This is a genomic window from Brevundimonas sp. MYb52, assembly GCF_002979535.1.
Classification (GTDB): Bacteria; Pseudomonadota; Alphaproteobacteria; order Caulobacterales; family Caulobacteraceae; genus Brevundimonas.
Map to the genome: position 1 here is coordinate 52,626 of NZ_PCPB01000001.1, position 53,391 is coordinate 106,016.

The 53,391-nt window shown below is 66.6% G+C and carries 61 protein-coding genes and 1 tRNA gene (2 of these 62 running past the window's edge); 35 read left to right on the plus strand and 27 right to left on the minus strand.

The genetic code is table 11. The features are described from left to right. Positions 1-250 carry the 5' portion of a cytochrome c family protein gene (locus CQ039_RS00335; protein WP_105564753.1) on the minus strand. 260 nt of this gene lie to the left of the window's left edge, so only the first 250 of its 510 coding nucleotides appear in the window; the start codon lies at positions 248-250; its stop codon lies beyond the left edge, outside the window. 150 nt (positions 251-400) lie between these two features. Here CQ039_RS00335 and CQ039_RS00340 point away from each other — a divergent pair, with 150 nt between their 5' ends. Both CQ039_RS00340 and CQ039_RS00345 read left to right on the plus strand, forming a co-directional pair. Next, positions 401-673, plus strand: a complete 273-nt coding sequence (locus tag CQ039_RS00340) for a FeoA domain-containing protein (RefSeq protein ID WP_105564754.1) — start codon at positions 401-403, stop codon at positions 671-673. Then, entirely contained in the window at positions 673-2,568 is a 1,896-nt protein-coding gene (locus CQ039_RS00345; RefSeq protein ID WP_105564755.1) for a ferrous iron transporter B, read from the plus strand. Before CQ039_RS00340 ends, CQ039_RS00345 begins: the two co-directional genes overlap by 1 nt. A gap of 144 nt (positions 2,569-2,712) precedes the next feature. Here CQ039_RS00345 and CQ039_RS00350 read toward each other — a convergent pair whose 3' ends face one another. Both CQ039_RS00350 and CQ039_RS00355 read right to left on the minus strand, forming a co-directional pair. Further along, positions 2,713-3,339: a TetR/AcrR family transcriptional regulator gene (locus CQ039_RS00350; protein ID WP_105564756.1), complete on the minus strand. Its 627-nt coding sequence runs from the start codon at positions 3,337-3,339 to the stop codon at positions 2,713-2,715. A gap of 20 nt (positions 3,340-3,359) precedes the next feature. Beyond that, a tRNA-Thr gene (locus CQ039_RS00355) sits at positions 3,360-3,435 on the minus strand. A gap of 51 nt (positions 3,436-3,486) precedes the next feature. Here CQ039_RS00355 and CQ039_RS00360 point away from each other — a divergent pair. After that, positions 3,487-3,837 (plus strand): DMT family protein, encoded by a 351-nt coding sequence (locus CQ039_RS00360; protein WP_105564781.1) that lies wholly within the window; start codon positions 3,487-3,489, stop codon positions 3,835-3,837. Here CQ039_RS00360 and CQ039_RS00365 read toward each other — a convergent pair whose 3' ends face one another. Further along, positions 3,838-4,275, minus strand: coding sequence for an HIT family protein (locus CQ039_RS00365; RefSeq protein ID WP_105564757.1), 438 nt, complete (start codon positions 4,273-4,275; stop codon positions 3,838-3,840). A gap of 115 nt (positions 4,276-4,390) precedes the next feature. On the opposite strand from CQ039_RS00365, the gene CQ039_RS00370 reads away from it, so the two are divergent. Both CQ039_RS00370 and CQ039_RS00375 read left to right on the plus strand, forming a co-directional pair. Continuing rightward, the gene (locus CQ039_RS00370) at positions 4,391-4,747 is read left to right on the plus strand and encodes a phage holin family protein (protein ID WP_105564758.1); all 357 of its coding nucleotides are present in this window, start codon (positions 4,391-4,393) and stop codon (positions 4,745-4,747) included. A gap of 70 nt (positions 4,748-4,817) precedes the next feature. Next, a complete protein-coding gene (locus CQ039_RS00375; RefSeq protein WP_105564759.1) occupies positions 4,818-5,384 on the plus strand; it encodes a DUF2239 family protein in 567 nt (188 codons plus the stop codon). Between the two features lie 8 nt (positions 5,385-5,392). On the opposite strand, the gene CQ039_RS00380 is transcribed toward CQ039_RS00375, so the two are convergent. After that, positions 5,393-6,847, minus strand: coding sequence for a D-alanyl-D-alanine carboxypeptidase (locus CQ039_RS00380; protein WP_105564760.1), 1,455 nt, complete (start codon positions 6,845-6,847; stop codon positions 5,393-5,395). A gap of 266 nt (positions 6,848-7,113) precedes the next feature. Here CQ039_RS00380 and CQ039_RS00385 point away from each other — a divergent pair, with 266 nt between their 5' ends. Then, the gene (locus CQ039_RS00385; protein ID WP_105564761.1) at positions 7,114-7,584 is read left to right on the plus strand and encodes a phasin family protein; all 471 of its coding nucleotides are present in this window, start codon (positions 7,114-7,116) and stop codon (positions 7,582-7,584) included. Positions 7,585-7,649: 65 nt separating this feature from the next. On the opposite strand, the gene CQ039_RS00390 is transcribed toward CQ039_RS00385, so the two are convergent. Continuing rightward, a complete protein-coding gene (locus CQ039_RS00390) occupies positions 7,650-8,159 on the minus strand; it encodes a nuclear transport factor 2 family protein (protein ID WP_105564762.1) in 510 nt (169 codons plus the stop codon). A 173-nt stretch (positions 8,160-8,332) separates the two neighbouring features. On the opposite strand from CQ039_RS00390, the gene clpS reads away from it, so the two are divergent. The 3 genes from clpS (at position 8,333) to CQ039_RS00405 (ending at position 11,649) form a co-directional block, all read left to right on the plus strand. Then, on the plus strand, positions 8,333-8,662 hold the full coding sequence (gene clpS, locus CQ039_RS00395) for an ATP-dependent Clp protease adapter ClpS (RefSeq protein WP_105564763.1): 330 nt from the start codon (positions 8,333-8,335) through the stop codon (positions 8,660-8,662). Positions 8,663-8,673: 11 nt separating this feature from the next. After that, complete coding sequence (gene clpA, locus CQ039_RS00400; RefSeq protein ID WP_105564764.1) at positions 8,674-10,974, plus strand: ATP-dependent Clp protease ATP-binding subunit ClpA; 2,301 nt, start codon at positions 8,674-8,676, stop codon at positions 10,972-10,974. A 99-nt stretch (positions 10,975-11,073) separates the two neighbouring features. Beyond that, the gene (locus CQ039_RS00405) at positions 11,074-11,649 is read left to right on the plus strand and encodes a DUF4287 domain-containing protein (RefSeq protein ID WP_105564765.1); all 576 of its coding nucleotides are present in this window, start codon (positions 11,074-11,076) and stop codon (positions 11,647-11,649) included. A 149-nt stretch (positions 11,650-11,798) separates the two neighbouring features. Here CQ039_RS00405 and CQ039_RS00410 read toward each other — a convergent pair whose 3' ends face one another. The 4 genes from CQ039_RS00410 to CQ039_RS00425 form a co-directional block, all read right to left on the minus strand. Next, positions 11,799-12,104 (minus strand): CsbD family protein, encoded by a 306-nt coding sequence (locus CQ039_RS00410; protein ID WP_105564766.1) that lies wholly within the window; start codon positions 12,102-12,104, stop codon positions 11,799-11,801. Positions 12,105-12,193: 89 nt separating this feature from the next. Next, positions 12,194-13,339 carry a GNAT family N-acetyltransferase gene (locus CQ039_RS00415; RefSeq protein ID WP_105564767.1) on the minus strand — a complete coding sequence of 382 codons (1,146 nt, stop codon included), beginning with the start codon at positions 13,337-13,339 and terminating at the stop codon, positions 12,194-12,196. After that, entirely contained in the window at positions 13,336-13,794 is a 459-nt protein-coding gene (locus tag CQ039_RS00420; RefSeq protein WP_105564768.1) for a RidA family protein, read from the minus strand. Before CQ039_RS00420 ends, CQ039_RS00415 begins: the two co-directional genes overlap by 4 nt. A 55-nt stretch (positions 13,795-13,849) precedes the next feature. After that, entirely contained in the window at positions 13,850-15,106 is a 1,257-nt protein-coding gene (locus tag CQ039_RS00425) for a DNA polymerase IV (RefSeq protein WP_369831536.1), read from the minus strand. 163 nt (positions 15,107-15,269) lie between these two features. Between CQ039_RS00425 and CQ039_RS00430 the strand changes: the two genes are divergently transcribed. Then, complete coding sequence (locus CQ039_RS00430) at positions 15,270-15,635, plus strand: response regulator (RefSeq protein ID WP_105564770.1); 366 nt, start codon at positions 15,270-15,272, stop codon at positions 15,633-15,635. A gap of 6 nt (positions 15,636-15,641) precedes the next feature. Then, positions 15,642-17,006, plus strand: coding sequence for a PleD family two-component system response regulator (locus CQ039_RS00435; protein ID WP_105564771.1), 1,365 nt, complete (start codon positions 15,642-15,644; stop codon positions 17,004-17,006). Between the two features lie 103 nt (positions 17,007-17,109). On the opposite strand, the gene rpmG is transcribed toward CQ039_RS00435, so the two are convergent. Then, entirely contained in the window at positions 17,110-17,277 is a 168-nt protein-coding gene (gene rpmG / locus CQ039_RS00440; RefSeq protein WP_003164451.1) for a 50S ribosomal protein L33, read from the minus strand. 135 nt (positions 17,278-17,412) lie between these two features. Here rpmG and CQ039_RS00445 point away from each other — a divergent pair, with 135 nt between their 5' ends. Beyond that, the gene (locus CQ039_RS00445) at positions 17,413-17,970 is read left to right on the plus strand and encodes a hypothetical protein (RefSeq protein ID WP_199183516.1); all 558 of its coding nucleotides are present in this window, start codon (positions 17,413-17,415) and stop codon (positions 17,968-17,970) included. A 4-nt stretch (positions 17,971-17,974) separates the two neighbouring features. On the opposite strand, the gene CQ039_RS00450 is transcribed toward CQ039_RS00445, so the two are convergent. Genes CQ039_RS00450 through rnr form a run of 3 tightly spaced genes read right to left on the minus strand, consistent with a single transcriptional unit; the run spans position 17,975 to position 21,424 of the window. Beyond that, positions 17,975-18,388: a DUF5990 family protein gene (locus tag CQ039_RS00450; protein WP_105564773.1), complete on the minus strand. Its 414-nt coding sequence runs from the start codon at positions 18,386-18,388 to the stop codon at positions 17,975-17,977. 4 nt (positions 18,389-18,392) lie between these two features. After that, the gene (locus tag CQ039_RS00455) at positions 18,393-19,100 is read right to left on the minus strand and encodes an NUDIX domain-containing protein (RefSeq protein WP_105564774.1); all 708 of its coding nucleotides are present in this window, start codon (positions 19,098-19,100) and stop codon (positions 18,393-18,395) included. After that, positions 19,097-21,424 (minus strand): ribonuclease R, encoded by a 2,328-nt coding sequence (gene rnr / locus CQ039_RS00460; RefSeq protein WP_105564775.1) that lies wholly within the window; start codon positions 21,422-21,424, stop codon positions 19,097-19,099. The genes CQ039_RS00455 and rnr overlap by 4 nt, the downstream gene beginning before the upstream one ends. A 115-nt stretch (positions 21,425-21,539) precedes the next feature. Between rnr and CQ039_RS00465 the strand changes: the two genes are divergently transcribed. After that, positions 21,540-22,943: a cystathionine beta-synthase gene (locus CQ039_RS00465; protein WP_105564776.1), complete on the plus strand. Its 1,404-nt coding sequence runs from the start codon at positions 21,540-21,542 to the stop codon at positions 22,941-22,943. A 4-nt stretch (positions 22,944-22,947) separates the two neighbouring features. Continuing rightward, positions 22,948-24,126: a cystathionine gamma-synthase gene (locus tag CQ039_RS00470; RefSeq protein ID WP_105564777.1), complete on the plus strand. Its 1,179-nt coding sequence runs from the start codon at positions 22,948-22,950 to the stop codon at positions 24,124-24,126. An 84-nt stretch (positions 24,127-24,210) separates the two neighbouring features. Here CQ039_RS00470 and CQ039_RS00475 read toward each other — a convergent pair whose 3' ends face one another. The 4 genes from CQ039_RS00475 to CQ039_RS00490 all read right to left on the minus strand — a co-directional run bounded on the left by CQ039_RS00475 (position 24,211) and on the right by CQ039_RS00490 (position 26,535). Continuing rightward, complete coding sequence (locus tag CQ039_RS00475) at positions 24,211-24,423, minus strand: cold-shock protein (protein ID WP_003167329.1); 213 nt, start codon at positions 24,421-24,423, stop codon at positions 24,211-24,213. A 172-nt stretch (positions 24,424-24,595) separates the two neighbouring features. After that, positions 24,596-24,817, minus strand: a complete 222-nt coding sequence (locus CQ039_RS00480) for a hypothetical protein (RefSeq protein ID WP_105564778.1) — start codon at positions 24,815-24,817, stop codon at positions 24,596-24,598. Between the two features lie 53 nt (positions 24,818-24,870). Further along, positions 24,871-25,578: a TorF family putative porin gene (locus CQ039_RS00485; protein WP_105564779.1), complete on the minus strand. Its 708-nt coding sequence runs from the start codon at positions 25,576-25,578 to the stop codon at positions 24,871-24,873. 30 nt (positions 25,579-25,608) lie between these two features. Next, complete coding sequence (locus CQ039_RS00490) at positions 25,609-26,535, minus strand: nitronate monooxygenase family protein (RefSeq protein ID WP_105564780.1); 927 nt, start codon at positions 26,533-26,535, stop codon at positions 25,609-25,611. 407 nt (positions 26,536-26,942) lie between these two features. On the opposite strand from CQ039_RS00490, the gene queF reads away from it, so the two are divergent. After that, on the plus strand, positions 26,943-27,404 hold the full coding sequence (queF, locus tag CQ039_RS00495; protein ID WP_105564447.1) for a preQ(1) synthase: 462 nt from the start codon (positions 26,943-26,945) through the stop codon (positions 27,402-27,404). Positions 27,405-27,430: 26 nt separating this feature from the next. Here queF and CQ039_RS00500 read toward each other — a convergent pair whose 3' ends face one another. Next, entirely contained in the window at positions 27,431-28,195 is a 765-nt protein-coding gene (locus tag CQ039_RS00500) for a hypothetical protein (protein WP_105564442.1), read from the minus strand. A 42-nt stretch (positions 28,196-28,237) separates the two neighbouring features. On the opposite strand from CQ039_RS00500, the gene CQ039_RS00505 reads away from it, so the two are divergent. Beyond that, entirely contained in the window at positions 28,238-29,119 is an 882-nt protein-coding gene (locus tag CQ039_RS00505) for a DUF817 domain-containing protein (RefSeq protein ID WP_105564446.1), read from the plus strand. Here the strand turns inward: CQ039_RS00505 and CQ039_RS00510 are convergent. Then, positions 29,116-29,712 carry a nitroreductase gene (locus CQ039_RS00510; RefSeq protein ID WP_105564441.1) on the minus strand — a complete coding sequence of 199 codons (597 nt, stop codon included), beginning with the start codon at positions 29,710-29,712 and terminating at the stop codon, positions 29,116-29,118. The genes CQ039_RS00505 and CQ039_RS00510 overlap by 4 nt on opposite strands. A 45-nt stretch (positions 29,713-29,757) precedes the next feature. Between CQ039_RS00510 and CQ039_RS00515 the strand changes: the two genes are divergently transcribed. The 3 genes from CQ039_RS00515 (at position 29,758) to CQ039_RS00525 (ending at position 31,540) form a co-directional block, all read left to right on the plus strand. Next, on the plus strand, positions 29,758-30,387 hold the full coding sequence (locus CQ039_RS00515; protein ID WP_105564440.1) for an NUDIX hydrolase: 630 nt from the start codon (positions 29,758-29,760) through the stop codon (positions 30,385-30,387). Between the two features lie 28 nt (positions 30,388-30,415). After that, positions 30,416-31,237, plus strand: coding sequence for a serine O-acetyltransferase (gene cysE / locus CQ039_RS00520; protein WP_105564439.1), 822 nt, complete (start codon positions 30,416-30,418; stop codon positions 31,235-31,237). A 93-nt stretch (positions 31,238-31,330) separates the two neighbouring features. After that, on the plus strand, positions 31,331-31,540 hold the full coding sequence (locus CQ039_RS00525; RefSeq protein WP_105564438.1) for a DUF3126 family protein: 210 nt from the start codon (positions 31,331-31,333) through the stop codon (positions 31,538-31,540). Positions 31,541-31,626: 86 nt separating this feature from the next. On the opposite strand, the gene CQ039_RS00530 is transcribed toward CQ039_RS00525, so the two are convergent. After that, positions 31,627-32,163 carry a hypothetical protein gene (locus CQ039_RS00530; protein WP_199183517.1) on the minus strand — a complete coding sequence of 179 codons (537 nt, stop codon included), beginning with the start codon at positions 32,161-32,163 and terminating at the stop codon, positions 31,627-31,629. Positions 32,164-32,245: 82 nt separating this feature from the next. Between CQ039_RS00530 and CQ039_RS00535 the strand changes: the two genes are divergently transcribed. From CQ039_RS00535 to CQ039_RS00555, 5 genes are all read left to right on the plus strand, one after another. Then, positions 32,246-33,112, plus strand: coding sequence for a 50S ribosomal protein L11 methyltransferase (locus CQ039_RS00535; protein ID WP_105564437.1), 867 nt, complete (start codon positions 32,246-32,248; stop codon positions 33,110-33,112). Between the two features lie 168 nt (positions 33,113-33,280). Continuing rightward, positions 33,281-35,104 carry an aminopeptidase P family protein gene (locus CQ039_RS00540; protein WP_105564436.1) on the plus strand — a complete coding sequence of 608 codons (1,824 nt, stop codon included), beginning with the start codon at positions 33,281-33,283 and terminating at the stop codon, positions 35,102-35,104. A gap of 4 nt (positions 35,105-35,108) precedes the next feature. Then, entirely contained in the window at positions 35,109-35,477 is a 369-nt protein-coding gene (locus CQ039_RS00545) for a CidA/LrgA family protein (RefSeq protein ID WP_105564435.1), read from the plus strand. Beyond that, positions 35,474-36,166 carry an LrgB family protein gene (locus tag CQ039_RS00550; protein ID WP_105564434.1) on the plus strand — a complete coding sequence of 231 codons (693 nt, stop codon included), beginning with the start codon at positions 35,474-35,476 and terminating at the stop codon, positions 36,164-36,166. Before CQ039_RS00545 ends, CQ039_RS00550 begins: the two co-directional genes overlap by 4 nt. 91 nt (positions 36,167-36,257) lie before the next feature. Beyond that, positions 36,258-37,241 carry an aldo/keto reductase gene (locus CQ039_RS00555; RefSeq protein ID WP_105564433.1) on the plus strand — a complete coding sequence of 328 codons (984 nt, stop codon included), beginning with the start codon at positions 36,258-36,260 and terminating at the stop codon, positions 37,239-37,241. A gap of 62 nt (positions 37,242-37,303) precedes the next feature. Here CQ039_RS00555 and CQ039_RS00560 read toward each other — a convergent pair whose 3' ends face one another. From CQ039_RS00560 to ligA, 3 genes are all read right to left on the minus strand, one after another. Further along, positions 37,304-37,726, minus strand: a complete 423-nt coding sequence (locus CQ039_RS00560; RefSeq protein WP_105564432.1) for a DUF2147 domain-containing protein — start codon at positions 37,724-37,726, stop codon at positions 37,304-37,306. Positions 37,727-37,931: 205 nt separating this feature from the next. Further along, positions 37,932-38,546, minus strand: coding sequence for a 3'-5' exonuclease (locus CQ039_RS00565; RefSeq protein WP_105564431.1), 615 nt, complete (start codon positions 38,544-38,546; stop codon positions 37,932-37,934). Between the two features lie 14 nt (positions 38,547-38,560). Continuing rightward, positions 38,561-40,879, minus strand: coding sequence for an NAD-dependent DNA ligase LigA (gene ligA / locus CQ039_RS00570; protein ID WP_105564445.1), 2,319 nt, complete (start codon positions 40,877-40,879; stop codon positions 38,561-38,563). 142 nt (positions 40,880-41,021) lie between these two features. On the opposite strand from ligA, the gene CQ039_RS00575 reads away from it, so the two are divergent. From CQ039_RS00575 to CQ039_RS00585, 3 genes are all read left to right on the plus strand, one after another. After that, positions 41,022-41,981, plus strand: coding sequence for a M28 family peptidase (locus tag CQ039_RS00575; protein ID WP_105564430.1), 960 nt, complete (start codon positions 41,022-41,024; stop codon positions 41,979-41,981). A 92-nt stretch (positions 41,982-42,073) separates the two neighbouring features. Next, complete coding sequence (locus CQ039_RS00580) at positions 42,074-42,697, plus strand: isoprenylcysteine carboxylmethyltransferase family protein (RefSeq protein ID WP_105564429.1); 624 nt, start codon at positions 42,074-42,076, stop codon at positions 42,695-42,697. Between the two features lie 25 nt (positions 42,698-42,722). Then, positions 42,723-43,256: a hypothetical protein gene (locus tag CQ039_RS00585; protein WP_233190304.1), complete on the plus strand. Its 534-nt coding sequence runs from the start codon at positions 42,723-42,725 to the stop codon at positions 43,254-43,256. Between the two features lie 23 nt (positions 43,257-43,279). Here CQ039_RS00585 and CQ039_RS00590 read toward each other — a convergent pair whose 3' ends face one another. Continuing rightward, positions 43,280-43,744 carry a peptidylprolyl isomerase gene (locus CQ039_RS00590; RefSeq protein WP_105564427.1) on the minus strand — a complete coding sequence of 155 codons (465 nt, stop codon included), beginning with the start codon at positions 43,742-43,744 and terminating at the stop codon, positions 43,280-43,282. Positions 43,745-43,825: 81 nt separating this feature from the next. Between CQ039_RS00590 and CQ039_RS00595 the strand changes: the two genes are divergently transcribed. After that, positions 43,826-44,548 carry an RlmE family RNA methyltransferase gene (locus CQ039_RS00595; protein WP_105564426.1) on the plus strand — a complete coding sequence of 241 codons (723 nt, stop codon included), beginning with the start codon at positions 43,826-43,828 and terminating at the stop codon, positions 44,546-44,548. Here the strand turns inward: CQ039_RS00595 and CQ039_RS00600 are convergent. Beyond that, positions 44,545-45,090, minus strand: a complete 546-nt coding sequence (locus tag CQ039_RS00600) for a DUF2061 domain-containing protein (protein WP_233190303.1) — start codon at positions 45,088-45,090, stop codon at positions 44,545-44,547. The genes CQ039_RS00595 and CQ039_RS00600 overlap by 4 nt on opposite strands. A gap of 140 nt (positions 45,091-45,230) precedes the next feature. Between CQ039_RS00600 and guaB the strand changes: the two genes are divergently transcribed. The 6 genes from guaB (at position 45,231) to CQ039_RS00630 (ending at position 52,427) form a co-directional block, all read left to right on the plus strand. After that, positions 45,231-46,688, plus strand: a complete 1,458-nt coding sequence (gene guaB, locus CQ039_RS00605; RefSeq protein WP_105564424.1) for an IMP dehydrogenase — start codon at positions 45,231-45,233, stop codon at positions 46,686-46,688. A gap of 69 nt (positions 46,689-46,757) precedes the next feature. Then, on the plus strand, positions 46,758-47,150 hold the full coding sequence (locus tag CQ039_RS00610) for an MAPEG family protein (RefSeq protein WP_105564423.1): 393 nt from the start codon (positions 46,758-46,760) through the stop codon (positions 47,148-47,150). 12 nt (positions 47,151-47,162) lie between these two features. Beyond that, on the plus strand, positions 47,163-48,593 hold the full coding sequence (locus tag CQ039_RS00615; RefSeq protein ID WP_105564422.1) for an RsmB/NOP family class I SAM-dependent RNA methyltransferase: 1,431 nt from the start codon (positions 47,163-47,165) through the stop codon (positions 48,591-48,593). Then, positions 48,590-49,324: a 5'-methylthioadenosine/S-adenosylhomocysteine nucleosidase gene (locus CQ039_RS00620; protein ID WP_233190302.1), complete on the plus strand. Its 735-nt coding sequence runs from the start codon at positions 48,590-48,592 to the stop codon at positions 49,322-49,324. The genes CQ039_RS00615 and CQ039_RS00620 overlap by 4 nt, the downstream gene beginning before the upstream one ends. Beyond that, on the plus strand, positions 49,321-50,883 hold the full coding sequence (gene guaA / locus CQ039_RS00625; protein ID WP_105564421.1) for a glutamine-hydrolyzing GMP synthase: 1,563 nt from the start codon (positions 49,321-49,323) through the stop codon (positions 50,881-50,883). The genes CQ039_RS00620 and guaA overlap by 4 nt, the downstream gene beginning before the upstream one ends. 290 nt (positions 50,884-51,173) lie before the next feature. After that, positions 51,174-52,427, plus strand: coding sequence for a site-specific integrase (locus CQ039_RS00630; protein WP_105564420.1), 1,254 nt, complete (start codon positions 51,174-51,176; stop codon positions 52,425-52,427). Here the strand turns inward: CQ039_RS00630 and CQ039_RS00635 are convergent. Further along, positions 52,384-52,677, minus strand: coding sequence for an AlpA family transcriptional regulator (locus CQ039_RS00635; RefSeq protein WP_105564419.1), 294 nt, complete (start codon positions 52,675-52,677; stop codon positions 52,384-52,386). The genes CQ039_RS00630 and CQ039_RS00635 overlap by 44 nt on opposite strands. 151 nt (positions 52,678-52,828) lie before the next feature. Between CQ039_RS00635 and CQ039_RS00640 the strand changes: the two genes are divergently transcribed. Then, a protein-coding gene (locus CQ039_RS00640) for an endonuclease/exonuclease/phosphatase family protein (protein ID WP_105564418.1) crosses the window boundary here: on the plus strand, positions 52,829-53,391 show its 5' portion. The gene runs 337 nt beyond the window's last position; only the first 563 of its 900 coding nucleotides appear in the window; the start codon lies at positions 52,829-52,831; its stop codon lies beyond the right edge, outside the window.

Consider the following 53,391-nt stretch of genomic DNA (forward strand, 5'->3'; position numbering starts at 1 on the left):
CGCCGGGCGTGATGGTATGGCAGGAGCGGCAACGGGCGAAGGCGCGACGGCCGTTCTCCAGGTCGCCGGCGTTGTAGGGGGCGGGCAGGGCGGCCAGCATGGCGACCTTTTCAGCCTCGGTCGGCGCTGGCAGGGGCGGGGCCTTGGGCGTCGAATCGGCGGCGGGCGCGCTGTTGTCGCCGCAGGCGGCAAGGGCCAGCGCGGCGGTGAGGGCGACGAGGATCGGGGCGGTGCGCAAAGGGAACTCCATTTGAGCGAACTCCATAGGCCAGTCGCCCTTGATAGCCGATGGGCGTTTGGTCGCAACGGCGCCGGTTATCGTTACTGGACGCGGAAGGCCTGCGGCTGATAATCGCTGTCAACATATGTGAACGGCGCTGGGCGCCGTGTAATGAGCGCCATGACCGACACCATCAAACTCAGCCAGGCCCGACGCGGCGATCGCGGCGTCATTGTTCAGGTCGGCGCCCACTGCCACCATCAGGACCACGAGATCGAGCTGGAGCGCCGCTTGCTTGAGCTGGGCTTTGTCGAGGGCGCGCGCGTCGAACTGCTGCACGAGGGCCTGTTTGGGCGCGATCCTATCGCCATGAAGGTGGACGACATGCGCGTGGCCCTGCGCCGGCACGAGGCCGCAAGCCTGACCATCCGTCTGGATGGAGGAAACGCCTGATGGATATGGCCGTTCGCACTCGTCTTGATGTTGCTCGCGTCGCCCTGGTCGGCAACCCCAACAGCGGCAAGACCGCCCTGTTCAACGCCCTGACCGGCGCCCATCAGAAGGTCGCCAACTACGCCGGCGTCACGGTGGAACGCAAAGAGGGGCGCATCCACGCCGCCGACGGCCGCACCCTGTCGGTGCTGGACCTGCCGGGCACCTATTCGCTGCGCGCCCGCAGTCTGGATGAGGAAGTCACCCGCGACGCCGTGCTGGGCGCCCTGCCGGGCGAGACCCCGCCGGACGTGGTGGTCTGCGTCGCCGACGCCACCAACCTGCGTCTGGTTCTGCGACTGGCGCTGGAGCTGAAGCAGGTCGGCCGCCCGATGGTGCTGGCCCTCAACATGTTCGACATCGCTCAGCGTCAGGGCTTGCGTATCGACCTGGAGAAGCTGTCGGCCGAGATCGGCGCTCCGGTGGTCACTACGGTCGCGACGCGCAAACGAGGGATCAGTGAACTGGTCGCCGCCGTCCAGGCCCAGGCCGATCAGGCCGTGGGCGAGACCCGCAGCGAATGGCACGCGCCCTCGGCCGCCGAAATCCGCGACGCCCACCGCGAGGCCGAGCGCATCATGAAGGCCTGTGTCCGCCCGCCCGAGCGGCCCGACACCCTGACGGGCAAGATCGACAGCGTCCTGCTGCACCCGGTCGCCGGTCTGCTCATTCTGCTGGGCATCCTGTTCGTCATGTTCCAGGCCGTCTTCACCTGGGCCACTCCGGCGATGGACGGCATCGAGGCCTTCTTCGCCCTGGTCGGCGGATGGGTGGCGACTGTCTTGCCGGACCAAGGCTTTGCCGGTCTGTTGCAGAGCCTGATCGTCGATGGTCTGATCGGCGGGGTGGGCAGCGTCCTGGTCTTCCTGCCGCAGATCCTGATCATCTTTCTGTTCATCATCGTGTTGGAAGACTTCGGCTACATGGCCCGAGCGGCCTTCCTGATGGACAAGATCATGGGCGGGGCGGGGCTGCATGGCCGCGCCTTCATCCCCCTGCTGTCCAGTTTCGCCTGCGCCATTCCGGGCATCATGGCGACGCGCGTGATCGAGGCGAAGCGCGACCGTCTGACCACCATCCTGATCGCGCCGCTGATGACCTGCTCTGCGCGCATCCCCGTCTATACGCTGATCATCGCCGCCTTCATTCCCAATGAGACGGTCTGGGGCTGGGCCAGCCTGCAGGGTCTGGTGATGTTCGGCCTCTATGCGGCGGGCATCGTCAGCGCGCTTCTGGTCTCGCTGGTGATCCGCCGCGTCTTCTGGCGCGGCGCGGTCGAGCCCTTCATGATGGAGCTGCCAGCCTACAAGATTCCCGACATCAAGAGCGTGCTGTTCAATCTGTGGCTGCGGGCCAAGATCTTCCTGCGCCGCGCCGGCAAGATCATCCTGCCGCTGATGATCATCGTCTGGGCCCTGTCGACCTTCCCCTATCCGCCCGAAGGGGCGACGGGGCCGGCCATCGACTATTCCTTCGCCGGCATGATCGGCAAGACGCTGGAGCCGGTCTTCGCCCCCATCGGCTTCAGCTGGCAGATGGTGGTGGCCTTGGTGCCCGGCATGGCGGCGCGCGAAGTCGCCGTGGCGGTCCTGGGCACGGTCTATTCCATCGCCGGCGCCGAAGAGAACGTCGGCGCCCTGGCCTCGGTCCTGTCGGCCGACTGGTCGCTGGCCACCGGCCTGGCCTTCCTGGCCTGGTATGTCTTCGCGCCGCAGTGCCTGCCCACCCTGGGCGTGGTCCGTCGGGAAACCGGTTCGATGAAGTGGACCATGATCATGGTCGGCTATCTGTTTGGCCTGGCCTATCTGGCGGCCTTCATCGTCTATCACGTCGCCGTGGCGCTGGGCGGGGGCTAGTCTTTTTGGCGGCCTAACGCGCTTCGCGGTGCTTGAGGCCGTCAGGCTGCCTCGGGTCGAGACCCGAAGGACGGCGCGTAGCAGTCGAGGCGTAGCCTTCTGACCGAGGCCCGCCAAGAATGAAGCTGGCGCCCCTCGGGGGCGTCAGCGCCCCGTCGTCAGCTTGACGACGATATGCGCTGTCGTATCGACGATGGCCTCGGGCGTGTCGGCGCGGCGCATCAAGGCGAAACCGGCGGCGACGGATTCCACCAGATTGGCGGTCTCATACGAGGTCAGGCGCGGGCTCAGGCCCTCAGGGTGCATGCCGTTGGCCTTGGCCTGGGCGATGCGGCGCTCCAGCGCCAGGTGCAGCCGCCGCATCCGCTTGATGCGGCTCTCGGCGAAGCCCGGCTCGCCCTTGTCGGCCAGCATGTGCTCGACCCGCAGCACAGGCCCGTGGTCGTTCCATAGGGCCAGGACCTCCAGCACATAGGCGCGCACTGCCTCGAAGGCGCGGTCGGCGGTCCAGTCGGCGTGGATGTGTCGGGCCAGCTTCTGGAAGTCCTCGCCGGCCTCTTCGCAGAGGATCAGCAGGCCTTCCTCGACCGACTTGAAATAGGTGTAGAAGGTCGGCGCCGAGACGCCCGCCGCCAGAGCCACGTCAGCGGCGCGGATCTCACCGAGATGCTTGTGGTTTAGCAGGCTGCGCAGGGCGTCGAGAATGGCGCGGCGGGTCCGCGCCCCGCGCGTCCCGATCTTGTGGCCCAGCTTGTTGGTCGTCTCGGACATGGGGGAGGCGGCCAGAAAAATGGTGCCGGCTGCAGGAATCGAACCCGCGACATCCAGTTTACAAAACTGGCGCTCTACCAACTGAGCTAAGCCGGCCGTGCGCGCCTTATGCTGGTGGAATCGTCGGGACGCAAGCACAGTCCGGCCATGCCGATGACGCCCTATCTCACGCCGATCCTTTTGCTGGCCTTGTCCAACGTCTTCATGACCTTCGCCTGGTACGGCCACCTGAAATTCGGGGCCAAGCCGTTGTGGATCGTGGTGATCCTGAGCTGGGGCATCGCCTTCTTCGAATACTGCCTGGCGGTGCCGGCCAATCGCATCGGCCATCAGGTCTATTCGGCGGCCGAGCTGAAGACCATGCAGGAGGTGATCACCCTGCTGGTCTTCGCTGTTTTCTCGGTGCTCTACCTTGGCGAGAAGCTGACCTTGAACCATCTGGTCGGCTTTTCGCTGATCGCGGGCGGAGCCTTCTTCATCTTCAAGGGGCCGCTGTAGTTAGTCCATTTCGGCGGCGATCCGGGCGGCCAGGGCCTTGAGTTGCTCCGTGTCGGCCATCGGGGCGTGGCCGTGGCCCTTCATCTGACGGTCGCTCCAGCGCGGGATGATGTGGAAATGCAGGTGGAAGACGGTCTGGCCGCCGGCCTCGCCGTTGAACTGCATCAGGCTGAAACCCTCAGGCTTCAGCGCCTTTTCGACCGCGCGGGCGGTGCGCTGGACGGCGGCGGTCAGCTTGGTCAGGACCTCGGGCTCGATCTCCAGCAGGTTGCGCGCCGTGGAGGTCTTGGACACCACGAGGACATGACCCTCGGACTGGGGGAAGACGTCCATGAAGGCCAGGACGTCGTGGTCTTCCCACACCTTCACGCTGGGAATTTCGCCGCGCAGAATTTTGGCGAAGATGTTGTCGGGGTCGTAGGCGCCGTGAAGGCTCATGGGGAGGCTCCGTCAGAGGTGTCGGCGCGAGGCTAGCAGGGCAGGGCGGATTTCGCACGGGAGCGAAACGCGATCTGACGCACTATATGGTCAAGGTTCACGGAGATTGCGTTTCATGCTGCGTTTCATTGTTCAGGCGATCGTCACCGCCCTGGGTCTGTGGCTGTCAGCCAAGGTCGTGCCGGGGGTGGACTTCACCTCGACAGGGTCTCTGGTTGCGGCGGCGGTTGTGCTGGGCTTGGTCAATGCCATCGTGCGGCCGATCATGGTGATCCTGACTCTGCCGCTGACGGTGGTGACCCTGGGGCTGTTCCTGCTGGTGGTGAACGCGGCGATGATTGGTCTGACGGCCTGGTTCCTGGGCGGGTTCGCGGTCAATGGTCTGTGGGCCGGGATCGGTGCGGCCATCGTGACGGGCGTGGTCAGCTGGATCGCCGCCGGACTGTTCGGCGAGGGCGAGCGGGCGCGCTGATAGATCCGGGTAATATTGACCCCATTATTTTGCCCGGATAAAATGTCTCGACCTTCTCAGGGAGACGACCATGCCGACTGCCAACTGCACAGCCTTTGCCGGAAATCGCCTGATCGCTTCGGGTGCGCCGTCCGTGGTCGTGGCGGCGGTCAAGGCGGCGCATGACGCGGGCGCGGCGGTGCTGGTCTTCGACGACACCGACGCGCGGCCGATAGAGTTCGATCTGCGCGGCGACCTGGCGGCTGTGCTGGCGCGTCTGCCGGTAGAGCCGATCGAGAAGCGCGGGCCGGGGCGCCCCAAGTTGGGGGTGACGGCGCGCGAGGTCACCTTGTTGCCGCGTCACTGGGACTGGCTGGCGTCCCAGCCGGGCGGGGCCTCGGTGGCGCTGAGGAAGCTGGTCGAGAACGCCCTGCGTGAGGCCGAAGGCCCGGATCGCGTGCGCCGCAGCCGCGAGGCCGCCTATCGTTTCATGACCGCCGTGGCGGGCGATCAGCCGGGCTATGAGGAGGCGACGCGGATGCTGTTCGCCGGCGACTGGGTCGCCTTCGACGCCGCGATCGAGGCCTGGCCGTCAGACGTGCGCGACTATGCCCGGCGACTGGCCGAGGGAAGCTGGCGTAACGGCCAAGGCCGGTAGCGCGCAGCCTAGCTGGGGCGGATGACCATGCAGGTGACGCGGCGCTCGCCCAGGGCCTCGCAGGCGGCTTCAGCCGACGCCTGAGTCATGCCGGTGAAGCGCGACCGATACCAGCCGTCGGCATTCTGAACGTCGCGTTGCGCCTCGGTGAACTGAGAGCGGAAGCGGCGGCTGACTTCGGCGAGCCAGTTGCGAGCGACGGTTTCATCACGGAATGCGCCGACCTGCACCGTCCAGCGGCCCGCGGGGGTGCGAGCGGCGTCACGCGTCGCGTTGCGCGCGGGCGTCGTCGTCGTCGACGAGGCGCGACGCGTGGTCGCTGACACGCCGCCGTTGAGCGACGCGGTCAGGTTCTCGGGCGTGCGGGGGGCTTCGGCCCGCTGAATCGGAGCCGTCGCGCGGGGCGTGGCCGCTGCGGCGCGGGCCGAGGGCGGGGGCGTCACATCAGTCGGCAGGTTGGCGGGCGGCGGACCGGCGACATAGGCCACAGCGGTCGAGCCCATGCCTTCGCCGTCCTCATCCGAAACCGAGGCGTATTCGACCGGGGGATTGGGGTCGGCGCTGATGCCGTAGCCGCGCTGCTCGAAGAAGGTCTGGGCCACCTGGATGCGTTCGCCCTGGCCGCGTCGACGCTGGACCTCGAAGCCGGTGTCCATCAGTTCGGCGACATGCTCATTGCGGCTCTTGGTCGAGCGGCCGCCCATGACGATGGTGATGATCCGCTTGCCGTCGCGCACCGAGGAGGCGGCGAGGTTGTAGCCCGAGGCGTTGGTGAAGCCGGTCTTGATACCGTCATAGCCGCGACCCGTGGCCAGCAGGCCGTTGGTGTTGCGGTAGTCGCGACCGTTGTAGAACCAGTCGTGCAGCCCGAGGTAGCGATAGTATTGCGGGTAGTCGCGCATCACCGCGCGGCTCAGGATCGACAGGTCGCGGGCGGTAGTCGCCTGGCGCGTATCGGGCAGGCCGTTGGCGGTGGTGAAGCGGGTGTGATCCATCCCCAGCTCCCGAGCCTTGGCCGTCATGCGGGCGGTGAACTGGGCCTCGGAGCCGGCGATGTGTTCGGCCAGGACCACAGCCATGTCATTGGCGCTGCGGACCGCCGTGGCGCGCATGGCGTCATCCAGACTGATTGACTGACCAGCGGCGAGGCCCAGTTTCGACGGCGGCTGGGAGGCGGCGCGCGGGGAGACCGTCAGGTTGTCGGTCAGCTTTATCTTGCCCGACTCCAGCGCCTCGAACGTCAGATATAGGGTCATGACCTTGGTGATCGAGGCGGGATAGCGCCGGGCGTCAGCGAAGCGCGAGAACAGCACCTCGCCCGAGGCGGCGTCGACCACGATCGAGGCGTAGCGTGAATTGTCCGAGGATTGCGCGACCGGCGGCGGCGCGCCGAGGGCGGGCGTGAGGACCACGCCGCCCAGAACAAGGGCGGCCAGGAAGCGACGGCGGAATGCTGCGTTCATGGTCAATCTACTAGCCTCGTCACTGTGGCGCGAAGACGACCGTGATCACCGCGCGTTACAAATGCTAACATCGGCTGCGCGGGTTTCGAGAGGGTTAACAAGCTGTCAACAGAGTTGTGATCGCCGGGCCGACGGACAGGTGATCGGCGTTCATATGTTGCGTCGCACAATTTTCACTTGAAGTCATTTCGCACTTGCACCATATGACCCCTGTCGCGATGAACCCTGTTCGTCGTGAAACCCCTCATCGCTTCAGGAGAGTCCCCATGGCCGACGCCGCAGAGACTGTTAAGAAGACCGTCGAACAAACGACCGCCAAGGCTAAGGCCCAGGCAGAGAACATCCAGGCCGCCGGCGCCAAGGCCTTCCGTGAAGGCGTGGACAAGTCCGTCGCCTCGCTGACCGAGCTGAACGCTCACGGCAAGAAGAACCTTGAGGCTGTCGTCGAGTCGGCCGCCGCCGCCCAGAAGGGCGCCGAGGCTCTGTCGCAGGAAGCCATCGCCTTCTCGAAGAAGTCCTGGGAAGACGGTGTCGCCGCCGCCCAATCGATCAGCCAGGCCCGTTCGGTGCAGGAACTGGTCGAACTGCAGACCTCGTGGGCCAAGTCGGCCGCCGAGGCCTATCTGGCCCAGTTCGGCAAGACGACCGAGATCTTCACCGCCTCGGTGAAGGACAGCTTCAAGCCGATCAACGAGCGCGTCACTGCGACCGTCGAGAGCTTCCAGGCCGCTCGCTAAGCCTGACAGGCTTCAGTAAGCGTACAATCAGGCCCTGGCGGAAACGCCGGGGCTTTTTTGCGTCTTCAGGGCGCGGCGCTTGAGGCGGCGGCGTGGTCGATGCTGAAGGCGCGGGCCAGACGCCATTGGCCGTCCTCCAGCCGCCACAACATGGAGAAGCGGGCGCGGCCGACCAGGGTTTCCGGCCCATCGCCCTGGCGCTCATAGAAGAGGTGGCTGGCTTCCTCGACTGCGCCGACGCCCGGAATGGCGTAGACGCGCATCGTGCCGGGCACGAGTTCGCGGCGCGACCGCCAGGCGTCCGGGGCCTTCTTCGTCTCGCAGCCCTTGGCGTAGTCGGCGACGAAGGCGGTCCGTGTCGCCGTCAGACCGCCCCGGTCGTGATAGAATTCGAGGTCCTCGCTCACCAGATCGGCCAACGCCGCCGGATCGCACCGGTCGAACATGGTGGCGAACAGGACCGCGTCCCGCTCGGCGATGATCGGCGCCAGCGCCGCCTCGTCCGGGATGGCCGCAGCCGGGGCGGGGCTCTGGGCGACAGCCAGTGCGGCGATAAGTCCGGAGATCAGGGGCATGGCGCAGTCCAGCAGCAGTGAAACCCAGGCGCATTGGTGTGGCGGTGTTCCGCCGATGTCCCGTGAATCTTTGTTTAGCTGGGCCGCTCACGCAACGCGTGACTGGACGCCCCTACAAATCAGGCCATCATTGCCTATCTGAGCTATCGACTCCCCCCGAAGACGGACAACGAATGCCTACCAGACGGCCAGGTGAACAAGGCGGAGGCGCAGGCGCCGCCGTCGTCACCGAAACAAAGCCGAAGCTTCAGCGGCCCTCGCTCTATCGAGTGCTGATCCTGAATGACGACTACACCCCGATGGAGTTCGTCATCTATGTGCTGGAACGGTTCTTCCAGAAGAGCCGGGAAGACGCGACCCGCATCATGCTGCATGTGCACCAGCATGGCGTCGGGGTCTGCGGCGTCTTCACCTACGAAGTGGCCGAAACCAAGGTCGCCCAGGTGGTCGAGACGGCGCGCCGTCACCAGCACCCTCTGCAATGCACGATGGAAAAAGACTGAGAGGATCTCCCATGCCCTCCTTTTCTCGTCCTCTCGAAGAGACCCTGCACCGCGCGGTCAGCTATGCGAACGAGCGTCGGCACGAATACGCCACGCTTGAACACCTGCTGCTGGCCCTGATCGACGACACCGATGCGTCGGCGGTCATGACGGCCTGCAATGTGGAACTCGGCGCGCTGAAGACCGCGCTGACCCTCTATGTCGACAATGACCTGGCCGCCCTGGCCACGGCCGACGGCGACGACGCCAAGCCCACGGCGGGTTTCCAGCGCGTGATCCAGCGTGCGGTCATCCATGTCCAGTCGTCGGGCCGCGAAGAGGTGACGGGCGCCAATGTCCTGGTCGCCATCTTCTCGGAGCGCGAAAGCCACGCCGCCTACTTCCTGCAAGAGCAGGACATGACGCGCTATGATGCGGTCAATTTCATCGCCCACGGCATCGCCAAGAAGCCGGGCGCGACCGAGACCCGTCCCGCCAAGGGCTCGCCCGAGGAGGCCGAGGACGCCGCCGCCGTCAAATCCGGCGGAGAGGCGCTGGAAGCCTATTGCGTCGACCTGAACGAGAAGGCGCGTCACGGCAAGATCGATCCGCTGATCGGCCGTCAAGCCGAGGTCGAACGCTCGATCCAGATCCTGTGCCGTCGGACCAAGAACAACCCGCTGCTGGTCGGTGATCCGGGCGTCGGCAAGACCGCCATCGCCGAGGGCCTGGCCCGCAAGATCGTCAACGGCGAGGTGCCCGAGGTTCTGAAGGACGCCACCATCTACAGCCTCGACATGGGGGCGCTGCTGGCCGGCACCCGCTATCGCGGCGACTTCGAGGAGCGTCTGAAACAGGTCGTCAAGGAACTGGAGACGCACGAAAACGCGGTCCTGTTCATCGACGAAATCCACACGGTGATCGGCGCTGGCGCGACGTCGGGCGGGGCTATGGACGCCTCCAACCTGCTGAAGCCTGCCCTGGCCTCAGGCAGCCTGCGCTGCATGGGTTCGACCACCTACAAGGAGTACCGTCAGCACTTCGAGAAGGACCGCGCCCTGGTGCGTCGCTTCCAGAAGATCGACGTCAATGAGCCGACGGTCGAGGACACGGTGAAGATCCTCAAGGGTCTGAAGACGACCTACGAGACCCACCACAAGCTGCGCTACACCGACGCCGCCATTCGCACGGCGGTCGATCTGTCGGCGCGCTACATCACCGACCGCAAGCTGCCGGACAAGGCCATCGACGTGATCGACGAGGCGGGGGCGTCGCAGATGCTGCTGCCGGAATCCAAGCGCAAGAAGGTCATCGGTCAGAAGGAGGTCGAGGCCGTCATCGCCAAGATGGCCCGCATCCCGCCGAAGTCGGTCAGCAAGTCGGACACGGAATCCCTGCGCGAGCTGGAATCCGATCTGAAGCGCGTCGTCTATGGCCAGGAGCAGGCCATCGATCAGGTCTCGGCGGCGATGAAGCTGGCGCGGGCGGGTCTGCGTGATCCGAACAAGCCCATCGGCGCCTTCCTGTTCAGCGGCCCGACCGGCGTCGGCAAGACGGAGGTCGCCAAGCAACTCGCCGCCACGCTCGGCATCGAGATGCAGCGCTTCGACATGTCGGAATACATGGAGCGTCACACGGTCAGCCGCCTGATCGGCGCCCCTCCGGGCTATGTCGGCCATGACCAGGGCGGTCTGCTGACCGACGCCGTCGACCAGCACCCGCACTCGGTGGTGCTGCTGGACGAGATCGAGAAGGCCCACCCCGACGTCTACAACATCCTGTTGCAGGTGATGGACAACGGGACGCTGACCGACGCCATCGGCAAGAAGGTCGACTTCAGGAACGTCATCCTGATCATGACCACCAACGCCGGGGCCGCCGACAACGCCCGCGCCTCCATCGGCTTCGGCCGGGGCAAGGTCGAGGGCGAGGACGACAAGGCCATCCAACGCCTGTTCGCGCCGGAGTTCCGCAACCGCCTGGACGCCATCGTGGCCTTCAAGCCGCTGGGCGCCGAGACGATCCGCTCGGTGGTCGGCAAGTTCATGATGCAGCTGGACGCCCAGCTGGCGGACCGCAACATCACCATCGAACTGACCGACGAGGCCACCGACTGGCTGGCCAAGAACGGCTTCGACGAACTGTATGGCGCACGGCCCCTGGCCCGCGTCATTCAGGAACACATCAAGAAGCCTCTGGCCGACGACATCCTGTTCGGTCGCCTGACCCGCGGCGGCCACGTCAAGGTCGAGCTGAAGGACGGCAAGATCGCCTTCGACATCACCCCGGCCAAGGGCGCGGCGGTGAAGGAGGACGAGGAAGCAACGGCCTGATTTTGGCAGCGACTTCGTGAGTTGGAGGCCCGGGTGGAAACGCCCGGGCCTTTTTCTTTGTCGAGTGGCGCGGCATGGTTGGCGTGAGTGGAGGGACGCATGACCGCAGTGCTGACGGAGCGGCAGAAGAAGTGGTTCGCCACAGTCCAGGCCAATCTGGAGAAGAACACCGGCAAGCCTCTGGCCGATTGGGTCACGATCATGAAGACCTGTCCCGAGACCGGGCCGCGCGCTCAAGCCGCCTGGTTGAAGGCTGAATACGGCGTAGGGCAGAACCACGCGGCGCAGATATTGGACGCCTGCCGCCCCGCTGATGGCCCCGGCTGGGACGAGCCCGAGGCCCTACGCGTCGCCTTGTGGAAGGATGCGGCTTCGCTGGCGATCCTTGAGGCGGTCGAGCGCGTCGCCGATGGCGTCGAGGGTGTGATCGCGGGTCAGCGCAAGGGCTACACGTCCTTCTCGCGCAGCGTGCAGTTCGCGGCCCTGCGTCCGTTGAAGGGCGGACGGGCCTTGCTGGGGTTGAAGCTGTTGCCCGAGGTCTCGCCGCGCCTGTCGTCATCCGCACGGCGCGAATCCTGGTCCGAGCGCCTGACGGCCACGGTCGAACTGGACGCCGCCGATCAGGCGGACGCCGAAATCAGCCGCCTGTTCGCACAGGCGGCGGACAATGGGTGATGAACTTTCCTCCCTGTTCGCGGAGCGAATGGGGAGGTGGATCGGACGCGAAGCGGACGAGACGGAGGGGGCGACTCGACGGCTGACGTTACGCCGCCCCCTCCACCGCTACGCGGTCCCCCTCCCCACGAGTGGGGAGGAAAGGGAGGTCAGCGCTTGCGACCCAGGGCGCTGAGCAGCACCGCCGCGCCGGCCAGGATGCCGGTGGTCAGCAGGGGTTTGCGGCGGGCGAAGTCCAGACCCTTGCGGGCCGGGTCGCGCAGGTCGGCGGGGGCCTTGTCCACCATCCCGTCCAGGCCGTCGATGACGCGGCCATAGGCGTCCAGCGCCTTGCCCTTGACCTCGTTCAGCCTGCCTTCGACTTGCAGCTTGCTGTCGCCGGTCAGGCGGCCGATGCCGCCCTGGGCCTTGCCCTTCAGTTCCGTCGCGACGCCTTCGATACGTTGATCGGTCATGGTGATCCCTGAATGTGAGGAGGAGACTCACATTGGAAGCGTATTGCGGCGCCGCAAGTTCCTCAGAACCTCGGCCATGCGGCGACTTGTCAGCCTTTGCGATAGGGCGACAGGTCGGCCGTCATGGCGTCCATTTCCGCCTCGACCGCTGGGCGTTCGTTGTCCAGATAGCGGGCGACCGGATCGCGCAGAGCCGGATCGGCGATCCAGTGGGCGGAATAGACGGGGGAGGGCAGGTAGCCGCGCGCGATCTTGTGCTCGCCCTGGGCGCCGGCCTCGACGCGCGCCAGGCCGCGCGCGATGGCGAAGTCGATGGCCTGATAGTAGCAGAGCTCGAAATGGAGGAAGGGGACCTCCTCCAGCGCGCCCCACTGACGGCCATAGAGGGCCTCGCGGCCGATGAAGTTCAGCGCCCCGGCGATGGGCGTCTCGTCCCGGAAGGCCATGACCAGGGCGATGCGGTCCGCCATGCTGGCGCCGACGCGGGCGAAGAAGTCGCGCGTCAGATAGGGGCGGCCCCATTTGCGGTCGCCGGTGTCCATGTAGAAGGCGAAGAAGGCGTCCCAGTGAGCTTCGGTGATGTCGGCGCCGGTCAGGACGCGGATGTCGAGGCCAGCCTGCGCCTCGCGCCGCTCGCGGCGGATGGTCTTGCGTCGATTGGACGACAGGGCGGCGAGGAAGTCGTCGAAGGTCTGATAGCCCTCGTTGCGCCAGATAAATTGGATGTCGCGGCGCGGCAGCAGGCCCGCCTGGGTCATGGCGCGCCATTCCGGCTCGATCGGGAAGTTGACGTGCAGCGACGAGATGCCGAGGCGCTCGACCAGGGTCAACGCGCCTTGCAACAGGGCCTCGCGCACGGTCGCGGCCTCTGTGCCGGGCGAATGCAGGAAGCGCGGCCCCGTCGCGGGCGTGAAGGGCACGGCGCCCAGAAGCTTGGGATAGTAGCGGCCGCCGGCGCGCTGATAGGCGTCGGCCCAGTTGTGGTCGAAGACGTATTCGCCCTGGCTGTGACCCTTCAGATAGAGGGGCATGACGCCGATCACGGCGCCGTCGTCATCATGCAGGGACAGGTGGCGCGCCGCCCAGCCCTGGGACGGGACGGCGCTGCCCGACGCCTCGCAGGCGTGCAGGAAGTCGTAGGAGACGAAGGGATCGCCGGTCGGGGTCGCGCTGGCGTCCCACGCGTCCCGGCCTATGGCGGCGATCCCGTCGTTGACCTGAAGCGTGAAGCTCACTTCACCTCGATGATGGCGTCGATTTCCACGGCGAAGCCGAGCGGCAGCTTGTAGACGCCGACGGCCGAACGGGCGTGTTTGCCGGCGTCGCCGAAGACTTCGACCATCAGGTCCGAGCAGCCGTTGATGACGGCGGGGATGGCGATGAAGTCCGGGCCAGCCTGGACGAATCCGCCCAGCTTGACGATGCGCACGACGCGATCGAGGTCGCCGTCAACGGCGGCGTTGATCTGGGCCAGCAGGTTGATGCCGCACAGGCGGGCGGCCTCGGCGGCCTGCTCCGGGGTTACGTCCACGCCGACGGTGCCCTTGATGCCGCCGTTGGCGTCGTTCGACAACTGGCCCGAGATCAGGACCTGGTTGCCGGTGCGGACGTAGGAGACGTAGCTGGCGACCGGCTTGGCGGGCTCGGGCAGGGTGATGCCGAGTTCGGCGATGCGGGCGTGGATGCTCATGTCGGAGACTCCGTTGAAGGGGTTGAGCGGGGTGTAGCGCGCCAGACGGGCGGCGTCATCCGGGCTTCTTGAGCGCACGGCCCGCGACCACGGCGGCGGCGCCGAATTTGGCGCGCAGGGCGTCGATGGCGGTCTCGGTTTTCAGGGCGCGGGTCTCGGCGGTGGCGAACAGGCCAGCGGGGGCGGCGCTGGCTTCGGCGATCTCGGCCAGGCCGATGCCGATCAGGCGATAGGCCTCGCCTAGTTCGGGCCTCAGCAGATCGCGTCCGGCGGAAAACAGCACGCGCGCCGTCTGCACCGGCTCAGCCAGGGTGATGCGGCGGGTGACGATCCTGAAATCGGCCTTGCGGAGTTTCAGCACCACCACGCGGCTGGCCACGCCGTCGCGGCGGGCTTTCGAGGCCAGCTTCTCGCACAGGGGCCACAACTCCGCCTCCAGATCCTCGGCGGTGGTCAGGTCGTCGTTGAAGGTGGTCTCGGCGCTCATGCCGCGCCGGTCGTGGTCCGGCCTGACGGGACGTGCATCACGAGCGTGGCTGAGGTCATAGAGGCGTAGGCCCGTCTCGCCGTAACGCCGGATCAGGTCCTTGACGTCGGCGGCGGCCAGGTCGCCCACCGTGGCGAATCCGTCGGACCGCAGGGTGCGTCCGAACACCGGGCCGACACCGGGCAGGATGTTGACCGGACGCGAGGCCAGCAGGCCCTTGGCCTCGACCGCGCCGATGACGGAAAAGCCGCGCGGCTTGTCCAGTTCAGACGCGATCTTGGCCAGGAAGCGGTTGGGGGCCAGGCCGATAGAGACGGTCAGGCCCGTTTCGTCCTCGATCCACTTCTGCAGGCGGATCAGTTGAAAGGCCGGCGGGCCGCCGTTCAGGCGCTCGGTCCCGGCCAGGTCGATCCAGGCCTCGTCCAGCGACAGGGTCTGGACCAGGGGTGTCAGCTTGCCGACGGCGCCGAAGATGCGCTCGCTCTCGGCCACATACTTGCGGAAGTCGGGCTTGATGACGACGGCGTCCGGGCAGGCCTTCAGCGCCTTGTACATCGGCATGGCCGAGCCGACGCCGTGCAGGCGGGCGACGTAACAGGCGGTGGAGACCACGCCGCGCTTGCCGCCGCCGATGATGACCGGCTTGTCGCGGAGTTCAGGCCGGTCGCGCTTCTCGACGGAGGCGTAGAAGGCGTCGCAGTCCAGGTGGGCGATGGTCAGATCGCCCAGTTCGTCATGGCTGACGACCCGACGCGAGGCGCACGATGGGCACCGCTCGACCTTGCGGTCGCCGGTCCACAGGCAGTCGCGGCAGATGGCCTTCAGACCCAAGTGAGACTCCGTTCGCGCTCCAGCGGCGCGAAGTGCGATAGCGCAAAGAAAAAGCGGCTTCACCTCAACTTAAGACTGCATGGGCCAGTGTGCATCCGAAGAAGGCGAAAAGCCCTGCGCTACAGCGCGAATTATTGGCGAAAGAGCCGGGTGGCGGATGTCCAAGAAAGTCCTCATTGTCGAGGATAACGAGCTGAACATGAAGCTTTTTCATGATCTGCTCGATTCCCAGGGCTATCAGACCCTGCAGACCCGCGAAGGGCTGCAGGCGCTCGCCATTGCGCGCGAGCATCGCCCTGACCTGATCCTGATGGACATTCAGTTGCCGGAGATTTCCGGCCTGGAAGTGACCAAGTGGCTCAAGGACGACGAAGAGCTGAACCATATCCCTGTCATCGCCGTTACAGCCTTCGCCATGAAGGGTGACGAGGAACGGATCAGACAGGGCGGCTGCGAGGCCTATATCTCCAAGCCTATTTCGGTGGTGTCGTTCCTTGAGACGATCCGCAAGCATCTGGGGTAGGGCCTCATGAGCGCGCGCATCCTGGTGGTTGACGACGTCGAGACCAATGTCCGACTGCTCGAAGCCAAGCTGACGATCGAGTATTTCGACGCCCTGACCTGCGGCGACGGTCTGACGGCTATCGCACTGGCGACGTCGGAACAGCCTGACCTGATCCTTCTTGATGTCATGATGCCGGGCATGGATGGGTTCGAGACCTGTCGCCGGCTCAAGGAGGATCCGAAGACGCGGCATATCCCGGTGGTGCTGGTGACGGCGCTGGACGGGCGGCAGGATCGGATCAGGGGACTGGAAGCCGGCGCCGACGACTTCCTGACCAAGCCGCTGGACGATGTGATTCTGATGGCGCGGGTCAGGAGCCTGACCCGGCTGAAGATGGTCATGGACGAACTGCGTGAGCGCGAGGAGAGCGGACGGCGCGTCGGCGTCGACACCGCCGGCGTGGCGCGACTGAAGGGTTCGGGCGGGCGTGTCCTGGTGGTGGACGACAATGCCCTGCAAGCCGCCAAGGTGGCCCAGGAACTGGCGGTCGAGCATCGCCCACTGATTGAGGCAGACCCGGCGGCGGCGCTGGAGGCTGCGCGCGGTCCGGTCGATCTGATGATCGTCAATGTGACCTCGGACGGTTTTGATGGGCTGCGTCTGATCGCCCAGGCCCGTTCCAAGGAGCCGACACGGCGACTGCCGATCCTGGCCCTGGTGGATTCGCAGGACCGGCCTCGGCTGCTGAAGGCGCTGGAACTGGGCGCCAATGATCTTCTGACGCGACCGGTGGACCCCGAAGAACTGTCGGCGCGGGTGCGGACCCAGGTGCGGCGCAAGCGCTATGGCGATTTCCTGCGCGAGAAGCTGGACCACAGCCTGGAGATGGCCGTCACGGACGCCCTGACCGGGCTGCATAACCGTCGCTACATGACGAATCAGCTTCAGGCTCTGGTGGCGCGCACCAATCGCGGCGGCGAGCCAGTGGCGGTGCTGGTGCTGGACATCGACCACTTCAAGGCCGTCAACGACGGATTTGGCCACGACGCCGGGGACGAAGTCCTGCGCGAGTTTTCGGTGCGGCTGGCGACCAATGTGCGCGCGGTCGATCTGCCGTGTCGATTCGGCGGCGAGGAATTCGTGGTGGTCATGCCCGGCACGACGCTGGAAGACGCCCACCGCATCGCAGAGCGTATCCGTCGCGACGTGGGCTCGGCGCCCTTCCGCGTCATGGACGGCAAGGCGCACCTGAACGTCACTGTCTCTGTCGGAGTGGCCGCCACGACAGGGGCGGAGGATACGCCGGAATCCTTGCTGAAGCGGGCAGACGAGGGCGTCTATGAGGCCAAGGCTTCGGGACGCAACAAGGTCGTCGCCCGCGCGGCCTGAGCCGTCTTTCTCATTGATCGAACAACGAAAAACGCCCGGCTGAAAAGCCGGGCGTTTTGAATTCTGCAGTCAAGCGAGGCCCGAGGGCCGGGCGGTTAAGCCCTTACTTGATCTTGCCTTCCTTGAACTCGACGTGCTTGCGGACGACCGGGTCGTACTTCTTGACGACCATCTTTTCGGTCATCGTACGGGCGTTCTTCTTGGTCACGTAGAAGAAGCCGGTGTCAGCGGTGGAGTTCAGGCGGATCTTGATGGAAGCCGGTTTGGCCATCGGAATTACCTTTGCGACGGCGAAAGCCGCATGAAACGAGAGGCGCGGAACATACTCAGGCGGAGATCAAAGTCAACGCCCGCGATGTCGCGTTGAGGATTGGCTTCTAGCGACTAGGCTGTCGGAATGAAAGCCATGACCTCGATCGCCCTTGCGGCCGCCGCTCTGACCCTGTCGTCCCTGCCAACCTCGGCGCGGGCGGACACGCCGCAGGACGCCTTCTTCAAGAACCTGAGCACCCTGTGCGGGCAGAAGTTCGAGGGCAGGGTCGTCACCACCGACGCCGCCGATTCGGACTTCGCCAGTCAGAGACTCTTGATGCACGTGCGCGACTGCACAGCCGAAGAGATTCGCATTCCCTTCTGGGTCGGCGCCGACCGCTCGCGGACCTGGGTGGTGACGCGCACCGCGACCGGCCTGCGGCTGAAGCACGATCACCGCCACGACGACGGCACGACCGACACCCTCCACTGGTATGGCGGCGATACGGCGGGCGCCGGCACGGCCGAGCGGCAGGAGTTCCCGGTGGATCAGGAATCCATTGACCTGTTCAACGCCAACAACGCCTCGGTCTCGACCACCAACGTCTGGGCGATGGAAATCCATCCCCGGCACATGTTCGCCTATGAACTGCGTCGCCCCAGCCGTCATTTCCGCGTCGAGTTCGACCTGACCAAGCCGGTCGCCCAATAGAGGCTTAGAGGGCTTTCCACGGCTCCAGCGGGCGGACGGTGGCGCAGGCGGGGCCGCCGTCCTTGGCCCGACCCGGCAGGCGAACCTCCAGCGTGCGGCCTTGCCGCGCGGCGGCCAGCAGGTCGGCGGGAATGTCGTGGACGTCGATCTTGGCTCGGCGGCTCCAGGTCGGGCCGGCAAAGCCCGCATGGGTTCCGATGCCGATATAGACGAAGCGACGTTCCGACCCCTCGCGCCGCACAAAGGGGCCGGTCAGATGGTTGTCGTCGTTCAGGGGGATGGGGGCGTCCAGCGACAGCGGGGCCTCGGTCGCGGTCACGGCGTCGACCGGCTCGCCGTCCTTGCCTTGCAGGCTGTAGCAGACGCCCGGCACGGGATCGTGGATGGTCAGGCGCAAGGTGATCGTCTGCTTGCCCATCGCGTCAGTCCCTGTGTTCGACCACATGCTGGCCGCGCACCATGCGAACGAAGGGCAGGGGGCGGTCGGGATGGGTCAGGCGTTCGGCCATCTCGCCCAGGACAAAGCGGGTGATGGCGGGCAGGTCCAGGGCGCGGGCTTCGTCCAGCGGCAGCCAGGCGATCTCGTCCAGTTCGCCCGAGCCCTCGATGCGGTTGGGATCACGTAGAGCGTCCACCGGGGCCATGAAGAAGCGGGCGTCAAAGCGGCGCGTGCGGCCCGGCGGGGTAATGGCGCGGGCCACATAGGACAGGACCGACAGGTCGGGCAGGGCGCCCGCCTGACGATATTCACGCCAGGGTCCAGCGACCGAGGCGGGCGGGGCCGGGCGGCCGAGGATCAGGCCAGTTTCCTCAAACGTCTCGCGCACGGCGGTCAGGGCCAGGGCGCGGGCGCGACGGGCGGGCATCTCGGCCTCCAGCCGCCGGGCGACGTCAGATGACAGTTCGCCGGTCGAGGCGGCGGTGAAGTCGGATCGGTCGATGCGACCGCCGGGGAAGACCCACTTCGACGCCATGAAGACGTGGCCGGGCGCGCGCCGGCCCATCAGAACCTCAGGCCGGTCTCCGCCGCGCGTCAGGATCAGGGTGGCGGCGTCCTTGGGCTTCTGGCCGCCGCCCGTGCGCGGGGCGTCGGCCAGATCCTGAGCGGCGTCGAAGGGCTGAGGCTTCACCGCCGCTTGCCCTTGCGAACCCCCTTCAGCCCGCCGGAGGGCTTGGCGCCGTTGCGGGGCTTGGGACCGCCGGGGCGGCCCTTCCCGCGCTTGGGCGGGCCGTCGCCGCCCCCCCGGTCGTTTCGTCCTCGGATGCCGTAGCGCGGGGCGGGCGCGTTGGGATCGCGCGGGTCAGGCTCGGAGATCATTTCCAGCACCAGGCCGCCGGTGACGGGCGTGGCCTCCATCAGCTTGACCTCGACGCGACGGCCCAGAGTGAAGCGCTTGCCGGTGCGCTCGCCGACCAGGGCGTGGGCGCGGTCGTCGTGGGTGAAATACTCGCTGCCCAGGGTCGAGACTGGGACCAGACCATCGGCGCCCGTCTCGTCCAGCCGCACGAATAGGCCGAAGCGGGTGACGCCGGTGATGCGCCCGCTGAAGGTCGCGCCGACGTGGTCTTCCAGGAAGGCGGCAATGTAGCGGTCCATGGCGTCGCGCTCGGCGGCCATCGAGCGGCGCTCGGTGCTCGTCACCTGTTCGGCGATGGCGGCCAGTTCGGCGATCTCGCGGTCCGTGAGGCCGTCCGATCCCAGGTTCAGACCCCGGATCAGGCCCCGGTGCACGATCAGGTCGGAATAGCGTCGGATCGGCGAGGTGAAGTGGGCGTAGCGGTCCAGGTGCAGACCGAAGTGGCCGACGTTGTCCGGCGAATAGACGGCCTGCATCTGGGTGCGCAGGACCACCTCGTTGACCACCTCGGCGTGAGGCGTGTCGCGCATCTCGTCCAGCAGCTTGTTGAAGCGCTTGGTGGTCGGCGCCTCGCCCTTGTTCCAGGGCTTGGCGATGGTGTGCAGGAAGTCGGCCAGGTTGAAGATCTTCTCCTGGCTGGGCGCTTCGTGGACGCGATAGATCAGCGGCGTGCGCGTCTTCTCCAGCGTCTCGGCGGCGCAGACGTTGGCCTGGATCATCATTTCTTCGATCAGGCGGTGGGCCTCCAGCGACTTGCGCGGCTCGATGGCCGCGATGCCGCCATCGGGGGCCATGATGATGCGGCGCTCGGCGCTTTCGATGGCCAGGGGGCTGCGGCGCTCGCGGCCCTTCAGCATGGTCGAATAGGCGTTCCACAGCGGATAGAGGATGGCGTCCATGATCGGACCCGTCGTGTCGTCCTGCTGGCCGTCGATGGCGGACTGGGCCTGCTCGTAGGATAGCTTGGCCTGCGACCGCATCAGGCCGCGCATGAACTTGTGCCCGGTCTTCTTGCCGTCCTTGTCGAAGATCATCCGCACGGCCATGCAGGCGCGGTTCTCGCCCTGTTTCAGGCTGCACAGGCCGTTGGACAGGACTTCCGGCAGCATCGGCTCGACGCGGTCGGGGAAGTAGGTCGAGTTGCCCTTGTCGCGCGCCTCGCGGTCCAGGGCCGAGTTGGGGCGGACGTAGGCGGCCACGTCGGCGATGGCGACCCAGACGATCCAGCCGCCAGGATTCTTGGGATCGGTGTCGCGTTCTGCGTAGACGGCGTCGTCGTGGTCGCGCGCGTCGGCCGGGTCGATGGTGATGAAGGGGACTTCGCGCAGGTCCTCGCGGCCCTTTAGCGTCGGCAGGGCCTGATCCTCGGCCTCGCGCTCGACCAGTTCCGAGAAGCCGGTGGGCAGGCCGTGGGCGTGGATGGCGATGATGGAGGCGGCGCGCGGGTCATCCTCGCGGCCGATGGACTCCAGGATCTTGCCGCGCTTGGGCCCGTAGCGGTGGTCGCCCTTCTCGATCGAGGCCAGGACCAGGTCGCCGTCGCGCAGGTCGCCCGCCACGGCGTTCGGGATCAGCAGGACGTCCTTGGAGCGCTTGTCGACGGGCTCGACGCGGGTTTCGCGCGCTGACTTGCGGATCACGCCCAGGACGCGGTTGGTTCCGGCGTCCAGCCGCTTGACCAGGCGGGCCTCCCAGCCCTCGGCGCCGCGCGCGAACTTGACCAGCAGGCGGTCGCCCAGGCCCGGTGCGGGGGTCTTGCCCTCGCGGTCGGGCAGCAGCAGGGCGCGCGGCGCGTCGTCGCCCCCCTTGACCCGTTCGACGTAGAGCTCGCCGTCCGCGTCGCGATCCACCACGTCGACCACGCCGACGGGGGGCAGGGCGCCGGCCTCGGAAAAGCCCTTACGGCCGCGCTTGCCCAGGGCGCCTTCGGCCTCCAGCGTCTTCAGCATTTCGCGCAGTTGGCGGCGTTCAATGCCCTTCAATCCGAAGGCGCGGGCGATGTCGGCCTTCTCGGCCTCGCCCGCTTCACGCAGGAAGGCGATCAGGGTGTCTTTGTCGGGCAGGCCCGCGGCGGGGCGTTTCGGCGTCTTGGTCATTGCGTCCTATGTAATGCGCTTCGGGGCAAATGGGTGAAAACTTGCGTGAGTTGACCGCGAAGCCTGCGACGCCCAGCTTCCGCCCCTGAACACGCCTCTTTCGGAGCCTTTTCGCATGTCGATGTCCGACGCCCCCGTCCTGATCCGTCCTGTGGGATCGCTGCTGGACCTGATCGGCAAGACGCCGATGGTCGAGGTGACGCGGATCGACACCGGTCCGTGCCGTCTGTTCCTGAAGCTGGAGAGCCAGAACCCCGGCGGTTCCATCAAGGACCGCATCGCCCTGTCGATGATCGAGGCGGCGGAAAACGCGGGCTGGCTGAAACCGGGCGGCACCATTGTCGAGGCGACGGCGGGCAATACCGGCCTGGCCCTGACCCTGGTCGGCAAGCAGAAGGGCTACAAGGTCCTGCTGGTCATCCCCGACAAGATGTCCAAGGAAAAGATCCAGCACCTGCGCGCCATGGGCGCCGACGTGCGCCTGACCCGCTCGGATGTGCCGCACGGCCACCCCGAATACTACACCGACATGGCCGAACGTCTGGCCCAGCAGATCCCGGGCGGCTACTTCGTCAACCAGTTCGCCAACGACGCCAACACCGCCGCCCACTTCAAGACGACCGGGCCTGAAATCTACGAGCAGATGGACGGCCAGATCGACGCCTTCGTCGCCGGCATCGGCTCGGGCGGGACGATCACGGGCAATGCGCAATACTTCAAGTCGCAGGGCTCGAAGGCCAAGATCATCCTGGCCGACCCGGTCGGTTCGGCCCTGGCCGGGCTGATCAACGAGGGCGTGGCCGGGCCGGACGGCAGCTATTCGGTCGAGGGTATCGGTCAGAACTTCATGCCCGACACCGCCGACGCCGACCTGATCGACGTGGCCTATTCCATCCCGGACAGCGAGGCGATCGCCACGGTGCGCGATCTGCTGCTGAAGGAAGGCATCCTGGCGGGGTCGTCGTCGGGCACCCTGATCGCCACGGCCCTGCGCTGGTGCCGCGAGCAAACCGAGCCGAAGCGGGTCGTGACCTTCGTCTGCGACACCGGCGCCAAGTACCTGTCCAAGGTCTATAACGACGCCTGGCTGGCTGATCAGGGTCTGACCCAGCGCGAGCTGCACGGCGACCTGTCGGATCTGATCACCCGCAAATACGCCAACGGCGACGTCGTGGTGATCGGCCCCGACGACACCCTGGACACCGCCTTCAAGCGGATGAAGGGCGACGGCGTGTCGCAACTGCCGGTCATTCAGGACGGTCGTCTGGTCGGCATTCTGGACGAGAGCGACATCGTCCACATCATGAACACCGACGAGATCACCCGGAAAGAACGCTTCGCCAAGCCGGTGTCCTCGGCCATGACGCGCGACCTGGACACCCTGCAGGTCAGCGAGACGCTGGACGCCCTGATCCCGATCTTTGACCGCGACCGCGTGGCCATCGTGCTGGACGGCGAGACCTTCGTCGGCCTGATCGCCCGCACCGACCTGATCAACCACCTCAGCCTGAACCGGTAAGACCATGGCAGACCTGAAGAACAGCCAGGGTTTCTCGACCCGCGCCATCCACGCCGGCCAGAAGCCCGACCCGACCACGGGCGCGGTGATGACGCCGATCTACGCCACCTCGACCTATGCCCAGGAAAGCCCGGGCGTGAACAAGGGTTATGAGTATGCGCGCGGCAAGAACCCGACGCGCGAGGCCTTCGAGGCCTGCATCGCCGATCTGGAGGGCGGGGTTCAGGCCTTCGGCTTCGGCTCGGGCATGGCGGCGACCTCGACTGCGCTGGAACTGCTGGACGCCGGGTCGCACATCGTCACCGGCGACGACCTGTACGGCGGCTCGTGGCGGCTGTTCGAGCGGGTGCGGCGCCGGTCCATGGGGCTGGACTTCAGCTACATCGACCTGACCGACCTCAAGGCAGTCGAGGCGGCGATCACCGACAAGACGCGGATGCTGTGGGTCGAGACGCCGACCAATCCGCTGATGAAGCTGGCCGACATTGAGGTCCTGTCCAAGATCGCCAAGGCGCACAAGCTGATCCTGGTCGTGGACAACACCTTCGCCACGCCGTGGAGCCAGCAGCCGCTGGCGCTCGGCGCCGACGTGGTCATGCATTCGGCGACCAAGTACCTGAACGGTCACTCCGACATCGTCGGTGGGGTTCTGGTGGCCAAGGACGCCGAGATGGCGGCGCAGCTGAAGTTCCTGCAGAACTCCATCGGCGGCGTCATGGGGCCGTTCGACGCCTTCCTGGCCAACCGGGGGCTGAAGACCCTGGGCCTGCGCATGAAGGCGCACAACGAGAACGCCATGGCCGTCGCCCGCTGGCTGGAAGACCGGGCCGGTCAGAAGAACGGCGGGGTGGCCAAGGTCATCTATCCGGGTCTGATCAGCCACCCGCAGCACGAATTGGCGGCACGTCAGATGAACGGGCGCTTCGGCGGCATGGTCACGGTGCTGATCGACGGCGATCTGGAGCGCACACGGCGGGTGCTGGAGCGGGTGCAGGTCTTCACCCTGGCGGAGTCGCTGGGCGGGGTCGAAAGCCTGGTGAACCACCCGGCCATCATGACCCACGCCTCCGTGCCCAAGGAGGTCCGTGAGGCGGGCGGCGTCACCGATAACCTGATCCGCCTGTCGGTCGGGGTCGAGGACATCGACGACCTGATCGCCGATCTGGATCAGGCGCTTTCCTGATCTGATACGAAAAAGGGGCGCTCCGGCTGACCGGAGCGCCCCTTCGATTTCTTCGCCGGGGCTAGAGCCCTGACGAGGCCGAAATCAGCCTTCGGTCTTCAGTTGACCGGCCGATTCCTTGCCCGAGCGACGGTCGCGCTCGATTTCGTACGAGACCTTTTGGTTCTCGTCGAGGCCACGCAGGCCGGCAGCTTCGACAGCCGAGATGTGCACGAACACGTCTTTGCCGCCGTCATCCGGTTGGATGAAGCCGTAGCCCTTGGTGGAGTTGAACCATTTCACAGTGCCGGTAGCCATTTTCAGGACCTCCGCTAGTCGTTGGCCTCAGGGAACAGCCCCTTTGGCCTGTCGGGTCTGAATGGATCGGCCTAGTCCTCGGTGCGCAGAGCAAAGGGGCAGCAGCGTTACGCAGAGAGATCGACGGCGGTAAAATGGACGGCAAATGCGTCCAGCGCAAGACCCCTTGGATTCAGGCGTCTTCTTCTTCGTCGGCGGGAGCGGCGGCGTCGCCGACGTAGCTCGCCTGACAGCGCTTGCGCAGGGCGGCGGTGATGGTGCCGCCGTAGAGGCTGTCCTGAATGCGGTCATAGCCCTCGCTCTGCAGCGCCTGCTTGACCTCGCTGACGGTGCGGCAGGCGCCGCTTTCAGCTAATTGATACGCACGTTCCAGGGTAGTGGGGCGGAAAGTCATGACCTTAACCTAATGACTTTCCCCCGATTATCTACCGCTGATCGGTCACAAGATCAGAACGAGAAGTTGATCCCCGCGACCAGGGCGCCCTTGTATTGTTCGCCCGGAACGTCGGCGTCGGTGTCATGCCAGCGCAGTTCCAGCTCGGTCTTCGGCGTCAGGGCGTAGGAGCCGCCGACGTTCCAGCCGGTGTAGTCGACGCTGTTGTCCTGATCGCGGCGACCGATTTCGGCCGAGACGTTCAGCTTGTTGGTGAAGTCCCAGCCGCCGCGGAGCGCCACCCAGGTCCAGGCCTCGGTCGAGCCGGTGCCGTCGGGCGAGTGCTGCAGCCGCAGGCGGGCGCTGGCCGGGCCGATCGAGCGCTTCATGTCGGCGGTGAATTCCCAGGCGTCGTCGTCATAGCCGGGGTTGGCGTCGAAGCGATACTTGTGGGCCAGGTTCAGGTCGAAGTCGAAGCCGGCGAACTCGGGGCGCAGGCCCACGACCAGTTCATTCTCCAGTTTGGAGCCGCCCGCGTCGATGGTTTCCAGCCCGGCGGAGCCATAGACAAGACCGCTGGCGCTTTCCCATTCGGCCGCGCCATAGACGAAGGGATCGCCGTCCGTCTTGGACAGGTCCTTGGAGCGGTTGTCGGTCGCGGCGCCGGCCGAGAAGGACCACTTGCCCCCACTCAGACCAGTATCCTGCGCATGGGCCCCGGAGGCCATCAGGACCAGGGGCGCAGCGGCGATAAGGGCGGCGTTCGTCAGGGTGCGGAGCATGAAAAGCCTCGTGAAGCGACGAGGCCGCTCCTAGAGACGCTTCTTGTCGAATTTATCACAGGCCTGTGAAAACTCGTCCGCCAACCGCGCCACAAGCTGGGCCGTTGTGGGGCTGTCGTGGATCGAGCCTGAGCCTTGCCCGGCGGACCAGATGGTCTTCCACGCCTTGGCTTCCTCGCCCATGTCCAGCTTGTGTTCGGGCAGGGACTTCGGGTCGATCTTGTTCTCGACCAGGGACGGGGTCAGGAAGTTGGCCGGGATGCCCGAAACGGCGGGGGTATAGGTGATGTCGGCCGAGCCGGAGGCGACGATCAGGTCCTTATAGTGCGGCTGGGCCTCGCTCTCGGCCGTGGCGATGAAGCGGGTGCCCATATAGGCGAAGTCGGCGCCCATCATCAGGGCGGCGGCCACGTCCTGGCCCGTCGACAGACAGCCCGCGAGGATGATGGTCCCGTCATAGAAGCTGCGGACCTCGTTGATCAGGGCGAAGGGATTGACCACGCCCGCATGGCCGCCCGCGCCATTGGCGACCAGGATCAGGCCGTCGACCCCGGCCTCGGCCGCCTTCCTCGCATGACGGACATTGGCGATGTCGTGGAAGACCACGCCGCCGTAGCCGTGAACCGCGTCGACCACGTCGCGCACCGCGCCTAGCGAGGTGATGATCAGCGGCACTTTCTCTTCGACCGAGACCATCATGTCGGCCATCAGGCGCGGATTGGTCGGATGGACGATGTGGTTGACGCCGTAAGCGGCGGCGTCAGGTTTCAGCCGGGATTTGATCTCTTGCACCCAGTCCCGATAGCCCTCGGTCGTGCGCTGGTTCAGCGAGGGGAAGGTGCCGATCACGCCCGCATTGCAGGCCTCGACCACCAGATCCGGGCCGGACACCAGGAACATGGGCGAGGCGATGACCGGCAGCTTCAGGCCGGACTGCAGGGAAGCGGGAATGGCCACGGATCGTTTCCTGGAATGGTTTCTGCGGGTTGTTTTAAGGGACGCTAACCGGGTGTCGCGGGGGAAGGCAATGCACTCACTACCGCTCATCCCCGCGGAGGCGGGGACCCAGTAAGAGCCACGGACACCGCGCTCGGAATGGCGGCCTTTGATTTCCGGTCGGTGCTTGCAGCCAAGGCACTGGGTCCCCGCCTCCGCGGGGATGAGCGGATTTTGGGGGCGGAGGCGCGGAAAGCAGCCCGCCAAAAAACAGAGTCCAATTCGTCTAATCTGTCTGAAATCCCCCTCAGGCCCGTCCGTCCGCAACCCGCATCCTACCACGGCGAGGAAGGGCGCCAGGTCGATTGTGCAAACGCCGTCGCGGGGGCGGCATTTTCTTTGGCGGACCAAACGCCTAAATGGCGGGCATGACGCACTATACCGACAGCCTGTCCCAGCTCGGCGCCCAGACCGCCGCCCCGACCAGCCCCGAAACCGCCGTGCTGGAGCGCGTGCCCAATCCGCATGCCGACACGCTTTATGTGGCGCGCTTCACCGCGCCCGAGTTCACCAGCCTGTGCCCGGTGACGGGCCAGCCCGACTTCGCCCACATCGTCATCGACTATGTGCCCGGCGACTGGCTGGTCGAGTCGAAGTCGCTGAAGATGTACCTGACCAGCTTCCGCAACCACGGCGCCTTCCACGAGGACTGCACCGTCGCCATCGGCAAGCGCCTGGCTGACCTGCTGCAACCGAAATGGCTGCGCATCGGCGGCTACTGGTACCCGCGCGGCGGCATCCCCATCGACGTCTTCTGGCAAACCGGCGCGCCCATCGAAGGCGTCTGGCTGCCGGATCAAGGCGTCGCGACCTATCGCGGGCGGGGGTGAGGGGGAGGTTTGACCACCCTCCAAACCTAGGCCTTGGGAGACGTCATTTCGGAGCCACCGACTCGGATGACCTCTCCCAGCAGCACGTCCAACTCGGCAGCGAAGTTTACTTGAATAGCCGTTGGAAGATCCTCACGAGGCCTAATCGGCGAGTGGAGGTGTGCGTCCGCGATTTTTCTTAGCGAGCCCTGTAGACGCTGCATTATTTCTTTGAATGATTTCGATTGTTTCGGCCCGCCGTAGTTGTTCGCGACCTCGTCGAACGTCTTGAAACCGAGGACGGGGGGAACATGGTCTAAGATTGTGCGCAGAAGCATCGCTGTAGAGAAGTGGCAACGGTTTTCAGCAACCACGTTCATCTCGCGACAGAGCTCCACCAGCCTCGCAAAGTCCCATTTGCCGCCAGAAAGTCCCTGCAACGCCTTGATGCGCACTAGGGCCACGTAGGGACGGTCGGCTGAGGAAATCGGTGGCAACGTTGCCTTCGTGTGTTTCCGTTGGACTGCGCGAGTAGCCGCTTGCACAATCTGTGAAGCCTCCTCGACCGAAGCGTAGGAAGGCCCGCCTGCGAAGCTGCTTGACCCAGAATTCACTGCGCGCTGCAGGTTCGAGGAATATTCATTTAGTCGCCCCAGTTCGTCATCGAGGATCGCCTTCGCCTCGATTGCGAATGCCTTAAATTTGGCGGCGTGTTTAGACGGCAAGAACAGTCCTGACATACTGCCGCCCTTCACAAACAAGGGGAGCAGCGCATTCATCTCTTCCGCAATACGATTCAGCTCTTCGATCATAAGCTGGACCGTAGACGAGTGACCGCCAACGTGAAATCGCCCATGACCCCATCCCCCCGTCTTCCGCTCGAAGTCTGGGGCCGTCGTCTGATGGCTCGCGCGGAGGCGTGGGCGGATCGGTCGCGGGGGCGGCGGTATGCCTATGAGTTTCTGTGGTTCGGGCTGAAGCAGGGGTGGGCCTGTCTGTTCGGCGGGGCGATGCTGGGGCTGATCCTGGCGACCTATCTGGTCTGGCCGGTGCTTTGGCCGGAAGGGGCGGCGCCGGTGTCGCGCTATGACGTTCTGGTGGTCGGGGCGCTGGGGATACAGGCGCTGATGCTGGCCTTTAAGCTGGAGAGCTGGGAGGAGGCGCGGGTCATCTTCCTGTTCCATGTGGCCGGAACGATCATGGAGCTGTTCAAGACCTATCACGGGTCATGGATCTACCCGGAGGCGTCTGTGCTGCGGATCGGGGCCGTGCCGCTGTTCTCGGGCTTCATGTATGCGGCGGTGGGCAGTTACATCGCGCGGGTGCAGCGCATCTTCCATATCCGGGTGCGGAACTATCCGCCGCTGTGGACGACCTGGGTTCTGGCGGCGGCCATCTATGTCAACTTCTTCGCCCATCACTGGCTGCCGGACGTGCGGATCGCGCTGTTTGCGGCCACCGTGCTGCTGTTCGGGCGGGGCTGGTTCTACTTCACCGCCGACCGGACGCGGCGGTCGATGCCGCTGCTGCTGGGCTATGGGCTGGTGGCGCTGTTCATCTGGTTCGCGGAGAACCTGGGGACGTTCGCGCGGGCTTGGGTCTATCCGGGGCAGGAGGGCGGATGGGAGATGGTCAGCGTGAACAAGCTGGGGGCGTGGTTCCTGCTGATGATCATCTCGGTGGTGCTGGTGTCGCTGGTGCACCGGCCGGAGGAGGAGCCCCGCGCGTCGGCCTAGGGCCGCCGCTCGACCTTGTGGGCCATGTTGGGGCGGGGGCGCTCCAGCGGGGCTTCGGTGACGGTGCCCAGGTGGATGAAGCCGGCGATGGTCTCGCCGTCCTTGACGCCGAACAGGGCGACGGCGGCGGGGTCGTAGGAATACCAGTCGGTGATCCAGCTGGCCGAATAGCCCAGGGCGTCGGCGGCGTGTTCGATATTCATGCAGACGGCGCCGGCGGACAGCTGCTGCTCCCAGACCGGGACCTTGTGGCCCTGGATCGGCGTCGAGACGACCATGATGGTCAGGGGCGGATTGGCCAGCTTGGCGAGGACGGCCAGGTCCTTGTCGACGCGGTTCTGGGTCTCGGCCAGGGCGGCGAGGGCTTCGGACAGGTCGGCGCGGCTCTGCGGGCCGAGAACCACGAAGCGCCAGGGGAAGAGCTTGCCGTGGTCGGGGGTGCGGGCGCCCAGGTGCAGGATCTGCTCGATCTCGGCCTCGGACGGGCCGGGGGCGCTCAGAAGCTGGGCCGAGGCCGAGCGGCGGGTCGCCAGACGGGACAGGATCGCGTCCGAACGGACGGGCAGGGGCAGGGCGGCGTTCAGATCGGTCATGCCGTCTAGCTAGGATTTTGCAGCGCCCGGCGCCATAGCGGAGGGATGCACGATATCGCCGACATCAAGCCCCGCTGGGCCGAAGACCTGCCCGAGACGCCAAAATGGCAGAGCCACGGCGACAGCGTCCTGATCGACACGCCGTGGATGACGGTGACGCGGCACCCGGCGACGGCGCCGACGGGGGCGCCCGCCGACTATGTGGCCATGCGCCCCAAGAACGTCGGAACCGGGGTCCTGCCGCTGCATGACGACGGGACGGTGACCCTGGTGGGGCAGCATCGCTTCACCCTGATGCGCTATTCCTGGGAGATGCCGGAGGGCGGGGCGCCGATGGACGAGGACCCGTTCGACGCCGTGCGTCGCGAACTGGCCGAGGAGGCCGGGCTGGCGGCGGAACACTGGCGCGCGGCGCTGGATCTGGACCTGTCGAACTCGATCACCGACGAGCGGGCCATGACCTGGGTGGCCTGGGGACTGAGCGCGGTTCCGGTGGACCCTGACCCGACCGAGGTGATCGTATCAGTGCGGGCGCCTTTCCGCGAGCTGTTGCGCGAGATCGAGCGCGGGGCGGTTCGCGACGGCCTGACGGTGGCGACGGCCTACAAGGCCTACCATATGGCCCGCGAAGGCGTGCTGCCCGCCGCGCTGGCGCGGGCCATGCTGGGGGCGTAGGATCGCCTGCAAGGAAACGGGAGGCCCGATGGCCAAGCTGGAAATCGTGCCGCAACAGCCGGACCTGTGGATGCAACTGCGCGCCGCAGCCGAGGAGGCCGCGCGCGAGGAGCCGCGTCTGGCCTCGCAGTTGAACGCCGTGGTGCTGGCGCATGACGATTTCGCAGGCGCGCTGAGCTTCCAGATCGCGCGCAAGCTGGGCGACGCCGAACTGGGGGCCATGTCGCTGCGCGAGGTGGCGCTGTCGGCCTTTGCGGCCGATCCCGGTATCCTGGCGGCGGCGGAGGCCGACCTGAAGGCGGTGCAGGACCGCGATCCGGCGATCCGGTCGCTGTTGCAGCCCTTCATGTATTTCAAGGGGTTCCAGGCGCTGCAGGCGTGGCGGGTGGCCCATTGGCTGTGGGCGCAGGACCGCGACACCCTGGCCTTCCACTTCCAGAGCCGGATTTCGGAACTGTTCCAGTTGGACATCCACCCGGCGGCGAAGATCGGCTCGGGCGTCTTCGTCGACCACGGCACCGGCATCGTCATCGGCGAGACGGCGGTGGTGGGCGACGAGGTGTCGATGCTGCACGCCGTGACCCTGGGCGGGACCGGGGCCGAGCGCGGCGACCGTCACCCCAAGATCGGCCGCGGCGTCCTGCTGGGGGCGGGAGCCAAGGTGCTGGGCAATATCGTGGTCGGGGACTACGCCAAGGTGGCCTCGGGCTCGGTGGTGCTGAAGCCGGTGCCGGCGGGCTGCACGGTCGCCGGTGTGCCGGCAAGGGTCGTGGCCTGTCCGACCGACGCGGCGCCCGCCCGGACCATGGACCACACCCTGGCCGACATCGCCTATGATTTCGTGATCTGAGGCGGCTGCCTGTGGACGCCCGATACGCGGGCTTCCCTTGAGGGGGCGGGTTCTTTAGGTTCCGCCGTCAACGACACCAACGAGGCTACCCCCGTGAAAGAATCTGATCTGAAGCGCGTCGAGACGCACCTGAAGCGCACCTTCAACCACGGCGGCATCAAGGTGAAGGCCCGCAAGGTCGCCGACTCCGCCGAGGTCTATGTCGATGACGAGTTCATCGGCGTGGTGTTCGAGGACGAGGACGAGGCCGGCTCGTTCATGTTCGAGATGGCGATCCTGGCCGAAGACCTGCCGCAGGACTAAGGCTGCGCTTCCAGAGGTTGCTCTGGACAGCACGCACGAAAAAGGCCGGAGGGGCGAACCCTCCGGCCTTTTGTCGTTTCAGACGATCACCAGCCGAACAGGCGGGCGAAGAAGCCCTTCTTCTTTTCAGGCTGGGGCGCAGCGGCGGCGGGGGCCGGTTGCGGAGCGGGCGCAGGCTTGGGCGCTTCGACCGGCTTGGGAGCCGGGGCGGGCGCGGCGGCGACCGGGGCTGCCGCCGGAGCGGCGGCGGGCTTCGGTGCAGCAGTCTTGGGCGCAGTTGCGGCCTTGGGAGCGGCGGCCTTCTTCGGGGCGGCTGGCTTGGCGGCGGCGGCCTTCGGAGCGGCGGTCTTTGCCGCCGGCTTGGCGGCCTTGGGCGCAGCGGCCTTTACAGCCGGAGCCTTGGCAGCGGCCTTGGCGGCGGGTTTCGCGGCCGTCTTGGGCGCAGCGGCCTTCACGGCGGGCTTGGCGGCAGCGGCCTTGGGCGCGGCGGTTTTCGGCGCGGCCTTCGGTTTTGCAGCGGCCTTGGGCGCCGCAGCGCTCGACTTTGCCGCCGGTTTCGGCTTGGAAGCGGCAGGCGCCGCTTTCGGCGTAGAAGATTTCGACTCAGACGGTGCTTTAGCCATGGATACCCCGACCCTTAAATGGACACGGGCATTCCGTACGCCCGCACGCGTTGCGATTCGTCATAATAACGGTGTTTGAGAAATGTCCGAGTCCGCTCTTCAGGTAATCGCACGCGGCGAGCGCGAGCCCGCGGAGGCCGCCGCCGCCATGATCGACGCCGACCCCATGCTGGAAAACGCCACCTATTCGATCCTGGAAGAGGACGAGGACAAGGGCGTCTGGCGCATCGACGCCTTCCCGACCAGCGATGAAGAAGCCGAGGGGGTCGCTCAAATCCTGCGCGCGACGCCGGGCCTGGAAGTGATCGTCGAGAAGCTGGCCGACGCCGACTGGCTGGCCATGAGCCTGTCGGGCCTGCCGCCGGTCGAGGCCGGGCGCTTCTTCGTCTATGGCGCGCATGATCAGGGCAAGATCCCCGAGGGTCGGGTCAATCTGAAGATCGATGCCGGCGCGGCGTTCGGCACCGGCCACCACGGCACCACGGTCGGCTGTCTGGAAGCCTTCGACAACCTGCTGGCGACCGAGAGCTTTGAGAAGGTGCTGGACGTCGGCTGCGGCACGGGCGTTCTGGCTATTGCGGCGGCGAAAACGGGCTCGCCCATCGCTGTCGGCACCGACATCGACGAGCCCTCGGCCCGCATCGCCAACGAGAACGCCCAGATCAACGACGCCAAGTGCGAGTTCTATTTCGCCGACGGCCTGAGCGACGCGCGCATCGCCCTGCACGCCCCCTATGATCTGGTCTTCGCCAACATTCTGGCCGCGCCTCTGGTCTTCCTGGCGCCCGAGATCGGCCAGGCGCTGAAGTCGGGCGGGGTCGCCATCCTGTCGGGCCTGCTGCGCACTCAGGAAGAGCGCATTCTGGAAGCCTATCTGCCGCTGGGCTTCGTGGTGGAGCAGACCATTCACCATGATGCGTGGACTGCGCTGCAACTGCGGATGAAGTAGGGGCGAGGTTTCCCTTCTCCCCTTGTGGGAGAAGGTGGCCCGTCAGGGCCGGATGAGGGGTCTCGCGACCGTGGATGAAGGGGCTGGGCAAATGCCGAGAAACCCCTCATCCGTCTCGCTTCGCGAGCCACCTTCTCCCACAAGGGGAGAAGGGTGTAAGGACCCTTCATGCGCCAGACATTCGACGAAACCACCGAGCCGTCCTTCGGGGCCAAGCATCTGCCCCTGCTGCGGGCGAAGATGGCCGAGCAGGGCCTGGACGGCCTGCTGGTCCCGCACGAGGACGAGCATCAGAACGAATACCTGCCCGACGCCAGCGAGCGTCTGGCCTGGGTCAGCGGCTTCACCGGCTCGGCCGGGGCGGGCGTGGTGCTGATGGACCGGGCGGCGGTCTTCGTCGACGGCCGCTATACGGTGCAGGCCAAGGCCCAGACGGATGCGGCCCTGTTCGAGCGGGTCGAGCTGAACCGCCTGGCCGCTTGGCTGGAGGGCCTGAGCGCGGGTTCGGTCATCGGCTATGATCCGCGCCTGCACAGCCCGGACGCCTTGGCGACCCTGCGTGCGGCGGTCGAGAAGGCCGGAGCGACGCTGAAGGCCGTTGAACCCAACCCCATCGACCTGGCCTGGGGCGACGCCCGCCCGGCCCAGCCGCAGGCGCCGGTGGCGCCACACGACGATCGCTACACGGGCGAGAACGCCGCGCTGAAACGCGCCCGCATCGGTCAGGCTATCGCCGCCAAGGGCGCCGACGTGGCGGTGCTGACCTCGCCGTCGTCGCTGGCCTGGCTGTTCAATATTCGCGGCGGCGACGTGATCCGGACGCCCCTGCCGCTGGGTCAGGCGGTGGTGAAGGCGGACGGGACCGCCAAGGTCTTCCTCGACCCGGCCAAGGTGACGAACGAACTGCCCGGCTGGCTGGGCGACGCGGTGACGCTGGAGGCGCCCGAGGCTCTGCCCGCCGCCCTGGACGCTCTGTCGGGGCAGAAGGTGCTGATTGATCCAGCCGTGTCCTCGGCCTGGTATTTCGACCGGCTGGAAACGGCGGGCGCGAGCATCGTTCGCGGCATGGACCCCTGCGCCCTGCCGCGCGCCCAGAAGAACGACGTCGAGATCGAGGGCAGTCGTCAGGCGCACATCCGTGACGGCGCGGCCCTGACCCGTTTCCTGCACTGGGTCGATACGGTCGCTCAGGTTGAGCTGCCTGACGAGCGGGCGGTGGTCGAGGCGCTGGAGGGCTTCCGCGAGGCGACCGGGATGCTGAAGGATCTGTCGTTCGACACCATCGCCGGGGTCGGGCCGAACGGCGCCCTGCCGCACTACAAGCCCGTCGGGGCCAAGATCCGGCCGATGGAGGCGGGCTCGCTTCTGCTGGTGGACGGCGGCGGTCAGTATCTGGACGGGACCACGGATGTGACCCGCACCATGGCCATCGGCGAGGGCACGGCGGACCAGCGCCGGATGTTCACCCTGGTGCTTAAGGGCCACATCGCCATGGCGGTGATCCGTTTCCCCGCCGGGACGACGGGGCACCAACTGGATGCCGTGGCGCGCCAGCCGCTGTGGAACGCGGGCTTCGACTTCGATCACGGCACCGGTCACGGCGTCGGGTCCTATCTGGGCGTGCATGAGGGGCCGCAGCGCATCGCCCCCTACGTCAACACCCAGCCGCTGCTGACCGGCATGATCCTGTCGAACGAGCCGGGCTATTATCGCGAAGGCGAGTGGGGCATCCGCATCGAGACCCTGCAGGTCGTGACGGCTCCGGCCCAGGTGCCGGGCGGCGAGCGGGCCATGCACGGCTTTGAGCAGCTGACCCTGGCGCCGCTGGATCGCAGACTGATCGATGTCGCTTTGCTGACGGCGGACGAGCGGGCCTATGTGGACGCCTATCACGCCGAGGTTCTGGCCAAGGTCGGGCCTCTGTTGGCCGAGGGCGTGCAGAAGGACGAGGCGGCGCTAGAATGGCTGAAGGCGCAGACGGCGCCGCTGTAGGGTCATGATCGGCGCCATCGCCCTGCTGCTCGTCTGCCAACTGGCGGGCGAGGTCATCCACCGGCTGACGGGCTTGCCCCTGCCGGGATCGGTGATCGGCATGGTGCTGTTGCTGGCTTGGCTGGCGCTGGTTCCGCGCGAGCGGCTGACGCTGACCCAGGTGACGGGCTGGTTGACGGCGCATCTGTCGATCATGTTCGTGCCCGCCGCCGTCGGCCTGATGGAGGAGGGGGCGATCCTGTCGCGATACGGCCTCGGCATTGTCGTGGCGGTGGCGATCTCGACCCTGCTGACCCTGGCGGTGACGGCCCTGGTGTTCCGGGCAGTGGCGGGGCGCGAGGAGCCGGACGGGGAAGAGGAAGGCGCATCGTGAGCGATCTGATCGCGACGCCCCTGCTGTGGCTGGCGGTGACGCTGGTGGTGTTCGAGGCGGCTGACATCCTGTCGCGGCGCAGCGGGCGCCATCCGCTGTGCCATCCGGTGTTGCTGGCGACGCCGGTGCTGATCAGCGTCCTACTGGCGACCAAGACCCCTTATCCGACCTATGCCGAAGCGACGCAGGTGCTGGGCTTCCTGCTGGGACCGGCGGTGGTGGGGCTGGCCGTGCCGATCTGGGCGCAGCGGGCGACGATCCGGCGGCTGGCCAAGCCGCTGACCTGCGCCCTGTTGGCCGGGGCTGTGACGGCCATCGTCAGCGCCGTGGGCATTGTCTGGCTGTTCGGGGCGCCGGTCGAGATCATGGCCTCCATCGCACCGCGCGCCACGACCACGCCGGTCGGCATGGCGGTGGCCTCGCAGCTGGGCGGCATCCCGGCCCTGGCGGCGGTGATCGTGCTGATGTCCGGCGTGTTCGGGGCGATGACGGCGACGCCGCTGCTGAACCTGTTGAGGATCAAGGACTGGCGGGCGCGGGGCTTTGCGGTCGGGGTGTCGGCCCACGGCTTCGGCGCCGCGCGGGCGTTTCAGGTGGATCAGACAGCGGGCGCCTTCGCCAGCCTGGGCATGGCGCTGAACGCGGTAGCGACGGCGACCATCCTGTCCATCGTGGCCAGTCTGATCTGAGTGGGCCCCTTGAAATAAGGCCATACGGCGCCCATCTGAAGAGCGTCGGCGAATGCGCCGCCGACCCCATCACATCATAAGGAATGCGCGGATGAAGATGCGCAAGCTGGGCCGTAACGGCCCTGAGGTCTCGGCCGTCGGTCTGGGCTGCATGGGCATGAGCGCCTTTTACGGCGGCGCCGACGAGGCCCAATCCATTGCGGTGATCCAACGCGCGCTCGACCTGGGCGTCACCCTGTTCGACACGGCCGAGATGTACGGCCCCCACACCAATGAAGTCCTGGTGGGCAAGGCGCTGAAGGGGTGCCGGGACGAAGCCTTTATCGCCACCAAGTTCGGGATCAACCGCCAGCCGGACGGCTCGGCCGTCACCGACGGCTCGCCCGCCAATGTGCGCCGCGCGGTCGAGGGCAGCCTGAGCCGCCTCGGCGTCGATCACATCGACCTCTATTATCAACACCGCATCGACCCCAATACGCCGATCGAGGAGACGGTCGGGGCGATGGCCGAACTGGTGAAGGAGGGCAAGGTCCGCTTCCTGGGCCTGTCCGAGGCGGCGCCTGCCACCATCCGCACAGCCCACGCGGTTCACCCGATCACGGCCCTGCAGACCGAATATTCGCTGTGGAGTCGCGACCCGGAGGACGAGTTGCTGGCGACGGTGCGCGAACTGGGCATCGGCTTCGTGCCCTACAGCCCGCTGGGCCGGGGTTTCCTGTCAGGCGAGATCAAGTCGATCGACGACCTCGCGCCGGATGACTTCCGCCGGACCAACCCGCGCTTTTCGGGCGACAACTTCCAGAAGAACCTGGATCTGGTCGCAGCGGTCGGCGTCATTGCGGCGGACAAGGGCGTGACGGCGGCGCAACTGGCCTTGGCCTGGGTTCTGGCGCAGGGCGAGGATCTGGTTCCCATCCCCGGCACGCGCCGGATCGCCACGCTGGAACAGAACGTGGCGGCGGCGGACATCGTGCTGTCGCCTGACGATCTGGCGCGGATCGAGGCGGTGTTCCCGCGCGATGCGGCGGCGGGCGAGCGGTATGCGCCGGGCGGCATGAGCTCACTGAATCGCTGATATGAAAACGCCTCCCTCGCGCTAGCGGGGGAGGCGTCTTTCGTTTGGGCTATGGGCCTCGACTACTGGATGCGGGTCCAGGTCTGGGTCTTGCATAGGGGGGCGACGATGCAGCCGCGCAGGCGCAGGCTGTTGTCGTTGGTCATGGTGATGGTGCCGCGATAGGTGCCGCCATCCGCCGGATTATAGACCGAGCCGCCGCGCCATTCGGTCGGGCCGCCGGTGAAACCGCTGAGCATGGGCAGGCCGCGCAGGGTGCGGTTGCGCTGGGCCGCGTTCTTGTTGTGCGTGTCGCGGGCGTTGGGCTCGGCGCGGATGTGGTCCGAGGTGATCAGGGTTCCACACAGGGCCTCGCCGCAGCGGGCGATGCGCACTTGACCGCCATTGGTCGGCGTCTGCCACAGGCCGGTCGGATCGCCGGCGAGGGCGGGCGAGGCCAGGGCCGCAGCGACGATGGCGGCAGCCGCCAGGACGGAGAACTTCATCGGGCGTATTCCTTCACACGGATCGTTGCGCCGATCCTTTGAGCAAAGGGTGATCCCGCTTTCGGTCCGAAACAAGGCCCAAATTTGTGACGTTCGATCAATGATTACATGACCTTAGGTCAATATCTGAGCGCGATGGGCGACTAAGGTGATGGATTTCGACGGCTTTTCCTCCCCATGGAATGGGGAGGAAAGAGGACGTTGCTCAGGTCGCACGCGGACGGCGCAGGCGCGAGCCGGCCGAGGAGCAGGGGCTGTAGCCGGCGGCGTGGAGGCGGCCGAGGCTGATGCCGGTGGCGCTGGCCAGAGAGGCGGCGCAGGCGGCGTCATGCATCTGCAACGTCGCCAGAGCCACGGAGGCGCAGGCGAAGGCGTCTTCGGCGGCGTCGTGGTGTTTGAACTGGATGCCCAGCTCGGCGCAGACGTTGTTCAGCTTGTGCGAGGCGAACTCGGGCCAGGTGATCTGGGCCAGCTTGACGGTGCAGAGGTAGTCGAACTCGGGATAGGCGAGGCCGTAGTGGTCGCAGGTCCCGCGAATGACGCTGACGTCGAAGGCGGCGTTGTGGGCCAGCACGGTGCGGCCTTGCAGACGCGGGGCGATGGCGGCCAGGACGGCGGGGAACTCCTCGGCGTCCTCGACCTGTTCGGGGCCGATGCCGTGGAAGGCGATGTTGAAGCTAGCGAAGCGCATGCCCGGCGGGCGGATGTAGTGGTGCTCGACGGACTCGATGACGCCGTCGTTGATCCAGGCGAGGCCGATGGAGCAGGGGCTGGAGCGCTGCTCGTTGGCGGTTTCGAAGTCGATGGCGACGGCGTGCATCAGGCGATCATATTCTAGGCGATGAGGGCCAACCACTCGTCCTCGGTCAGGACGGTGACGCCGTGCTTTTCGGCGTCCTTCAGCTTGGACCCGGCGCCGGGGCCGGCGACGACGTAGTCGGTCTTTTTCGACACCGAACCCGAGACCTTGGCCCCCAGGCTCTCGGCGCGGGCCTTGGCCTCGTCGCGGGTGAAGCGTTCCAGAGAGCCGGTGAAGACCACGGTCTTGCCCGCCACGGGACTGTCGGTGGTCGGGGCGGCCACGTCCTCGACCGCATCCAGTTCGGCCAGCAGGGCCTCGACGACCTCGCGGTTGTGGGGCTCGTGGAAGAAGTGGGCCAAGGCCTCGGCGGCGACGGGGCCGACGCCGGAGACGCCCGCGATCTGGTTGAGGATGTCGGACGGGCCTTCGTTGCGGGCGACAGCGGCCCAGCGGGTCAGGTCGGTCCAGCCGCTGGAAATCTCGGCCAGTGAACGGCGGGCGGGGGCGGCCATGCCGGGGAAGGCGAGGGCGATCTTCTGATCCATCGGCGCCTCGGGCCAGGGATCGTCGGCGGGCGGATTCGCCTCGGCCATCAGGCCCAGGACACGGGTGGAGATGGCGTGGGTGGCCGCCAGGGCTTTCCAGTCGTCGCTGGCCAGACCATTCGAGGCGGCCATGCATGCGTCGCGGAAGGCGGTCCAACTGCCGAAGGCACGCGACAGGACCAGCGAGGTCTGTTCGCCGATGTCCGGCACGCCGAGGCCGAAAATCAGACGGTCGAGACTGATGGTCCGCCGGGCGTCGATGCCGGCGATCAGGTTGCGGACGCTGGTCTCGCCATAGCCGTCCTCGGCCCGCAGCAGGGCCAGTTTCTGCTCGTCGCGGGCCAGGCGGAAGATGTCCGCCGGCTCCTTGATCCAACCGCGCGCGTGGAAGGCGATTAGCTGCTTTTCTCCAAGCCCTTCAATGTCAAAGGCGCGGCGGCTGACAAAATGCTTCAAGCGCTCAACGATCTGGGCGTCGCAGATCAGGCCGCCGGTGCAGCGGCGTTTGACCTCGTCGCCCTCGCGCACGGCCTCTGAGCCGCAGACGGGGCAGACGTGGGGGAAGGCGAAGGGAATAGCGTCGGCCGGGCGCAGGTTTTCGACCACGCCGACGATCTGGGGGATGACGTCGCCGGCGCGTTGCAGGATGACGGTGTCGCCGATGCGCACGTCCTTGCGGGCGATTTCGTCCTCGTTGTGCAGGGTGGCGTTGCGGACCACGACGCCGCCGACGGTGACGGGGTGCAGGCGGGCGACGGGGGTCAGGGAGCCGGTGCGGCCGACCTGAATGTCGATGCCTTCCAGAACCGTCGTGGCCTGTTGCGCCGGGAACTTGTGGGCGATGGCCCAACGGGGACTGCGGGCGATGAAGCCGAGGCGCTGCTGCCAGTCCAGCCGGTCGACCTTATAGACCACGCCGTCGATGTCGTAACCGAGGCGGGCGCGGTCGGTTTCCAGTCCGCGATAGACCTCGATCAGGCCTTCTGCGCCCTCGACGCGGGTCGAGCGCGTGTTGACCTGAAAGCCCCAGCTGCGGAAGGCCTCCAGCGCGCCGTGCTGGGTTTCCGCGAACGGGGCGGAGGTCTCGCCCCAGGCGTAGGCGAAGAAGGTCAGGGGGCGCAGGGCCGTGATCTTGGGGTCCTTCTGGCGCAGCGACCCGGCGGCGAAGTTGCGCGGGTTGGCGTAGGTCCGGCGGCCCTCGGCCTCGGCGGCGGCGTTGAAGGCGTCGAAGGCGTCGTTGGGGGCATAGACCTCGCCCCGGATCTCGATGACGTCGGGCCAGCCAGAGCCGGTCAGGATCTGGGGGATGCTGTCCAGGGTCCGCAGGTTGGCGGTCACGTCCTCACCGGTCTTGCCGTCGCCGCGCGTGGCGCCCTGAACCAGAACGCCCTTCTCATAGCGCAGGCTGGCGGACAGGCCGTCGATCTTGGGCTCGGCGACGAAGGCGATGGGCTCGTCGCCGGGCAGCTTGAGGAAGCGGGCGATGCGGGCCACGAAGTCGCGCACCTCGCCCTCGTCAAAGGCGTTGTCCAGCGACAGCATGGGCACGCCGTGGCGGACTTCGGCGAACTGGCTGGAGGCCGGAGCGCCGACCCGTTGCGACGGCGAGACCGGGCTGGTCAGGGTCGGGAAAGCGGTCTCAATGGCCAGGGCGCGGCGCTTCAACTCGTCGTAGTCGGCGTCGGAAATCTCGGGCGCGGCGTCGGCGTAGTAGAGGGCGTCGTGGCGGGCCAGTTCGGCGGACATATGCGCCAGCTCCTCGCGGGCCTGGTCTTCGGTCAGGGTTTCGACGGGAGTTTGGGACATGGGAATCGCGCGGTCAGCCTTCATCGGTCGCGCTGTTTAGCACCGGCGGCGGCGGGATCGCAGCGTCCATGACAGAAACGTAATCTGACGCCGGCCGCGACGCCCGCTAGCGTCCCGCCGACTGATTTTCTCGGAGCCCTCCATGCGTCCTGTTCTCGCCAGCCTGTCCGTGATCGCCGTCGCCCTGACGCTGGCCGCCTGTGAGACCACGACGCCTGAGGCGACCGAGGCCCCCGTCGCGGCGGCGTCGGAGGACTACGCCCAGTTGATGGACGACCTGCGCATCCTGTCGGCGGACGACATGCAGGGACGCGATACGGGGTCAGAGGGCGGCGCCAAGGCGCGCGAATACATTGTCGGGCGGCTGGAGGCCCTGGGCGTTCAGGCCTCGCCGATGGGGCGGTTGCAGCCCTGGGAGATGCAGGGGCGCACGCGCGAGGGCGTGAAGACCTTTAACGGGACCAACATCATCGGCGTCATCCCCGGCACGCGCGTCTCGGACAAGTATATCGTGGTCACAGCCCACTATGACCACGTGGGGGTCAATAACGGCGAGATCTACAACGGCGCCGACGACAACGCCTCGGGCGTGGCGACCATGCTGGAACTGGCCAAGCGGCTGAAGGCCAATCCCCCGGAGCATTCTGTCCTGATCGTCGCCCTGGACGGCGAGGAGCGCAGCCTGCTGGGGGCCAAGCACTTTGTCGAAGCGCCGCCGGTGCCGCTGTCGTCGATCTCGATGAACCTGAACTTCGACATGACGGCGCGCGCCGACAGCGACGGCAAGCTGTGGGTCACCGGCACCTATCAGCATCCCTATTTCCGCCCGGTGCTGGAGCGGATCGCGCCGCGCGGGACGGTGTCCTTGGCCTTTGGCAAGGATACGCCTGAGGACAAGGGGGCCGACAACTGGGTCGAGGCCTCGGACCACGCCGCCTTCCACCGCGCGGGCCTGCCCTTCCTCTATTTCGGCGTGAACTATCATGCTGATTATCACCGCCCGACGGACGACTTCGACAAGGTGGTTCCGGCGACCTTCCAGTCCTCGACTGAACTGGCGATTGAAGGCTTCCGCGCCCTGGATCAGTGGCTGGATCAGTGAGGTCTGCGAGCGCGAAACGCTCGCAAACATAGGCCTTGAAACCGCCTTCGCAGCGGCGTTCTGTCGCACCCTCATCAGTCGAGGAAATACGGATGTCGACGGTTCAGGGTTTCGATCTTCAGCGGGTGCAAAAGCTGCGCAAACTGGCGCTGCTGGGCGGCATCGTCGCCGTGGTGGCGTTGGCCTTCTTCACGCGGTCGATGGGCGGCGAGACGGTCCTGCATGAGGGACTGGAGGCGTTCGGCCTGGCCCTGATCGCCGTCTGCATTGTCGGGCGGGCCTGGTGCTCGCTCTATATAGGCGGGCGCAAGAAGGCCGAGATCGTGGATCGCGGGCCCTATTCGATCAGCCGCAACCCTCTCTACGTCTTCAGCTTCATGGGGGCGTTCGGGGTGGGGGCGCAGACGGGCAGCGTGACCCTGGCGAGCCTGTTCCTGCTGCTGACGGTCGCGGTCTTCTACGCCACAGTGAAGCGCGAGGAGGCCTGGCTGACGGGCGCCTTCGGCCAGACCTACCTGGACTATTGCGCGCGGACGCCGCGCTTCGGGCCGGATTTCTCCAAGTGGCGGGACGCGGAATCGCTGGACGTGCGGCCGCGCTTCTTCCTGACGACCTTGCGTGACGGCCTGGTCTTCCTGCTGGCCGTGCCGCTGTTCGAGTCGGTCGAGCGGCTGCAGGACATCGGCTGGCTGTCCGCCCTGATTCATCTGCCCTGATCCCCCTTTCGTGAGCCGAGGTTTCGTGAACAAAGCGCGTTTTGCCGCCGTGGCGGCCCTGAGCGGACTGATGGCGTTGGCGGCCTGCGACCGGCCGGCGACCGCGCCGGAGGCGCCGGGGGCGTCCCAGGTCGGGGCCTTCAGACACGACCTGCCCGAGGATGTATCCGGCTACTACATCCCGACTGAGGCGGCGCGGGTCGATGGCTGGAGGCTGCACCATGTCTTCATGGGCCAGGTCCCGGACTTTATGGCCTGGGAGAGCGGCGAGCGGTCGGCGAGCTTTGCGCCCGTGATGATGGAGTTTGAGGCGGACGGGCAGGGCGCGCGGCGGACGCGATTGATCCCGACACGCTACGACGTGACTGAGGATCGTCTGCGCTTCGAGGCGCATTCGCGCGAACTGGGCGCGGTGTCATTCGACGGCAAGCTCGACCAGGGCGCGCTGTCGACGGCGCGGCGCAATCTGGGAGACGAGGGTGTGGTCCTGAAGGGGACGCTCAAGGTCGGAAGCCGGACCTTCAACAACGTAGCAATGCGGTGGTGGGCGGGGGACTGATCCCCCGCCGCTGATACCGATCCTTAGGCGACGGTCGCCTTGACGATCTTGCCCGGAGCGCGGGGCGGCTCGCCCTTGGGCAGGGCGTCGACGTGGTCCATGCCTTCGATCACTTCGCCCCAGACGGTGTACTGCTTGTCCAGGAAGCGGGCGTCGTCGAAGCAGATGAAGAACTGCGAGTTGGCGCTGTCCGGGTTGGCGGTGCGGGCCATCGAGCAGACGCCGCGGACGTGCGGCTCGGCCGAGAACTCCTGCTTCAGGTTCGGCTTCTTGGAGCCCGAGGTGCCGGTGCCGGTCGGGTCGCCGCCCTGGGCCATGAAGCCCGGAATCACGCGGTGGAAGACCACGCCGTCATAGAAGCCTTCCGAGGCCAGGTCGGTGATCTGCTTGACGTGGTTCGGCGCCAGGTCGGGGCGCAGCTTGATCACGACGTTGCGCTCTTCGCCGTCGCCGGTGTCGAGGGTGAAGGTCAGGGTTTGGTCGGCCATGAGGCTCTCCTTTGCGTGGGTGTAGGCTAGAATTGTGCGCGGGTCATAGCGGCTGAACGCTGTCACGGCTATGTGGGAAGCATGAGTGACGACGAAAAGCCCTCCGACAAGCCGCCGGAACGCCGCCGGATGGTTCGCCCGCCCACGGGCGGCACCGCCGCCGGGCGCGGCCTGGGCCAGAAGATGAAGACGGCCGACACCAAGTCCATGTCGAGCCAGCAGTGGATCAAGCGCCAGCTGTCGGACAAGTGGTCCGAGCGCGCACGAGCCGAGGGCTGGCGCAGCCGGGCGGCCTTCAAGCTGCTGGAGATCGACGACCGCTTCCGCCTGATCAAGAAGGGCTCGCGGGTCATCGACCTGGGCGCGGCGCCAGGCGGTTGGATTCAGGTGGCTCTGGATCGCGGGGCGACGGCGGTGGCGGGCGTGGACCTGCTGATGATCGAGCCGATTCCCGGCGCGACGCTGATCCAGGCCGACTTCACGCATCCGGGCGTGGACCAGCAACTGATCGACGCTATCGGCGGTCGACCGGACCTGGTGCTGTCGGACATGGCGCACAATACCGTGGGACACCGCCAGACCGACCACTTGAAGATCATCGCCCTGATCGAGATCGCCGCCGATTTCGCCATCCGCACGCTGAAGCCGGGTGGGAATTTCGTGTCGAAGAACTTCCAAGGCGGCGACGCCGGCGGCGTTTTGGCGCGGCTGCGCGAAGAGTTCGAAACGGTGAAGTATGTGAAGCCCGAATCGAGTCGCAAGGGCAGCGCCGAGGTCTTCCTGGTGGCGCTGAACAAGCGCTAGGCGGCGGCCACTTCGGCGGCCCGGCGGGCCTTCTTGGCTTCGATCCGCGTCCAGATGCGGTCGTGCAGGGTGAAGAAGACCGTCTGCACCAGGGGCTCGACCGTGCCGATGGCAAGGGCGATGCGCCAGTCGCGCGTCAGGGCGAAGGCGACGGCCACCGCCACGGTGAAATGCATCAGGCCATAGGTCACGGTCTTCAGCGCGACCTGTTTCAGGCTGCGGGGCAGGGCGTGGCTGTGGCCGTGATGGCCATGGTGATTGTGTGCCCGGTTCTGTTCGTGAGCGTTCATCAGTTCCAGGCGAGCGGTGAAGGCCTCGGCCGTCTCTTCGACGCCCGACAGCATCTTGCGGCGCTCGATCCGGTGCCAGGCGCGGTCATGGATCGAATAGGCCACTGTCTGGAAGATGGGTTCGACCACGCCGACCGCCAGGGCGATGCGCCAGTCGCGGGTCAGGGCGAAGGCCGTCAGGATCGCCACGACCAGGTGCATGACGCCATAGCTCGCGATCTTGAGCGCGAGGCGACGGGCAGTGCTGATCAAGATGCGAACCATTATCGAAACATGTGGCGGGTGCGGCTCAGGTTCAAGGCAATTCCTCTTATCCTGTCCATAGGTCCGTCTTGGGGTTGCGGTTCCCCGGCATGGGGCGTTATACGCGGCCCGCAAAACGGAGACTCCCCATGGAGATACGCGAAGGCCTTACCTTCGACGATGTTTTGCTCGAACCCGGCCCGTCCGAGATCATGCCTGCGATGGCGGATGTCTCGACCCAGCTGACGCGCAACATCAAACTGAACATCCCGCTGCTGTCGTCCGCGATGGACACAGTGACCGAAAGCCGTCTGGCCATCGCCATGGCTCAGGCCGGCGGTCTGGGCGTGCTTCACCGCAATATGACCATCGAGGAGCAGGCCGAGCAGGTCCGCACCGTCAAACGCTACGAAAGCGGCATGGTCATCAACCCGGTGACCGTCTCGCCCGACACGACCCTGGGCGAGGTTCGTCAGATCGTCGCCGCCAAGAAGATCACCGGCTTCCCGGTGGTCGATCCGGCGACGGGGCAACTGGTCGGCATGTTGACCAACCGTGACATGCGTTTCGAGAGCGACCCGTCGATCAAGGCCTCGGCCTTGATGACGACCGGCGACCTGATCACCGTGCGCGAAGGCGCCGGTCGTGACGAGGCGCGCCATCTGCTGCGCACCCGCAAGATCGAACGCGTCATCGTCGTCGACGATCAGAACCGCGCCGTCGGCCTGATCACGATGAAGGACATCGAGAAGGCCCAGGCCTTCCCGAACGCCGCCAAGGACGAGCAGGGTCGTCTGCTGGTCGGCGCCGCTTCGACGGTCGGCGACGCCGGCTACGAGCGCGCCATGGCCCTGGCCGAAGCCGGCTGCGACGTGGTGGTGATCGACACCGCCCACGGCCACTCGGCCTCGGTGGCCCAGGTGGTCGAGCGCATCAAGCGCGAGAACAACCGCCTGCAGATCATCGCCGGCAACGTCGCCACCTATGACGCCACCCGCGCCCTGATCGACGCGGGCGCCGACGCCGTGAAGGTCGGCATCGGTCCCGGCTCGATCTGCACCACCCGCATCGTCGCGGGCGTGGGCGTGCCGCAACTGACGGCCATCATGGATTCGGCGCGCGCCGCCAAGGGCACGGGCGCCACAGTCATCGCCGACGGCGGCATCAAGTACTCGGGCGACATGGCCAAGGCCATCGCGGCCGGCGCCAATGTCGCCATGATGGGTTCGATGTTCGCTGGCACCGACGAAAGCCCCGGCGAGGTCTTCCTGTATCAGGGCCGCAGTTACAAGTCGTATCGCGGCATGGGCTCGGTCGGCGCCATGGGCGCGGGCTCGGCGGATCGCTACTTCCAGAAGGAAGTCTCGTCCGAGAAGCTGGTGCCGGAAGGCATCGAGGGCCAGACCGCCTACAAGGGACCGATCGCACCGGTCATCCACCAGATGGTCGGCGGCCTGCGCGCCTCCATGGGCTATGTCGGCGGGGCGACCATTCCTGACTTCCAGGAGCGCGCCCGTTTCGTGCGCATCACCAATGCGGGCCTTCGCGAAAGCCATGTCCACGACGTGATGATCACGCGCGAGGCGCCGAACTATCGTCAGGGCTGATGCCTTGATCCGCTCCCGGTCTTCGGATCGGGAGCGGTTTCGTTTTGACTGGATGCGGAGGGCCGGGGCGTGACGACTGAACTGACCTATCTGGCGGCGGCGCTGGTTCTGGCCTTGGTGCAGATCTTTCTGCCTGCCGGGGCGCGGACGATGGAGTTCGGCCTGGGCTGGAACGCCGGGGCGCGCGACCAGACGCCTGCCTCGCATAACCCTGTCGTCGGTCGCCTCGAAAGAGCCCAGACCAACCTCTATGAGACCCTGCCGCTGTTCATCGGCGCTGTCCTGATCGCCCACGTCACGGGGGCGGAGAGTGCTCTGACCCTGTGGGGCGTCGCCCTCTATTTCTGGGCGCGCGTCGCCTATATTCCGCTTTACGCTTTTGGCGTGCCCTACATCCGGTCGCTGGTCTGGCTGGTCTCGCTCGCGGGACTGATCATGATCTTCGCGGCCCTTTTCATCTGATCCGAGACTCGATTGACCCCTGCCGCCCGCCTCGCCGCCGCCGCCTCCGTCCTCGACAGCATCGCCCACAGCCGCCAGCCGGCCGAGGTGGTGCTGAAGGCCTGGGCCGCCGCCAACCGCTATGCGGGGTCCAAGGATCGTCGCGCCATCGCCGATCGCGTCTACAAGGTCATCCGCGCCCGTGGGCGTCTGGTCTGGGCTATGGGCGGGCGTGAAGACGGCCGCGCCCTGGTCATCGGCTCGCTGTCGCTGATCGACGGCCTGCCGCTGGACGAGATCGAGCTGCTGCACGCGGGCGACGGCTATGGCCCGCGTCCGTTGTCCAAGCAGGAGCGCGCCCGCATCACCGCCGGGCCGGGCGAACTGCCAGGCTGGGTCGCCGCCGGCCTGCCCGAGTTTGTGGTCGAGGACTTCAAGATCACCTTCGGCGACCGCTGGACCGAAGAGGCTCACGAACTGATGGCGCCGCGCGCGCCCATCGACCTGCGCGTCAACCTGGCCAAGACGACGGTGGCAGGCGTTGAGGCGGAACTGACCGAGGCCGGGCTGTCGCCCACGCGCACGCCCTGGTCGGCCGCGGGTCTGCGTCTGTCGGCCGAGCCGCCGCCGAACGTCCAGGCGCTGGAGGCCTTCAAGCAGGGCCATATCGAAATTCAGGACGAAGGCAGTCAGGTCGCCTGCTGGCTGACGGGCGCCCGGCCCGGCATGACGGTCGTCGATTACTGCGCTGGCGGCGGCGGCAAGACCCTGGGTCTGGCCATGCTGGGCCAGCCCGTCGTGACCAAGGCCGCCGTGGCCGAGGCGCCCGCCGCCCCGGTCGCCGTCTGGTCGCCGGTCGGCGGGGACGGGCAGGGGGCTGTGGTCCAGCCCAAGCCCAAGGCCAAGCCGGTTGTCGAGAGCGGCATCCGCCTGTTCGCCTATGACGTGGTGCAGAAGCGTCTGGACAACATCCGCCCGCGCCTGAGCCGCGCCGGGGTTTCCGCCGACCTGCGTCTGCTGGGTCAGAACGGCGGCGGGGTCGAGGACCTGGTGCGTCAGGCCGACGTGGTCCTGGTCGATGCGCCGTGCAGCGGTTCGGGCACCTGGCGTCGTCGTCCCGAGGACGCCTGGCGTCTGAAGCCGTCCGAGGTCGAACGCCTGCACGCCCTGCAGGTCCAGATTCTGGACCGCGCCTCGGCCCTGGTGAAGCCGGGCGGTCGTCTGGTCTTCGTCACCTGCTCCATGCTGCGCGGCGAGAACGAGGCCACGGCCGACGCCTTTGAGGAAAACCACCCCGAGTTCGCCCCGGTCCCGCTGGCCGAGGCGCTGAACGCCGCCAACCTGACCGACGCGGCGCGTGAGCGTCTGGGCGCGCTTGCGGCTGGCGGTCATCGCCTGCGCCTGTCGCCGGCCTCGACCGGCACCGACGGCTTCTTCGCCGCCGTCTATGAGCGGACGGCGTGAGCGAGGGCCTGTCCCAGGACATCTATGGCCTGACGGTTCTGCCCGTCATGGCGGCGCCGGCTGAGTACGGCGCCGCCCTTCAGGCGCGGATCACGCCGCTGATGACCGGCATCGGCCCGGTCGAGGCGGCCATCGCCCTGACGGCGGCCCTGACGCGGCTGGAGGCCGACGACGTCCTACCGGACCTGATCGTCTCGCTGGGGTCGTGCGGGTCGCGTGATCTGGCGCATGCGGCGGTCTATCAGGCCTCGTCGGTCAGCTACCGCGACATGGACGCCAGTCCGCTGGGCTTCGAGAAGGGCAGGACGCCTCTGCTCGACCTGCCCGCCGTCCTGCCCCTGCCTTGCCCTATCCCCGGCGTGCCGACCGCGACTCTGTCGACCGGCGCCAATGTGGTCTCGGGCGCCGCCTATGACGCCATCGACGCCCAGATGGTGGATATGGAGACCTTCGCCCTGCTGCGTGTGGCGCAGACCTTCGGTGTGCCGCTAATCGCCCTTCGCGGCGTCAGCGACGGCAAGAGCGAGCTGTCGAAGCTTGAGGACTGGACCGAGTATCTGCATCTGGTCGACGCCAACCTGGCCGCCGCCTGGGACCGGCTGTCCGAGGTGCTGACGACGCAAGGACTGGCCGCATTGGCCGATGTGCCCGCCTCGCGACTTGATCCCGACGTCTTCACCCGTCAAGAACCCGCCCCATCAACGCCCGCTTCGGATTCTGAGCCCTCATGACCGCGCCCCACACCCACGAAGCCGTCCTGATCGTCGATTTCGGCAGTCAGGTGACGCAACTGATCGCGCGCCGCCTGCGCGAAGCCGGCGTCTATTGCGAGATCCATCCGTTCAACAAGGCGGGCGAGGCGCTGAAGGCGGTGTCGCCCAGGGCCATCATCCTGTCGGGCGGCCCCAACTCGACCACCGACGCCGACAGCCCCAAGGCTGACCACGCCCTGTTCGAGGCCGGCGTGCCGGTGCTGGGCATCTGCTACGGCGAGCAGACCATCTGCGCCGAGCTGGGCGGCAAGGTCGAGAGCGGCCACCATCGCGAGTTCGGCCGCGCCGAGATCGTCATCACCCGCGAAAGCCCGCTGTTCGCCGGCATCGGCGCCGTCGATCACCGCGAGACGGTGTGGATGAGCCACGGCGACCGCGTCACCGCCATCCCCGAAGGCTTCCACGTCATCGCCACCTCGGAAGGCGCGCCCTACGCCGCCATCGCCAACGAGGAGCGCAAGATCTACGGCGTGCAGTTCCACCCCGAGGTGATGCACACCCCGCGCGGCGCCGTGATCCTGAAGAACTTCACCCACGGCATCGCCGGCCTGACCGGCGACTGGACCATGGCCGCCTATCGCGACGAGCAGATCGCCAAGATCCGCGAACAGGTCGGCTCGGCCAAGGTGGTCTGCGGCCTGTCGGGCGGCGTGGACTCGTCCGTTGCAGCCGTCCTGATCCATGAGGCGATCGGCGATCAACTGACCTGCGTCTTCGTGGACACTGGCCTGCTGCGCAAGGACGAGGCGACCCAGGTCACCACGCTCTTCCGTGAGCACTACAACATCCCGCTGGTGCATGTTGATGCGTCGAAGGAATTCCTCGGCGAGCTGGCCGGGATTTCGGACCCGGAAACCAAGCGCAAGACCATCGGCCGCGTCTTCATCGAGATCTTTGATCGCGAGGCCGCCAAGATCGAAGGCGCCGAGTTCCTGGCCCAGGGCACCCTCTATCCCGACGTGATCGAGAGCGTCTCGGCCACGGGCGGCCCCTCGGCGGTGATCAAGAGCCACCACAATGTCGGCGGCCTGCCGGACTTCATGAAGCTGAAGTTGGTCGAGCCGCTGCGTGAACTGTTCAAGGACGAGGTCCGCGCCCTGGGTCGCGAGCTAGGCCTGACCGACGCCTTCGTCGGACGCCACCCCTTCCCGGGGCCGGGCCTGGCCATCCGTATCCCCGGTGAGATCACCCCCGAAGCGGTCGCCACCCTGCAGGACGCGGACGCCATCTATCTGGAAGAAATCCGCAAGGCCGGTCTCTACGACGACATCTGGCAGGCCTTCGCCGTCCTGCTGCCGGTCAAGACTGTCGGCGTCATGGGCGACGCCCGGACCTATGAAAAGGTCCTGGCCCTGCGCGCCGTCAGCTCGACCGACGGCATGACCGCCGACTTCTTCCAGTTCCCCTGGGACATCCTGGGCAAGACGGCCACGCGCATCATCAACGAAGTCCGCGGCGTCAACCGCGTCGTCTATGACGTGACGTCGAAGCCCCCCGGCACCATCGAGTGGGAATGATTCAGGCCTTTCGGAGCCTTTCGAAATCACTTCCGAAAGCGTCGATAAGTCTCTGACATAAAAGTGAATTCTGACGAGACCCTTCGAAGCCTTTCGGAGGGTCTCGCTTTTGTGATGACGGCATTCCTGACGGTCTCGCGGCCGTTGCCTCCGCCGCCTCTGCTCCATACCGTCACGTCAGTGGCGAGGCTGGTGACGGTATTTTTCTCAATCAAATTGTTGATTTTAAAGAGAAAAACTCCGTCAAATTCGCCCATTTCCGCCTGACGGTATTTGTGGAGCGAATTGGCATGCTGACGGACGCTGCAATCAAGAATTTCCGATTAAAAACAAAGGCCTGTAAATATACCGACAGGGACGGCCTCTACGTCTATGTCTCGCCCGGCGGGGCGGTGACTTTCCGATACGACTACCGGTTCAACGGGCGGCGCGAGACGCTGACGCTCGGACGCTACGGCAAGGCCGGGCTTAGCCTCGCCCAGGCGCGCGAGAAGCTGATTGAGGCGAAGCGTTCCATCGCTGAGGGGGTGTCTCCCGCGCTCGAAAAGCAGCGCGCCAAGAGACGGCTAAGGGAAGCCCGGGATTTCGCTCATGTGGCGCAGAAGTGGATGGACGACGCGCCCATGGCGGACAGCACGCGCAACATGCGGCGGTCCATCTTCAACCGGGAGGTTTTGCCGCAATGGCGCAACCGGCTTCTGACTGAGATCACGCCGGACGATCTACGGGCCCATTGCAAATCCATCGTGGACCGGGGCGCGCCGGCCACGGCTATCCATGTCCGGGACATCGTCAAGCAGATCTACGCCTGGGCCATCCTCCATGGCGAGAAGATCGATAACCCGGCCGACGGCGTGGCGCCGGCGGCCATCGCACGCTTTCGGCCCCGCGACCGGTCGCTGTCGCCGTCCGAGATCCGGATTATGCTCGGGCTGCTGGGGGAGGTCGCCACACTGCCGACCATCCGCCTAGGCCTGAAGTTCATCCTGCTGAGCATGGTCCGCAAGAGCGAGTTGCAGGACGGGACCTGGGACGAAATCGACTTCGATAATGCGGTCTGGTCCATCCCAAAGGAGCGGATGAAACGGTCGCGGCCGCACAACGTCTACCTGTCGACCCAGATGCTGGACATACTGATCGCGCTGAAGACCTGTTCCGGAAACTCCCGCTACATCCTGCCGTCGCGCTATGACGCAGATGCTCCCATGTCCCGGGCGACCTTCAACCGGGTGACCATGGCCATTGCTGAACGCGCTCGCGCGCAGGAACTGCCGCTGGAACCCTTTACCGTCCACGACCTTCGTCGGACGGCCTCGACCCTGCTGCACGAGATGAGTTTCAACTCGGACTGGATCGAGAAGGGTCTCGCCCACGAGGAACGGTCATCGCGGGGGGTCTACAACAAGGCCGAGTTCGAGATGCAGCGCCGGCATATGGCCCAGGAGTGGTCGAATGCGGTGGATGCCTGGGAGCAGGGGCGGTCCTATACGCCTGACCTGGCTATCCCCGAGACGGCTGCTCCCCGCTTCGATCCGCGTCTCTGACGGGGCGGGAAATGCGCTTGCGAACGTCTGGAGCCGGGGCGCGGTGGATTGGCTTGGTGCGGCGAAGCAGGAGCCAGGCCTCGACCTCGGCAAGATCCCAGACGACGCAGCGAGGGGTAAGGAGGAAGCGGCGAGGAAATTGGCCCCGCTTTTCCATTTCCCAGATGGTGCTATCGGCGAGGGGCACCATCTGGTGGAGTTGAGGCTTCTTGATCGTGCGCTTGAGCGGCGACGGGTCGGTGCTGGCCATGTCTCATTTCCTCGATTTGCGTCTGAAGAATCGAACCCGATAGGCGGCGAAGGCGAAACCCGTAGGCCTGCGGCCGCGATCTCACCGGTGGCGCCCTTTGCTTGAGTGTGGCGGGCCTTGTCTGAGGGCTCGGGTGCGCTACGACAGGCCCATGCAACGCTTCTTCGCCGCTCTCGCCGCCACTGCTCTTCTGTCCGGCTGCGCCGGGGGCTTGCCCCTCCCGTCGGACGGCGCTCCGCTCAAGGTCGCCAGCTGGAACCTCGAACATTTGGCTGAGCTGAACGGGCAGGGGTGCAGGCCCCGCGAGGAGGCCGATTACGCTGTCCTGCGCCGCCATGCGGACGCCCTGGGGGCCGATGTGATCGCACTCCAGGAGGTCGAGAACCGGGCGGCGGCGGAACGCGTTTTTGAACCGGCGAAGTACGATGTCGTCATGTCGACCCGCCCGGCGAGCCAGCGCGGCCCGGAATGCCGGGGGCTCCCCGGACGCCGTATCCAGAACCAGGCTGTCGGATTTGCGATCCGCAAGGGCGTCGCCTGGTCGCGCAACGCCGACCTCGAGGCTCTGGCGCTCGGCAATCCCAACCTGCGTTGGGGCGTCGACATCACTGTCGTCCAGGGGCGGCCCCTGCGGCTGCTGGCCGTCCACTTGAAGTCCGGATGCAATTCGGGGCGCGCCGCGACAGATCCCGATTGCCCCGTTCTGTTCGAACA

Excerpts from the sequence above, each read along its gene's own strand:
- CQ039_RS00340 (WP_105564754.1), top strand. The coding sequence starts at position 401 with ATGACCGACACCATCAAACTCAGCCAGGCCCGACGCGGCGATCGCGGC.
- CQ039_RS00345 (WP_105564755.1), top strand. The coding sequence starts at position 673 with ATGGATATGGCCGTTCGCACTCGTCTTGATGTTGCTCGCGTCGCCCTG.
- CQ039_RS00350 (WP_105564756.1), bottom strand. The coding sequence starts at position 3,339 with ATGTCCGAGACGACCAACAAGCTGGGCCACAAGATCGGGACGCGCGGG.
- CQ039_RS00360 (WP_105564781.1), top strand. The coding sequence starts at position 3,487 with ATGCCGATGACGCCCTATCTCACGCCGATCCTTTTGCTGGCCTTGTCC.
- CQ039_RS00365 (WP_105564757.1), bottom strand. The coding sequence starts at position 4,275 with ATGAGCCTTCACGGCGCCTACGACCCCGACAACATCTTCGCCAAAATT.
- CQ039_RS00370 (WP_105564758.1), top strand. The coding sequence starts at position 4,391 with ATGCTGCGTTTCATTGTTCAGGCGATCGTCACCGCCCTGGGTCTGTGG.
- CQ039_RS00375 (WP_105564759.1), top strand. The coding sequence starts at position 4,818 with ATGCCGACTGCCAACTGCACAGCCTTTGCCGGAAATCGCCTGATCGCT.
- CQ039_RS00380 (WP_105564760.1), bottom strand. The coding sequence starts at position 6,847 with ATGAACGCAGCATTCCGCCGTCGCTTCCTGGCCGCCCTTGTTCTGGGC.
- CQ039_RS00385 (WP_105564761.1), top strand. The coding sequence starts at position 7,114 with ATGGCCGACGCCGCAGAGACTGTTAAGAAGACCGTCGAACAAACGACC.
- CQ039_RS00390 (WP_105564762.1), bottom strand. The coding sequence starts at position 8,159 with ATGCCCCTGATCTCCGGACTTATCGCCGCACTGGCTGTCGCCCAGAGC.
- clpS (WP_105564763.1), top strand. The coding sequence starts at position 8,333 with ATGCCTACCAGACGGCCAGGTGAACAAGGCGGAGGCGCAGGCGCCGCC.
- clpA (WP_105564764.1), top strand. The coding sequence starts at position 8,674 with ATGCCCTCCTTTTCTCGTCCTCTCGAAGAGACCCTGCACCGCGCGGTC.
- CQ039_RS00405 (WP_105564765.1), top strand. The coding sequence starts at position 11,074 with ATGACCGCAGTGCTGACGGAGCGGCAGAAGAAGTGGTTCGCCACAGTC.
- CQ039_RS00410 (WP_105564766.1), bottom strand. The coding sequence starts at position 12,104 with ATGACCGATCAACGTATCGAAGGCGTCGCGACGGAACTGAAGGGCAAG.
- CQ039_RS00420 (WP_105564768.1), bottom strand. The coding sequence starts at position 13,794 with ATGAGCATCCACGCCCGCATCGCCGAACTCGGCATCACCCTGCCCGAG.
- CQ039_RS00430 (WP_105564770.1), top strand. The coding sequence starts at position 15,270 with ATGTCCAAGAAAGTCCTCATTGTCGAGGATAACGAGCTGAACATGAAG.
- CQ039_RS00435 (WP_105564771.1), top strand. The coding sequence starts at position 15,642 with ATGAGCGCGCGCATCCTGGTGGTTGACGACGTCGAGACCAATGTCCGA.
- rpmG (WP_003164451.1), bottom strand. The coding sequence starts at position 17,277 with ATGGCCAAACCGGCTTCCATCAAGATCCGCCTGAACTCCACCGCTGAC.
- CQ039_RS00445 (WP_199183516.1), top strand. The coding sequence starts at position 17,413 with ATGACCTCGATCGCCCTTGCGGCCGCCGCTCTGACCCTGTCGTCCCTG.
- CQ039_RS00450 (WP_105564773.1), bottom strand. The coding sequence starts at position 18,388 with ATGGGCAAGCAGACGATCACCTTGCGCCTGACCATCCACGATCCCGTG.
- rnr (WP_105564775.1), bottom strand. The coding sequence starts at position 21,424 with ATGACCAAGACGCCGAAACGCCCCGCCGCGGGCCTGCCCGACAAAGAC.
- CQ039_RS00465 (WP_105564776.1), top strand. The coding sequence starts at position 21,540 with ATGTCGATGTCCGACGCCCCCGTCCTGATCCGTCCTGTGGGATCGCTG.
- CQ039_RS00470 (WP_105564777.1), top strand. The coding sequence starts at position 22,948 with ATGGCAGACCTGAAGAACAGCCAGGGTTTCTCGACCCGCGCCATCCAC.
- CQ039_RS00475 (WP_003167329.1), bottom strand. The coding sequence starts at position 24,423 with ATGGCTACCGGCACTGTGAAATGGTTCAACTCCACCAAGGGCTACGGC.
- CQ039_RS00480 (WP_105564778.1), bottom strand. The coding sequence starts at position 24,817 with ATGACTTTCCGCCCCACTACCCTGGAACGTGCGTATCAATTAGCTGAA.
- CQ039_RS00485 (WP_105564779.1), bottom strand. The coding sequence starts at position 25,578 with ATGCTCCGCACCCTGACGAACGCCGCCCTTATCGCCGCTGCGCCCCTG.
- queF (WP_105564447.1), top strand. The coding sequence starts at position 26,943 with ATGACGCACTATACCGACAGCCTGTCCCAGCTCGGCGCCCAGACCGCC.
- CQ039_RS00500 (WP_105564442.1), bottom strand. The coding sequence starts at position 28,195 with ATGATCGAAGAGCTGAATCGTATTGCGGAAGAGATGAATGCGCTGCTC.
- CQ039_RS00505 (WP_105564446.1), top strand. The coding sequence starts at position 28,238 with ATGACCCCATCCCCCCGTCTTCCGCTCGAAGTCTGGGGCCGTCGTCTG.
- CQ039_RS00510 (WP_105564441.1), bottom strand. The coding sequence starts at position 29,712 with ATGACCGATCTGAACGCCGCCCTGCCCCTGCCCGTCCGTTCGGACGCG.
- CQ039_RS00515 (WP_105564440.1), top strand. The coding sequence starts at position 29,758 with ATGCACGATATCGCCGACATCAAGCCCCGCTGGGCCGAAGACCTGCCC.
- cysE (WP_105564439.1), top strand. The coding sequence starts at position 30,416 with ATGGCCAAGCTGGAAATCGTGCCGCAACAGCCGGACCTGTGGATGCAA.
- CQ039_RS00530 (WP_199183517.1), bottom strand. The coding sequence starts at position 32,163 with ATGGCTAAAGCACCGTCTGAGTCGAAATCTTCTACGCCGAAAGCGGCG.
- CQ039_RS00535 (WP_105564437.1), top strand. The coding sequence starts at position 32,246 with ATGTCCGAGTCCGCTCTTCAGGTAATCGCACGCGGCGAGCGCGAGCCC.
- CQ039_RS00540 (WP_105564436.1), top strand. The coding sequence starts at position 33,281 with ATGCGCCAGACATTCGACGAAACCACCGAGCCGTCCTTCGGGGCCAAG.
- CQ039_RS00545 (WP_105564435.1), top strand. The coding sequence starts at position 35,109 with ATGATCGGCGCCATCGCCCTGCTGCTCGTCTGCCAACTGGCGGGCGAG.
- CQ039_RS00555 (WP_105564433.1), top strand. The coding sequence starts at position 36,258 with ATGAAGATGCGCAAGCTGGGCCGTAACGGCCCTGAGGTCTCGGCCGTC.
- CQ039_RS00560 (WP_105564432.1), bottom strand. The coding sequence starts at position 37,726 with ATGAAGTTCTCCGTCCTGGCGGCTGCCGCCATCGTCGCTGCGGCCCTG.
- CQ039_RS00565 (WP_105564431.1), bottom strand. The coding sequence starts at position 38,546 with ATGCACGCCGTCGCCATCGACTTCGAAACCGCCAACGAGCAGCGCTCC.
- ligA (WP_105564445.1), bottom strand. The coding sequence starts at position 40,879 with ATGTCCCAAACTCCCGTCGAAACCCTGACCGAAGACCAGGCCCGCGAG.
- CQ039_RS00575 (WP_105564430.1), top strand. The coding sequence starts at position 41,022 with ATGCGTCCTGTTCTCGCCAGCCTGTCCGTGATCGCCGTCGCCCTGACG.
- CQ039_RS00580 (WP_105564429.1), top strand. The coding sequence starts at position 42,074 with ATGTCGACGGTTCAGGGTTTCGATCTTCAGCGGGTGCAAAAGCTGCGC.
- CQ039_RS00590 (WP_105564427.1), bottom strand. The coding sequence starts at position 43,744 with ATGGCCGACCAAACCCTGACCTTCACCCTCGACACCGGCGACGGCGAA.
- CQ039_RS00595 (WP_105564426.1), top strand. The coding sequence starts at position 43,826 with ATGAGTGACGACGAAAAGCCCTCCGACAAGCCGCCGGAACGCCGCCGG.
- guaB (WP_105564424.1), top strand. The coding sequence starts at position 45,231 with ATGGAGATACGCGAAGGCCTTACCTTCGACGATGTTTTGCTCGAACCC.
- guaA (WP_105564421.1), top strand. The coding sequence starts at position 49,321 with ATGACCGCGCCCCACACCCACGAAGCCGTCCTGATCGTCGATTTCGGC.
- CQ039_RS00630 (WP_105564420.1), top strand. The coding sequence starts at position 51,174 with ATGCTGACGGACGCTGCAATCAAGAATTTCCGATTAAAAACAAAGGCC.
- CQ039_RS00635 (WP_105564419.1), bottom strand. The coding sequence starts at position 52,677 with ATGGCCAGCACCGACCCGTCGCCGCTCAAGCGCACGATCAAGAAGCCT.